Below are 56,348 nucleotides of genomic sequence, written 5' to 3' on the forward strand. Positions count from 1 at the left end.
CGCCGGTTTTCAGCGCGACATTGCCGGTGAAGCCATCGGTGACGATCACATCGACCCGGGCCGAGGGCAGGTCGGTGCCTTCCACGAAGCCGACATAATCGAAGGCGCCCGCCTCTTGCGCGGCGCCGATCAGGTCATGGGCGGCCTTCAGCTCGGCCCGGCCCTTGTGTTCCTCGGTGCCGACATTCAGCAGGCCGACGCGCGGGCGGTCGATGCCCAGCCCGTTGCGGGCATAGGACGTGCCCATCAGCGCATAGGTCAGCAGATCGGGCGCCTCGGCCTTCACATCGGCGCCCACGTCCAGCATCACGTTGAAGCCCGACGGATTGCGCGATGGCCACAGGCAGGCGATGGCGGGGCGGGTCACGCCCGGCAGGCGGCGCAGGCGGATCATGGAAATCGCCATCAGCGCCCCGGTATTGCCACAGGATACGGCCACCGTGGCCTCGCCCGCGCGCACCGAATCGATCGCCGACCACATCGAGGTGTCCTGGCCGTTGCGCATCACCTGGGCGGGCTTGTCGTCCATCGTCACGACGCCGGTGGCATCGCGGATTTCACAGCGCGGGGCAATGCCCTGCGCCGCGATCAGGCGGGACAGTTCATCCTTGGGGCCATGCACCACAAAGCGCACCGCCGGATGGGCGCGGGCGGCCGCGGCAATGCCGCCGACCACGGCGGCGGGGCCGCGGTCGCCCCCCATCGCATCAATGGAAATGACCACGGGACCAGCGGCGGGGCCGGCAGCACCCGGCGAAATGACATCGGCGCCGGTCTGTGCCGGCGCCTGAGCCTGCAATGGGGTCTGTTGGTGCTCGTGGTCCTGCGAGGATCGCATGACGTTGGCGCCGGGATGCGACGGGCTTACGCCGCGTCGTCGTCCAGATCGACCTCGGCGGCCTGTGCCACCACTTCGCGATCGTCATAATGACCGCAGGCGCCGCAAACGTGGTGCGGGCGCTTCAGCTCGCCGCAGTTGGGGCATTCCGCCGGGTTCGCGGCGACAAGGGCGTCATGCGCACGGCGCATGTTGCGGCGGGAACGCGTGACTCGGTTCTGAGGGACAGCCATGTCTCAACCTCGGGTGTTCGGGGGCATTACAGCCCTGATTTTCCTGGAGTATCGTCACTGGCGCCAGCTGGCGGACCGGGTGCGAACCCAAACTTCGAATGAGGCCGGGAACATACTGTGTTTCTGCCCGGGCGCAAGTCCTTTCTTCGGGCTTGCGTCCGCGCTCAGTCTGCGCCGTCCTCGGGGGCCTTCTGGCCTGTTTTCAACAGATCCGCAAGCCCCGCGAAGGGGCGGGTGGATTCGGGCGTCAGCGGGGCCGCGCCGGGGGCGGTGGCGCTGATCTCGCCCAGTTCGGCGCCCGGCGCGCGCGGATAAAGCGGCAATGCCAGTTCCAGCGCCTCAAGCGCCACCGCGGCCAGGTCGATCACCGCGGGCAGGGTCTCGGCGGTGTCATCCTCGGGCATCTCGATCTCATCGCCGGCGGGTTCGGGCATGTCGGCCAGATAGCGGCGCAGGACAGAATCGTGCAGATCGGTGGTCACGGGGGCCAGCGTCACCACGCAGGGCTGCACGACGCGGGCGGTCATCTCGGCTTCAAGATCCCAGTCGGTGCGCCCGCGCGGCACCAGCTGCCCCTTGAATCGCAGCGTTTCAAGCGCGGTGATCCCGGCCCAGCCGGCAATCGCGGCGCGCGTGGCCGCATCGGGGGTCAGGTCAAAGCGGGTGGGCTTGCGGCCGGCCAGGTCGGCCACGCGGCGGGGCTGCGACCAGGGCAGGGCGGGGGTGTCGGTCATGGGGCGGTTCCTTCGGTCTGGCGCGGTGGTCAAGGGTCGTATGGCGGGCTGGCGCGGCGCCTGCGCCCGCCCGATGATCCGGGGCCGGCCATCAGGTTCCATCAGTTCCCTTGAGGGCCGGGCGTGAGTGTTGTAAGCGGGATAAAAGGCTGCGGTCGGCAAGGCAAGAGGGGGGTGCAGGTGAGGATCGGTTCCGTGACACGGCGCGGTGCGATGGCGATCGCGCTGGGGGCAGGTCTGATGGTGGCCGGCTGTTCGCCCGTCTTCCGCAATCACGGCTATATCCCGACCGATGAGGATCTGGCGCAGATACGGATCGGCGCCAGCACGCGCGACGATGTCGCCGCCAGCGTTGGCCGCCCGTCGTCGGCTGGGCTGCTGGAGGGGTCGGGCTGGTATTACGTCGGCAGCCGCTGGAAGCTGGCAGGCGCGCGCGAGCCGCAGGAAATCGACCGTCAGGTCGTCGCGGTCAGCTTTGATGCGGGTGGCCGCGTCGCCAATGTGGAACGCTTCGGGCTGGAACAGGGGCAGGTCGTGGCGCTGTCGCGGCGCGTGACGGAAAGCAACATTCGCGGCATCGGCATCGTGCGCCAGTTGCTGGGCAACCTGGGCCGGGTGTCCGCCGATCAGCTGGTGGATTGACGGGCGGGGGCGTGATGCGGGGCGCGACGATGCGGGGCAGGGGATGATGCCGCCGCCGGTCGCGGCGCCGGACACGCCGCAGGGCACACCGCAAGATGTGGCGCTGATCCGCGGGCGTTATCGCGCCCGTCTGGCGCAAGGTGACGCCGATGTTCAGGCCGCACAGGCGCTGCGCTGGCGCGCTTTCCGGGGCGGTGCGGCGGCAGGGGGCGCGGGCAGCGCGGGCCGCGATGCCGATGGATTTGACGCGCGCTGCCGCCATCTTCTGGTCGAGGATCTGGCCACCGGCGCGCTGGCGGGGTGCCTGCGGCTGATGATCCTGCCCGATGGCGGCGCGATCGGGCAAAGCTATTCCGCACAGTTCTATGATCTGTCCGCGCTGTCGGCGGGGCGCGCGCCGATGGTCGAGATCGGGCGATTCTGCATGCGTCCCGGGCTGCAGGATGCCGATGTGCTGCGCCTGGCGCTGGCGGCGGTGACGCGCGCGGTTGACGCCTGCGGCGCGGCGCTGCTGTTTGGCTGTTCATCCTTCCCCGGCACCGACTGGCAGGCCCATGCCGCGGCCTTTGCGCTGTTGCGTGCGCGCCATCTGGCCCGGCCCGAACGCGCCCCCCGCATCAAGGCGCCCGAGGTGATCCGGTTCGCCGACCATCCGCTGCCCGCCGAACCGCCGCGCGCCGCCCTGGCCGGGCTGCCACCGCTGTTGCGCAGCTATCTGGCGATGGGGGGCTGGGTGTCCGACCACGCGGTGATCGACCGCGACCTGAACACCCTGCATGTCTTTACCGGGGTTGATCTTGCCGCGATCCCGCCCGCGCGGGCCCGCCTGCTGCGCAGCATGGCCGCGGATTGAACGCGCACCGTTGCGCCACCCGTTGACCTTTCGTCCGCGCCCCGCTAGCCCCTGCGCATGGCACGCGCACCGCTTTTGCAACTTTCCGACATCTCGCTGACCTTCGGCGGCAATCCCGTTTTCGAGGGGCTGGATCTGGTGGTCCAGCCCGGCGACCGGGTGGCGCTGGTGGGGCGCAACGGGTCGGGCAAATCCACGCTGATGAAGGTCATGGCTGGTCTGGTCGAACCCGACCAGGGCGCGCGCATCGTGCCGCCGGGCGTGCGCGTGGGCTATATGGAACAGGAACCCGACCTGTCGGGCTTTGCCACGCTGGGCGATTTTGCCGCCTCGGCGCTGGACCCCGCCGAATCCTACCGCGTCGAAATGGTGGCCGAGGGGTTGAAGTTCCGCCCCGATACGCCGGTGGCCACCGCCTCGGGCGGGGAACGGCGGCGCGCGGCGCTGGCCAAGCTGCTGGCCGAGGCGCCGGAACTGATGTTGCTGGACGAACCCACCAACCATCTGGACATCGAGGCGATCGGCTGGCTTGAGGAACAGCTGCGCGACACCCGCGCGGCCTTTGTGCTGATCAGCCACGACCGCGCCTTTCTGCGCGCGCTGACGCGGGCCACGCTGTGGATCGACCGGGGCCAGGTCAAGCGCAACGAAAAGGGCTTTGAGGGCTTTGAGGACTGGCGCGAACAGGTCTGGACCGAAGAGGATGAGGCCCGCCACAAGCTGGACCGCAAGATCAGGGCCGAGGCGAAATGGGCGGTCGAGGGGATTTCCGCCCGGCGCAAGCGCAATCAGGGCCGGCTGCGCGCGCTGCAGGCGATGCGCGCCGAACGCGCGGCCCAGATCCGCCGGCAGGGCACCGCGGCGATGGAACTGGATGCGGGCCCGCAATCGGGCAAGCGCGTGATCGAGGCGCGGGGGCTGGCCAAGGCTTTCGACGGCAAGGCCATCGTGAAGAATTTCGATCTGCGCGTGCTGCGCGGTGACCGGGTGGCCTTTGTCGGCCCCAACGGCGTCGGCAAGACCACGCTTCTGAAGATGCTGACCGGCGAGATCGCGCCCGATGCGGGCACGGTCACGCCGGGCACCAATCTGGAGATGGCGGTTTTCGATCAGGCCCGCGCGACGCTGGATCCGTCGATGACGCTGTGGGACGGAATGGTGAACGACCCCGACATGCGCGTCTCGGGCCGGTCCGATCAGGTCATGGTGCGCGGCACGCCAAAGCATGTCGTGGCCTATCTGAAGGATTTCCTGTTTGACGAGGCGCAGGCGCGCGCGCCGATCGCGTCGCTGTCGGGGGGCGAACGGGCGCGGCTGTTGCTGGCGCGGATCATGGCCAGGCCCTCGAATCTGCTGGTGCTGGACGAACCCACCAACGATCTGGATGTGGAAACGCTGGATCTGTTGCAGGATATTCTGGGCGAATATGACGGCACGGTGCTGCTGGTCAGTCACGACCGCGACTTTATCGACCGGGTGGCCACTACCACCATCGCGATGGAAGGCGACGGGCGCGCCACGGTCTATGCCGGCGGCTGGTCGGATTATCGGGCGCAAAGGGCGCTGGGCACGGGTGCGGTGAAAGCGGGGGCCGTTCCCGCGAAAAAACCCGAGGCACCCAGGCCCGAGGCACCCAGGCCCGAGACGGCCCGAAAACCGGGGCTCAGCTTTACCGAACGCCACCGGCTTGACGCGCTGCCCGGCGTGATCGACCGACTTGAGGCCGAGATCGCCAAGCTGTCCGTACTGTTGTCGGACCCCGACCTTTTCGCGCGTGAGCCGGTGAAATTCCGCAAGGCCACCGAGGCGCTGGACGAACGCCAGACCGCCCTGGCCGCCGCCGAAGAGGAATGGCTGACGCTGGCCGGGAAGGCCGAAGGCTAGCGCGGATCTTGTGGCGGGCAGCCTTGTGGCAGGCGGCGGACCGGGGGTTTTCCACCCCCGGACCCCCGGAGGATATTTGCGCAAAGCCGAAGGGCGCGCGCCCTGGCCCGGGGTGCATATTGCGCTTGACATGGCCCCCCCGATCCCGGATACACCGCGAACCCCGGGGGGAAGTCTGTCTTTCCCCCGGGTCATCATTTGAAATCTCGTCCCGCAAGGGGCGCGCTGTCCGAGGCGGGGCAACCCCACGAAACCGCAAGGTGCCACAGGGCGCGGCCAACACGAAGGAAAGACCCATGTTCGCGGTCCTCAAGACGGGCGGCAAGCAATACAAGGTTCAGGCGGGCGATGTGCTGCGCGTGGAACTGCTTGCTGCCAATGCTGGCGACAAAGTCCAGTTCAACGAGATTCTGATGCTCGGCGGTGACACGCTGACCGTCGGCGCGCCCTTTGTGGCCGGTGCGGCGGTTCAGGCCGAAGTCATCGACACGATCAAGGCCGACAAGGTCATCACCTATCACAAGCGCCGCCGGAAGCATTCCTCGCAGCGTACCCGTGGCCATCGCCAGCAGCTGACCCTGCTGCGCGTGACCGAGGTTCTGGCCTCGGGCGCCGACGCATCGGGCGTGAAGGAAGCCATCGGCACCGCCTCGGCCCGCCGCAGCGCCCATGGCGCCGCCGCCCCCGCCGAAGCCCCCGCGAAACCGAAGCGCGCTTCGAAAAAAGCCGCTGAAGCTCAGGAGTAATCCCCCATGGCACACAAGAAAGCAGGCGGTTCGTCCCGCAACGGTCGCGACTCGGCCGGTCGTCGCCTTGGCGTGAAGCTCTTCGGTGGCCAGGCCGCCGTCGCGGGCAACATCATCGTGCGTCAGCGCGGCACCACCTGGTGGCCGGGCGAAGGTGTGATGATGGGCCGCGATCACACCATCTTCGCGGTGACCGAAGGCCGCGTTGCGTTCAGGAAGGGCCTCAAGGGGCGTACCTTCATTTCGGTCCTCCCGGTTGCGGAGGCGGCCGAGTAAGCCGAACCTGGACCCGGACGACATTGGGGGATCGGCTGAAAGGCCGGTCCCCCTTTCTTTTTGGGCCAACAGGCCACGATCTCGGAATTTTTTCCTGCGCAGGTGCAAACCGTCATCTGCGCGACCTATTATCAGAGCAAGCCCCAGTGGCTTTCATGCGTTCAAGGAGGGAAGGCATGTTCCAGGAACCGATCACCACGCAGCCCGTCATCGAGGCCGGGCGTTTCATCCTGCGTCCGCTGCGCAAATCCGACGCGGGCCTGATTGCGATGTATACCTCTGACAAGCGCGTGGCCGAAGGCACCCGGGCGATCCCGCATCCGCTGCCCCCCGGCGCGACAGAAGGCTATATCGCGCGCGCCATGTCCGACACCCGCAGCGAGGATGTCTGGGCGCTGGACGGCTCGTCCCAGGGTCTGGCCGAGGTTCTGGGGGTGGTGTCACTGACGCGGATCGAGGCCGATCAGTCCGAGGTCGGATTCTGGGTCGGCCCGGGTTTCTGGAGCACGGGTTTCGCCTCTGAGGCGGTGGCGGCGCTGGTGGCTGCCAATCCGCACCGCGCGCGCACGCTGTTTGCCGAGGTGTTCCAGGACAATCCCGGATCGGCGCGGGTGCTGACCAATTGCGGTTTTGAATATCTTGGCGATGCGGAAAGCTGGTCGGTGGCCCGCGGCGCCCGCGTCCCGACCTGGACTTATCTGCGCAAGATGGGCTGAGCATGCCGGGAGGGCGCTGCCCTCCCGGACCCACCCGAGGTATTTGTGGCAAGATGAAAGTTGCCTCTTCTTCTTGGTCAAAATACTCCGGGGGTGTGGGGGCGGCGCCCCCACCGCGCCGATGGCGATGTTGCGGGCCGGATGCAGGGGGCGCTTGAACAAAAGGGCGGTCCGGCTTATGTCGGCGCCTTGCAACAAGGACCGCTGCCATGAAATTCCTCGATCTTGCCAAAGTCTATATCCGCTCGGGTTCGGGCGGGGGGGGCTGCGTGTCGTTCCGGCGCGAGAAATTCATCGAGTTCGGCGGTCCCGATGGCGGGGATGGCGGCAAGGGCGGGTCGGTCTGGGCCGAGGCGGTCGAGGGGCTGAACACGCTGATCGATTTCCGCTATCAGCAGCATTTTTTCGCCAGGAACGGTCAGCACGGCATGGGCAGCCAGTGCACGGGCAAGGATGGCGACGACATCGTGCTGAAGGTGCCTGTGGGCACCGAGATCCTGGATGAGGATGAGGAAACCGTCATCGCCGATCTGACCGCGGTGGGGCAGCGCGTGTTGTTGGCCCGCGGCGGCAATGGCGGCTGGGGCAACCTGCGGTTCAAATCCGCTACGAACCGCGCCCCCTCGCGTGCCAATCCGGGGCAGGAGGGGGTCGAGCGGACGATCTGGCTGCGGCTGAAGCTGATTGCGGATGCGGGTCTGGTGGGGCTGCCCAATGCCGGCAAGTCGACCTTTCTGGCCGCCGTGTCCAATGCGCGCCCGAAGATCGCGGATTATCCCTTCACCACCCTGGTGCCCAACCTGGGTGTCGTGGGGGTGGACGGCAAGGAATTCGTGATGGCCGATATTCCGGGGCTGATCGAGGGTGCGTCCGAGGGGCGGGGCCTGGGCGATCAGTTTCTGGGCCATGTCGAGCGGTGTTCGGTGCTGTTGCATCTGGTCGATGGCACGTCCCCGACCATCGCCAGGGATTACCGCACGATCATTCACGAGCTTGAGGCCTATTCCGGGGCGCTGGCCGCCAAGCCGCGTATCACCGCGCTGAACAAGATCGACGCGCTGGATGCCAGGACCCTTGCCAGCCGCCGCCGGTCGCTGGAAAAGGTCTGTGGGGGGCCGGTGTTTCTGATGTCGGGGGTGTCGCGCAAGGGCGTGCCCGAGGTCTTGCGCGCGATCTGGTCCGAGGTCGAGGCCGATCGCAAGAGCACGCAAGAGGTGGAACCGTGGCAACCCTGAGCGTTGTGACAAGGCCCGATGTCGCCCGGGCGCGTCGGCTGGTGGTCAAGATCGGTTCGGCGTTGCTGGTCGGGCCCGGGGGGCTGCGGCTGGACTGGCTGCATGCGCTGGCCGCCGATGTGGCCGCGGCGCGGGCGCGGGGGGCGGATGTGATCCTTGTGTCGTCGGGGTCGATCGCGCTGGGGCGGCGGGTTCTGGGGCTGCCGGCGGGCGCGCTGTCTCTGGAGCAGTCGCAGGCGGCGGCTGCCGTGGGGCAGATCCGGCTGGCGCGCGCCTATGAAGAGGCACTGGCGCCGCATGGGGTGACCACGGGGCAGGTTCTGGTGACGCTGGAGGATACGTCCGACCGGCGCCGCTATCTGAACAGCCGTGCCACGATGCAGACCTTGCTGGGGCTGGGTGTCGTGCCGATCGTGAATGAAAATGACACCGTGGCGACCGATGAGATCCGCTTTGGCGACAACGACCGGTTGGCGGCGCAGATCGCGGTGACGATCGGGGCCGATCAACTGGTGCTGTTGTCCGATGTCGACGGGTTCTATTCGGCCAATCCGAAAGAGGATCCCGCCGCGATCCGCTTTGAGCTGGTCGAGCGCATCACGCCCGAGATCGAGGCGATGGCGGGCGATCCGATCTCGGGGTTGTCGAAGGGCGGCATGAAGACCAAGCTGATGGCGGCCAAGACCGCTGTTGCGGGGGGCTGTGCGATGGCGATCATGGAAGGGTCTGTGCCGCAGCCGCTGCGCGCGCTGTCCGAAGGCGCGAATTGCACCTGGTTCCTGCCCGAGGGCGACCCGCAGGCCGCGCGCAAGCGCTGGATCGCGGCGATGAAGCTGCGCGGCGAGGTGATGGTGGATGCGGGCGCGCTGGCGGCGCTGGCGCAGGGCAAATCGCTGTTGCCGGCGGGGGTGACGAAGGTTTCGGGCCAGTTCGGGCGCGGCGATCCGGTGGCGATCCTGGGGCCTGACGGGGTGGCGCTTGGCAAGGGGCTGACGCGCTATACCGCGCCCGAGGCCCGCGCGATCGCGGGGCACCGGTCGGCCGAGATCGAGGGGATTCTGGGGTATCCGGGCCGCGCGGCGCTGATCCATCGTGACGATATGGTGGTCTGAATGGTGATCTGAGCGCGGGGTGTGATCCGCGCGAGGGGGCGCTGCCCCCTTGCCCCCGGAGTATTTCGGCCAAGCAGAAGGGGCGGCGGTTTTCGGGGGCGGGTGTCAGGCGCCCCCCTGGATCATCCGGCCCGCCTGATCATCCGGCCCCCTGGATCACCCGGCGATGCGGTCGAGGATGCGGACCCAGCTGCGGATGCCCTTGTGAAAGCAGTCGAGGTCGTATTTTTCATTGGGCGAGTGGATCTGATCGTCGTCCCGGGCAAAGCCGATCAGCATCGCATCCATGTTGAGGCAGGTCTTGAAATAGCCCGCGATCGGGATCGAGCCGCCGCAGCCCACGAAGGCGGCGGGGCGGCCCCATTCCTCGGTCAGGGCGGCGCGGGCAGAGTCGAACGCGGGGTTGGTGATTTCCATCACGCTGGCGGGGCTGCCTTCGGGGTCGTGCCAGATCAGCTGGCAATCGGCGGGCAGCTGGGCGGTGATCCAGTTGCGGAAGGCCTGCAGGATCTTGTCGGGGTCCTGGCGCGACACCAGGCGGAAGCTGACCTTGGCATGGGCTTCGGCGGGCAGCACGGTCTTGAACCCGGCGCCCGTATAGCCGCCCCAGAGCCCGTTGATTTCCGCCGTGGGGCGCGACCAGATCATTTCCAGCGGCGTGCGGCCGGCTTCGCCCGCGGGCACCGACAGGCCGACATCGCCCAGGAATGCCGCATGGTCGAAGCCAAGGTCCTGCCATTGCGCGCGCACCGCTTCGGGCAGGTCATCGACGTCATCGTAAAAGCCGGGCACCTGCACCCGGCCCTGTGCGTCATGCAGCCCGCCCAGGATGCGCGTCAGCACCCGCAGCGGGTTGATCGCGGCACCGCCGAACATGCCCGAATGCAGGTCCTTGTTCGCGGCGCGCAGGGTCAGTTCCACCTTGGCCAGGCCGCGCAGCATGGTGACGATGGCGGGGGTCCGGTCCTGGAACAGGCCGGTGTCGCAGATCAGCGCCAGATCGGCGGAAAGCTCGGCGGCGTTGTCGCGCAGGAAGGGGATCAGCGAGGGCGAGCCCGATTCCTCTTCGCCTTCCAGAAAGATCGTCAGGTTGCCGGGCAGGGTGCCATGGACGGCCTTCCAGGCGCGGCAGGCCTCAAGGAACGTCATCAGCTGGCCCTTGTCATCTGATGCGCCGCGGGCGCGGATCACGCGGCCCCTGGGCGTGTCCTGCAGCTGGGGATCGAAGGGGTCGCGGTCCCACAGGTCCAGCGGGTCGACGGGCTGCACGTCGTAATGGCCGTAGAACAGGATGTGGGGGCCCGGGCCGTGGTGGCGCGCGACCACCATCGGATGGCCGGGGGTGGGCCGGCTTGTCGCGTCGAAGCCAAGGGCCCTGAGGTCATCCACCAGCCAGTCGGCGGCGCGGGCGCAGTCGGCGCGATAGGCGGGATCGGTGGAAATCGAGGGGATGCGCAGCAGCGCCATCAGGCGGTCCACCGCCTCGGGCAGGGTGGCGTCCACGCGGGTCAGAACGGCATCAAGGGTCATCGCACTCTCCTATCCAGTGGCGCGACCCTAGCAGGCGCGCGCGCCCTGTCCAGCATTCCTGGCACCGGGAGGGGCGGGAAGGAGGCGGGCCGCAGGTGGCCACGGGACTTGCAATGAGGCGGCAAGAACAGATATGAAAACGAGAATGTTTGCCATTTTGCCGCCCCGCGACATTTTTGGCACTCCACATGCCGGACTTTGACCTTTATCAAGGCCGCGCGCGACATGGACCGCTATGGCTGACCCAGCGAACTCAGGCGAGGGAAACGGAAATGGACTATAACCACGCACTCGATACCGCGATCGCACGGCTGCATGACGAGGGCCGCTATCGCACGTTCATTGATATCGAGCGTGAAAAGGGCGCTTTTCCGAAAGCCGTCTGGAACAAGCCAGATGGCAGCCGCAAGGACATCACCGTGTGGTGCGGCAACGATTACCTGGGCATGGGGCAGAACCCGGTGGTGCTGGCCGCGATGCATGAGGCGCTGGATGCGGTGGGCGCCGGGTCGGGCGGGACGCGCAACATTTCGGGCACCACGGCCTATCACAAGCGGCTTGAGGCCGAGCTTTCCGATCTGCACGGCAAGGAAGCCGCGCTGGTCTTTTCCAGCGCCTATATCGCCAATGACGCCACGCTGAGCACGCTGCCCAAGCTGTTCCCCGGCCTGATCACCTATTCGGACGAGCTGAACCACGCCTCGATGATCGAGGGGATCAAGCGCAATGGCGGCGCCAAGCGCATCTTCCGCCACAACGATCTGGCGCATCTGCGCGCGCTGCTGGCGGCCGATGATCCGGCCGCGCCCAAGCTGATCGCCTTCGAATCGGTCTATTCGATGGATGGCGACTTTGGCCCGATCAAGGAGGTCTGCGACCTGGCCGAGGAATTCGGCGCGCTGACCTATCTGGATGAGGTGCATGCGGTCGGCATGTATGGTCCGCGCGGCGGCGGCATCGCCGAACAGATCGGTCAGGCGCATCGCATCGACATCATCAACGGCACGCTGGGCAAGGCCTTTGGCGTCTTTGGCGGCTATATCGCGGCCAGCGCGCGGATGGTGGATGCGATCCGGTCCTATGCGCCGGGCTTCATCTTCACCACATCCTTGCCGCCGGCGGTGGCGGCAGGGGCCGCGGCCTCGATCGCCTTCCTGAAGACCGCCGACGGGCAAAAGCTGCGCGATGCCCAGCAGTTGCACGCGCGCATCCTGAAGATGCGGCTGAAGGCGCTGGGGATGCCGATCATCGACCACGGCAGCCATATCGTGCCGGTGGTGATCGGCGATCCGGTCCACACCAAGATGCTGTCGGACTGGCTGCTGGAGGAATTCGGCGTCTACGTGCAGCCGATCAACTTCCCCACCGTGCCCCGCGGCACGGAACGGCTGCGCTTCACGCCCTCGCCGGTGCATGACCCGAAGGAAATCGACAAGCTTGTGCGGGCGATGGACAGCCTGTGGTCGCGCTGTGCGCTGAATCGTGCCGAAGCCAGCGCCTGAGCCGTTTCTGCAGATGCGAGCCTCTCTGCCTTGTGATAACTAAAGGGTAAGAATTCGCGGGGTAACCTTTCGAATCGTCATCCTAAAGCGTATCGGGGCAGGGGCAGGCACATGATCGGGCGGAGGGCGAAGCCTTCGACGGAACCGTTGGACAAGCCGAAGGGCTTTGACGACTTTGAATTGCGCCTTGGCGATGTGATGCGCGGCGAACGCGCGACATTGGCCAAGTCGCTGCTGGATGTGCAGCGTGAATTGCGCATCAAGGCCGCCCATATTGCCGCCATCGAAAGCTGTGACGTCGCCGCGTTCGAGGCGCCGTCCTTCATCGCGGGCTATGTCCGGTCCTATGCGCGCTATCTGGGCATGGATCCGGACTGGGCCTTTGAACGGTTCTGCAAGGAATCGGGGTTTCAGCCGATGCATGGCATGGCGCCCGGCGCCTCGGGGCCCAAACCGCAACGCCGCCCCGCCGATGTGGCCGAGCCGCTGGCCAATCCCAATGCCAGCTTCGTGCCCCGCACCGAAGCGTTCTGGACGCGGATCGAGCCGCGGGCGCTCGGCTCGGTGCTGGTGCTGGCGCTGCTGACCGGCGGGCTGGGCTATGGCGGCTACAGCGTGTTGCAAGAGGTGCAGCGCGTGCAGTTGGCCCCCGTCGATCAGGCCCCGGGCGTGGTCGCGGAACTGGACCCGCTGCAATCGGCACAGCCGCTGACGGTCGCGCAGGGCGATGCGCTGCCCGATCTGCCCACGCCCGAGGCGCTGGACCGGATCTATCGCCCCTCCGCGCTGGATGTGCCGGTGCTGGTCGCGCGCGATGGCCCGATTGCGGCGATCGATCCGAATGCCACGGGCCTTCTGGCCGCCACTGCGTCCCAGACGGGCGGGGCAATGGGCCCGGGCCCGCAAGCCGAACTGGCCCAGGCCGATGCAGCCCTGCCCGAGGATGGCGCTCCGCGCGTGCGCACGCTGGGCGATGCAGCCCCGGCCGTGGAAATCCTGGCGGTGCGCCCGTCCTGGGTGCGGGTTCAGGCGTCGGACGGGACTGTGATCCTGGAAAAGGTGCTGGACGCGGGCGAACGCGTGGCGCTTCCCGCGCTGGAAGAGCCGCCGGTGCTGCGTGCGGGCGAATCCGGGGCAATCTATTTCGCGGTGAACGGCGTGGCCCACGGGCCGGCGGGCGGGCGCGGCCAGGTGACCAAGAACATCACCCTCTCGCCCGAGGCGCTGACCGAAAAATATGCCGTGGCCGATCTGTCCAAGGATGGCGATCTGGCGCGCATGGTCGCCCTGGCCGATGCCGGTGCGGCGGTGGGCGCGGCGGCGGACCAGACACCGCGACAATAGCCCCGGTTGCCCTTGCCCGGCCAAGCGCCTATCTGTTCTGCGTTCCCCAAGCCGGAGGCAGTTTCCGATGTCGCTCAATCCCGTCCGCCCGTGGCGCAACATCTATCGCCGCAAGTCGCGCCAGATCATGGTGGGCCGCGTGCCGGTGGGGGGCGATGCGCCGATCTCGGTGCAGACGATGACCAATACCGACAGTTCGGACGTGCGCGCCACCCTTGATCAGGTGATCCGCGCCGCCGATGCGGGCGCCGATATCGTGCGCATTTCCACCCCCGATGAATCCAGCACCCGGGCCTTGCGCGAAATCGTTCGCGAAAGCCCGGTGCCGATCGTGGCCGACATCCATTTCCACTATCGCCGCGCGATCGAGGCGGCACAGGCAGGCGCGGCCTGCCTGCGCATCAACCCCGGCAATATCGGCGATGCGGCCCGCGTGCGCGAGGTGGTGCAGGCCGCCAAGGACCACGGCTGCTCGATCCGCATCGGCGTTAACGCGGGCTCGCTGGAAAAGCACCTGTTGGAAAAATATGGCGAACCCTGCCCGGATGCGATGGTGGAATCGGGGCTGGATCACATCAAGCTGCTGCAGGACAACGACTTTCACGAATTCAAGATCTCGGTGAAAGCCTCGGACGTGTTCCTGGCCGCCGCCGCCTATCAGCAACTGGCCGAGGCCACCGACGCCCCGATCCATCTGGGCATCACCGAGGCGGGCGGGCTGATGACCGGCACCGTCAAATCCGCGATCGGGCTTGGCAACCTGCTCTGGATGGGGATCGGCGACACCATCCGGGTCAGCCTGTCGGCCGATCCCGTCGAAGAGGTCAAGGTCGGCTTCGAGATCCTGAAATCGCTGGGCCTGCGCACGCGCGGGGTGCAGATCATCTCGTGCCCGTCCTGCGCGCGCCAGGGGTTCGATGTGATCAAGACCGTCGAACTTCTGGAAAAACGCCTGGAACATATCAAGACCCCGATGAGCCTGTCGATCATCGGCTGCGTGGTCAATGGCCCCGGCGAGGCGCTGATGACCGACATCGGCTTTACCGGCGGCGGCGCGGGCGCGGGCATGGTCTATCTGGCGGGCAGGCAAAGCCACAAGCTGTCGAATGCGCAGATGGTCGATGAGATCGTGGCCCTGGTCGAACGCCGTGCGACCGAACTGGACGCGCAGCAGGCCCCGGCGGACTGACCGCGCATCCGGCTTCTTCTTGGAAAAAATACTCCGGGGGACGCGCAAGGCCCCCATTGGGGGGGACTTGCGCGTGGGGGCAGCGCCCCCGCGCGGGTGCCCCGAAGCTGCGCGGCCTGGCATCTGCCAAGGGGGGCTCTGCCCCCCGCCCATCGGGCCCTGCCGGGCCCGCCGGGCGTCCCCCGGGATATTTCGGCAAAGCCGAAGGGATGATCAGCCGCGTTGTTCGGCGATCATGCGCTGCATGGCGGCGACAGGCGCGTAGCCGCGCAACAGATCGCCCCCGATCACGAAGGCCGGCGTACCCGAGATCCGCATCCGTTCGGCCAGCTGGTGGTTGGCGCGCAGCACGGCGGTGACCGTTTCCTCGTTCATCCGCTGCAGGATCGGGTCGGGATCCTGGCCCAGATCCCTGGCAAGCCGGGTCAGGCTTTCCAGTGTGATATCGCCGCGGAAGCCGATCAGCGCGTCATGGGCCTGTTTGTAGACGTCATCCCCGGCGAGTTGCCTGACCGCCACGGCAAAGCGGGACGAAAGTTCCGACTGCTGCCCGAGGATCGGGAATTCCTTGACCACGAAGCGGATGCCCGGGTCCTTGGCCAGCAGGGCTGCGACCTCATCATGGGCCTTGCGGCAATAGCTGCAGCGGTAATCGATGAATTCGACCACGGTCACGTCGCCTTCGGGGTTGCCGCCGACCCAGGAATGGCTGTCGTTGAAGATATCTTCGGCATTGGTCTGCACCAGGACCTTGTCGTTTTCCGCCTCGGCCGCGACCTGGCGTTGTTCAAGCACGCCGATGGCTTCGACCAGGACCTCGGGATTGGCCATCAGATAGTCCTTGACCGCGGCGCCGAAGGCTTCGGTCTCGGCCTCGGTCATGGCGGTCAGGTCGAAGGCGGCGGCGGGGCCGGTGGCAAGAAGCGTTGTGGAAAGGGCAAGCGCGGCAAGCGTGGTGCGGGTCATCTGGTCGTCCTGTTCTGGGCCCCTTCGGGGGGGGCGGATATCGGGGGCGGTCTGCGCGACGCGGCCCGCGGGGCAAACATCGGCGCTTGGGGGCCCGAGCGCAAGGCGGTCTTGCGGCGCAATTCCTTGACCTTGGCGCGGGGCGGGCCTATCCGCGGGCCAGTCTCAGCATAAGGAGCAAGGGATGCGGTTCTCAAGTCGTGGTCAGGTTGATCCCTTCATTGTGATGGATGTGATGGAGGCCGCGCGCGCGGCCGAGGCCGCGGGCCGCCACATCATTCACATGGAGGTGGGCCAGCCCTCGACGCCCGCGCCCGCCGCGGCCCGCGCGGCGCTGGCGCGCGCGCTGGAACGCGATGCGCTGGGCTATACGGTGGCGCTGGGCCTGCCTGACCTGCGCCGGGGCATCGCGGATCTGTACCGGCGCTGGTATGGCGTGGATCTGAACCCCGACCGGGTGGTGGTGACGCCGGGATCTTCGGGGGCGTTCCTGCTGGCCTTTTCGGCGTTGTTCGATGCGGGCGACCGTGTGGCCCTGGGCGAGCCGGGTTATCCGTCCTATCGCCAGATCCTGCGCGCCATGTCGATTACGCCGGTGGGCATCCAGACCCGGGCCGAGGATCGCTTTCAACCCCGTCCGCAGGATATTCCCGCCGATGTGCAGGGGCTGATCGTGGCCTCGCCCGGCAATCCTTCGGGCACGATGTTGGGCAAGCCGGAACTGGCGGCGCTGATGGCGGCGGCGCAGGCGCGCGGCCTGGCCTTCATATCCGACGAAATCTACCACGGGCTGCATTACGATGCCCGCGGCGTCAGCGCGCTTGAGATTTCGGACGAGGCCTGTGTGGTCAATTCCTTCTCGAAATATTTTTCGATGACGGGCTGGCGCGTGGGCTGGATGGTGGTGCCCGAGGATCACATCCGCACGGTGGAACGGATCGCGCAGAACATGTTCATCTGCCCGCCGCATGCCAGCCAGGTGGCCGCCCTGGCCGCGCTGGATTGCATCGATGAGCTGGAGGCCAACCGCGCCGTCTATGCCGAGAACCGCCGCCTGATGCTGGAGGGGTTGCCGAAGGCGGGCTTTACCCGGATCGCGCCGCCCGACGGGGCCTTTTTCATCTATGCCGATGTGTCGGATCTGACGACCGACAGCCGCGCGCTGGCCGCCGAGATCCTGGAAAAGGCTGGCGTCGCGGTGACGCCGGGGCTGGATTTCGATCCCCGCCGCGGGGCGCAGACGCTGCGCTTTTCCTATGCCCGCCAGACCGCCGACATTGCCGAGGGGCTGGCGCGGCTGCAGGCGTTCATGGACGCGCGGCGGGGGTAGGGGGCGGATGGCGTTGCAGGGCGGGCTTGCGGCGCTATGATGGGCAAAAACCGGGGCAGGCATGACGGGTCGGTTCATCTTCATCCTTTGCTGGGCGGTGCTGGTGGCGCTGGCGCCCGCCCTTGGCGGCGCGGGCGCGCGGGCGCAGGATCTGTCGGCGCTGGCGCGGCTGGATCCGGTCCGGTCGCTGGTGACCGCCGCACGCGGCGGCGAGATCGTGCTGGATCTGGGCCTTGGCCAGCCGGTGCCTTTCCGTGCCTATCTGCTGGATGACCCACCCCGCCTGGTGGTCGATTTCCGCGAGGTCGATTTCGACGGCCTGCGCCCCGAGGCGCTGGCCGGGGCTGACCTTCTGGCCGGTCTGCGCTGGGGCCGGTTCCGGCCGGGCTGGTCGCGGCTGGTGGCCGAATTGCCCGGTCCGATGCGGATCGCCGAGGCCGCGCAGGACACCGGCGCCGCGCCGCGGGTTCGGGTGCGGCTGGTGCCGGTCAGCGCCGCCGATTTCGCGGCCCGTGGCGGTAATGCGCCGCAAGGGGCGGGGGGGGCGGCGGCCTCGGCGCTGTGGGATCTGCCGCAGCCCGCCGTGGTCGATGCGCCGCGCCGCCGCCAGACCGGGGACCGGCCCCTGTTCGTGGTGCTTGACCCCGGCCATGGCGGCATTGATCCGGGCGCCGAACATGGCGCGCTGAGCGAGGCGGTTCTGGTTCTGACCTTCGCGCGTGAGCTGAAAGAGGCGCTGACGCGGGCCGGGATGCGCGTTCAGATGACGCGCGAAGAAGATGTCTTTGTGCCTCTTGAAACACGCATGACGGTGGCACGCGCGGCGGGGGCCGATCTGTTGCTGTCGATCCATGCCGATGCGCTGGCCGAGGGCGTGGCGACCGGGGCCACGGTCTATCTGCTGGATGAGGCCGCGTCTGACGGGGCGGCGCAGCAGCTGGCCGAACGCCATGACCGGGCCGATCTGCTGGCCGGGATCGATCTGGCGGGGCATGATGATGCGGTGGCGGGCGTGCTGATGGATCTGGCGCGTGCCGAAACCCATCCGCGCGCGGTGCGCCTGTCGCAGGTGCTGGCCGGGGCGATCAGGGCCGGGGGGCTGAAGATGCACAAGCATCCGGTGCAGGGGGCGAATTTCTCGGTGCTCAAGGCGCCGGACATCCCCTCGATCCTGCTGGAACTGGGCTTCATGTCATCCGAGGCCGACCGCGCCCGGCTGATCGATCCGGCCTGGCGCGCGCGCATGGCGCAGGCGATCGTGACGGCGGTGCAAAGCTGGGGCCAGGCCGATGCCGCCGAGGCGCGCCTGCTGCGCCAGTAGCGCGCGCATCGGCCGCATCCCGCCCGGTCCGGCGGCGCCTTGACGCCAAGTTGTTTTGACCCGGGCGCGGCACCCCTATATAGGCGTGACCAATCGGGGCCGCGGGGGCCCATGGGGGTGGCTGTTGATCCGTTTCGTTCTGTCGTCCGTGGGGGGGCTTTTCTCGTGGGTCGTGACCGCGCTGTTCTTTGGTGCGCTGACGCTGGGGGCCATCTTCTGGATGTATTCGCGCAACCTGCCCAGCCATGAACAGCTGGCGCAATACACCCCCAAGACGATCAGCCGCATCTACAACGGCGAAGGCCGCCTGATCGACGAATTCGCCGAGGAACGCCGCCTGTTCGTGCCGGTCGGGGATGTGCCCGATCTGGTCAAGCATGCCTTCATCTCGGCCGAGGACAAGAATTTCTACGTCCACAAGGGCTATGACGCGCGCGGCATCATGGCCGCGCTGGTCGATGCGGTGAAATCGGGCGGGCGCGACCTGCGCGGTGCCTCGACGATCACGCAGCAGGTGATGAAGAACTTCCTGCTGTCGTCCGACCGCTCGATCGAGCGCAAGATCAAGGAACTGATCCTGGCGACGCGGCTGGAAGAAACGCTGAGCAAGGATCAGATCCTGGAACTTTATCTGAACGAGATCTTCCTGGGCCAGAATTCCTATGGTGTGGCCGCCGCGGCGCAGACCTATTTCAACAAGACGCTGGCCCAGCTGGAACCGCATGAGGCCGCGACCCTGGCCGCGATGCCCGCCGCGCCGTCAAATTTCCATCCCGTGCGCAACCGTGACAAGCTGGAAGGCCGGCGCAACTATGTGCTGCGCGAGATGGCGCAGAACGGCTATATCACGCCGGACGTCTATGAGGCGGAACGGCAACAGCCGGTGCGATCCGTCCAGAACGGCGATTTCCCGCCCTTCCGCGATGCGCTGCCGCCGCGCGACTATTTCACCGATGAAATCCGCCGCCAGCTGTCGCGCAGCTTCGGGCAGGATGAATTCTTTGGCGGCGGCCTGACGATCCGGGCCACCGTCGATCCCGACATGCAGGATCATTCCGGCGCGGTGCTGCGCGCGGCGCTGGAAAAATATGACCGTGGCCGTGGCGTCTGGCGTGGCACCGGGGCCAGCATCCAGGCCGATCAGCTGGGCGACGAACGCGCCTGGCGCGCGGCCCTGGTCGAGGTGCCGGCCGACAAGGCCCCGCGCGACATTCCCGGCTGGCATCCGGCGGTTGTGCTGGCGCTGGGCGACGGCGCGGCGCGCATCGGCATCGAGGGCATCGAAGAGGATGCCGATGGTCACTGGATCCCGGCCGAGGATGTGACCTGGGCCCGCAAGCGCCTGGCCGACGGCAAGCTGGGCCCGCGCGCCAGGGTGGCCGCCGATCTGGTCGCGGTGGGCGATGTCGTGCTGGTGCGCGCCATGACCAGGGATGAGGACGGCAGCTTCATCCGCTGGACTTTGCGCCAGGTACCCGAGGTGCAGGGCTCGTTCATGGCGATGGACGTGAACACCGGCCGCGTGATCGCGATGCAGGGGGGCTTTTCCTACCAGTCCTCGGTCTTCAACCGTGCCACCCAGGCGATGCGCCAGCCGGGGTCCAGCTTCAAGCCCTTCGTCTATGCCGCGGCGCTGGATTCGGGCTTTTCGCCCGCCACCATCGTCGTTGACGCCCCGATCGAGGTGAACACCCCCCAGGGCCTGTGGCGGCCCAAGAATGCGTCCAACAAGTTCTATGGGCCCACCCCGGTGCGGACCGGGATCGAACAGTCGCGGAACCTGATGACGATCCGAATCGCGCAGGAAATCGGCATGGACACGGTCGCGCGCTATGCCGAACGCTTCGGCGTCTATGATCCGATGAACCCCTTCCTGGCCAATTCGCTGGGCGCGCAGGAAACCACGATGTTCCAGATGGTCGCGGCCTATGCGATGTTTGCCAATGGCGGGGAACGGGTGGAACCGACGCTGGTTGACCGGGTGCAGGACCGCTGGGGCCGCACCGTCTATCGCCATGACCAGCGCGTATGCGAAAACTGCGCCGCCGACCGGCTTGGCGCGGGCGAGGGGCCGCGGATCAGTTCCAACCGCGAACGCGTGATGGATGCGATCACCGCCTATCAGCTGACCTCGATGCTGGAAGGCGCGGTGCAGCGCGGATCGGCGCGCGGGCTGAACCTGCCGGTACCGGTGGCGGGCAAGACCGGCACGACGAACGACGCCAAGGACGTGTGGTTCGTGGGCTATACCTCGAACATCGTGGCGGGCTGCTACATGGGTTTTGACCAGCCGCGCAGCCTTGGTTCGGACGCCTATGGCGGTACGCTCTGCGTGCCGGTGTTCGAGGCTTTCATGCGCGAGGCGATCAAGGAATATGGCGGCACGCGGTTCAGGGTGCCGCCGGGTGGCTATTGGGTAAAGATCAACCGCTTCACCGGCGAACGCCTGGCCGAGGATGCCAGCGGCGACATGGTGATCGCGGAATACATGCGCGAAGGCCAGGAAGGCATGTTCGGTCTGGGCTTCATGGTTGATGGCGGCTTCGGGATGGGGCAGAATCTGCCGCTGTTTTCGCAGGGCGAGGATGACTTTGGCGGCACCGCCATCACCACCTCGACCGGGCAGCAGAAGGTCATCCCGAAGAAGGCCGATTTTGGCACGCTGAGTTCGGGCGGGCTGTACTGACACCGGGGCGGGCGGGGGCGCGCGCGTCGGCTTGCCCGGCGGGCCGCAAGCCTGTATCACCCCAACCGATATCTTTATGAGGACCAGACCATGCGCGCCGAGACGCTCAATACCGTCGATGCGATCCGCAAATCGTTGAAACTTCTGGGCCAGCGGATGGATTGGGAAACCGCCCCGCACCGGCTTGAGGAATTCAACGCCATGATCGAGGACGGCGACCTGTGGTCCGATCCGGCCCGCGCCCAAAAGCTGATGCGCGAACGGCAGATGCTGATGGACAAGGTGGAAACCTATCGCAAGATCGAACGCGATCTGACCGACAATGTCGAGCTGATCGAGCTGGGCGAGATGGAGGATGACGCCGAAATCATCGCCGAGGCCGAGACATCGCTGCGTGCGCTGAAGGATCTGGCTGCCGCCAAGGAACTTGAGGCGCTTCTGGATGGCGAGGCCGATGGCAATGACACCTTCCTGGAAATCAACGCAGGTGCCGGTGGCACCGAAAGCTGCGACTGGGCGTCAATGCTGGCGCGGATGTATGTCCGCTGGGCCGAGAAAAAGGGCTACAAGGTCGAACTGCAATCGGAAACCGGCGGCGATGAGGCCGGTATCCGGTCAGCGGCCTACAAGATCAGCGGGCCCAATGCCTATGGCTGGCTGAAATCGGAATCGGGCGTGCACCGGCTGGTGCGGATTTCGCCCTATGACTCGGCGGCGCGGCGGCATACGTCCTTCTGTTCGGTCTGGGTTTATCCGGTGGTCGATGACAATATCGAGATCACCATCCCCGACAACGACATCCGGATTGATACCTACCGGTCCTCGGGCGCGGGCGGGCAGCATGTGAACACGACCGATTCGGCGGTGCGGATCACCCACCTGCCCACCGGCATCGTGGTGACCAGTTCGATGAAGTCGCAGCACCAGAACCGCGAAATTGCGATGAACGCGCTGCGGTCGCGGCTTTATCAGCTGGAACTGGACAAGCGCAACGCCGCGATCAACGCCGCCCATGAAAACAAGGGTGATGCCGGATGGGGCAACCAGATCCGGTCCTATGTGCTGCATCCCTACCAGATGGTGAAGGATCTGCGCACCGGCCATGAGACGTCGGACACGCAGGGTGTGCTGGATGGCGACCTGGATGGCTTCATGGCCGCGACCCTGGCGATGGATGTGGCCGGCAAATCCCGTGCCGAGGCGAACGCCGAGGCCTGATCCGCGCCGGGCGGCCGTGCTGTCGCGCCGGATCGCGGCGCACGACCTGTCATTTGTCTGTTCCCCTTGCCAGGCAAGCTGAACCCAGGGCCCGGGCGCCCGGGGGCGACCGTTGCCGTCCTGGCCGGGCCGGGCGGCGAAAAACGGTTGCCGCGTCTGGCCTTGCGCGATTAGCCTGCGCCCATCAGGGAGGGACAAAATGACGCAACTTGACGACAGGGACCCCGCAGGCCAGCCATCGCCGCTGCCCGAAGTCCAAGGCGTGACCGGCGCCGATATCGGCCCGGTGCTGCGCGCGGGGCTGCGCGATTTTCTGCGCGCACCGGCCTTTGGCATCTTCTTTTCGGCCTTCTATGTGTTGGGGGGCGTGATCTTCTGGCAGGTGTTCATGGCTGCCGGGCAGGAATGGTGGCTGATCCCGGTGATCCTGGGCTTCCCGCTGCTGGCGCCTTTCGCCGCGATCGGCCTGTATGAGGTCAGCCGCCGGATCGAGGCGGCCGAGCCGCTGCTGTGGCGCGAGGTGCTGGGCGTGGTCTTTGCCCAGAAGGACCGCCAGCTGCCGTCAATGGCGATGGTGATCCTGTTGATGTTCATGTTCTGGGTTTTTGTCGCCCATACGATCTTTGCGCTGTTCATGGGACTGTCGGCGCTGACCAATATCACCACCTCGCCGGGGGTGCTGTTTGAAGGCAACGGGCCGTTGATGCTGCTGGTGGGCACGGCGATCGGGGCGGGCTTTGCGGTGGCGCTGTTTTCCTTTACCGTCGCGGGCCTGCCGCTGCTGCTGGAAAAAGAGGTCGATTTCATTTCCGCCATCATCCTGTCGGTGCAGGTGGTGCTGGCCAATCCGCTGGCGATGCTGGCCTGGGGGCTGGTGATCGCGCTGTGCCTGTTTGCGGGGATGGTGCCGATGTTTCTGGGCCTGTTTGTGGCGTTGCCGGTACTGGGCCATGCCAGCTGGCACATGTATCGCCGGATTCTGGGCTGATCGGTCCGGTGGCGCGTCCGCATCCTGCCCCCCATCCGGGCCGCCCGGCCGAGGTGCTGGCCGCCTTTGCCCGGCTGGGACTGACGTCCTTTGGCGGGCCGGTCGCGCATCTGGGCTATTTCCGCGCGGAATTCGTGACGCGCCGGCGCTGGCTGGATGATGCGGCCTATGCCGATCTGGTGGCGCTGTGCCAGTTCCTGCCGGGCCCGGCATCCAGCCAGGTGGGCTTTGCGCTGGGGCTGATGCGGGCGGGCTGGGCGGGGGCGCTGGCGGCCTTTGTGGGCTTCACCGCGCCCTCGGCGGTGGCGCTGGTGGTCTTTGCCCTGGCCGCCGGGCCGCTGGCGCAGGCGTCCTGGGTCGGGGCGGGTGCGCTTGCGGGGCTGAAGATCGTCGCGGTGGCGATTGTCGCGCAGGCGGTCTGGGGGATGGCGCGCAGCCTGTGCCCCGACCGCGCGCGCGCCACGATCGCGTTGGCGGCGGTGGCGGTGCTGGCCTTTGTGCCGGGGGCCTTGGGGATGCCGGCCGCGATCGCGATTGGCGCATTGGCGGGCCTGATGCTGGGCCGGGGCGGGACGGGTGGGGCACCGCCGCCCGCGGGTCCGGTGCCGGGGGACATGGCCGCGCCGCCGGTGTCGCGCCGGGTCGCGCTGCTGTGCCTTGGCCTGTTCGCCGGGCTGATGCTGGCGCTGCCGCTGCTGGCGCCGCTGGGGCAGGGGGTTGCGGTTGCCGACCGCTTTTTCCGCGCGGGCGCGCTGGTCTTTGGCGGGGGCCATGTGGTTCTGCCGCTGCTGGAGACCGGGGTCGTTCGTCCAGGCTGGGTCACGCCCGAGGTCTTTCTGGCCGGCTATGGCGCGGCGCAGGCGGTGCCGGGGCCGCTGTTCACCTTCGCCGCCTATCTGGGCGCGCTGCTGGACCCGGGACCCGGTGGCATCGCGGGCGCGGTGCTGGCGCTGGGGGCGGTCTTTGCACCGGGCTTTCTGGTGCTGGTGGGGGTGCTGCCGTTCTGGCACGGGCTGCGCGCGCGTGCGGGCGCCCGGGCGGCGCTGCGCGGGGCCAATGCGGCGGTGGTGGGCATCCTGGGGACCGCGCTTTACACGCCGGTCTTCACCGGCGCGGTCACCGATCTGCGCAGCTTCGCGCTGGCGCTGGCCTGTTTCGTGTTGCTGACGGTCTGGAAGGCGCCGCCCTGGGCGGTGGTGATCCTGGCCGCGCTGGGCGGGATCGGCCTGTCGATGCCCGGCTGATCCGGCTGATCCGGCGCCGTCAGTCCCGTCCTGCAGCGCCCGTCCTGCAGCGCCCGTCCTGCACCACCCGCCCTACACCGCCCGCCGTTGCGCGCGATAGCCCGAGGGTGTCTGTCCAAAGGCTGCGCGGAACAGGCGCGAAAACTGTGCCTGATCGGAAAAACCGAAGCGATAGGCGATCTCGGCGATCGGGGCAGTGCCAGGCAGATCCAGCATGTCGCGTGCCGCGATCAGGCGTTGCTCACGGATATATTGCGACACGGTGGCATTGGCGTCCGAAAACAGCTCATGCAGGTAACGTTTTGAAATTCCGCAGGCTTCTGCCACCAGGTCGGGCGACAGTTCGGGGTTTTTCAATTCGCGCCGGATGACTTCCTCGGCGCGGCGCAGATGGGCGGCGCGCACCGCGGTGCGCGCGCCGCCGGTGTCGGCCTGACCCTGCAACGCCAGGCTGAGCAACTCCACCAGATGCCGCCCCAGCACCTGCGCCCCCGCCGGATCGGCGCCGCCCGCATCCATCATGTGCTGGGCCATCGTGCTGAACAGCCCCCCCATGCCAGCGCGCCCGTCAAAGACCTGTGCACAGAAGCGGTCGGGATCGCGCAGCTTTTCGCCCAGCACGCGGCGGGTGACCTTCAGCACATACAGATCATTGGCATCGGCATAGGCAAAGCGATAGGGTTCATGCCCGCGTTCAATGATGAACCCGCCCGGGTCGCAGCGCATCTCGCGCCCCAGCTGGCGGAATTCCACCGGGTTGCTGCGGGGGATGGTGATCAGATATTCCTCTTCGCCGCCGCCCGCGATGTGGCGGGGGCTGCGTTCATACAGCATGCCTTCCGTGCGCAGCCGCGACAGCGACACCTGACCCAGATCCTGCCGCTCCAGCCGGCCGGTGAAGCGTGCGGCATCGCGGAACGCCAGCTGAAGCGGAAAATAGGTTTCGGCGATCACTCGGGTCCAGTGTCGGCGCGCTCGGCCGGCGCGACATGCGCGGTCGTCTGCGTCGTAAAGGGCATGCAAAAAGCTCCTCCCAGGCTTTGCTCCATGATTCGCGCCCCGCCGCGCGATTCGCGCAAGACATTTCGGTGACAGCCGCGCGATCCTGCGCGCAGCGACAAAAGATCATGCGCCCGGTGTCAAATCCGTCTGTCCCCTGCGCGGATCGTCAAATTTCCGCGCACCCGCATGCAAGCGAAACGCCGCCCCGGCGTGCAGCCTGACAGGGTCAACAGAAGGCCGGATCACCGGCACGTCGACGGGAGGAAACGATCCAGGCACCCCGCGCCCCGACCGGGCCCGGGCCTGCCGGTTGCCCATTCCCCCCGCGACCTGCCACGGCCAGCCCAGGGAGTGTGCAATGACGAAACGCAAGGTCGACCCGATCACCCTATCCGTGGTGCGCGGCGTGCTGGAAACCACCCAGCGCGAAATGACGCTGACACTGGAACAGACGGCGCGCAGTTCCGTCTTCAACCTCGCGCATGATTATTCGACGGCGCTGTTCAACCATACGCCGGAAATGATCCTGCAGGGCCAGGACATCCCGATCCACCTGGGCTCGCTGATCCCGGCGATGAAGTCGGTGGCCCGCTTCTTTGAAGGCGACATCCACGAAGGCGACCTGATCCTGCACAACGATCCGGCCTATGGCGGGTCGCATATCATCGACACCTGCATGTATTACCCGGTGTTCTACCAGGGCGAGCTGGTGTTCTGGACGGTCTGCAAGGGCCACCTGACCGATATCGGCGGTCCGGTGCCCGCCGGCTACAACCCCAACGCCACCGAAATCTTCGCCGAGGGGCTGCGTATCCCGCCGGTCAAGCTGTGGGACCGGGGCAAGCCGCGCCATGACGTGATGAACCTGCTGCTGACCAACATGCGCGCCCGGCGTGACCAGGAAGGCGATTTCAACGCGCTGATCGGTGCCTGCCAGGTGGGCGCGCGCGCGCTGATCCGGCTGATGGACAAATACGGCAAGGACGTCGTGCAGGATTGCATCGCCGAACTGCTGGACATGGCCGAGGCGCATATGCGCAAGCTGATCGCCGAAGTACCCGACGGCACCTACAGCGGCACCGCCATCCTTGAGGATGCAGGCCACGGCTTTGGCGATTTTGAAATCACCGCCACCGTCACCATCCAGGGCGACAGCTGCCACATCGCCGTCAATTCTCCCCCCCAGGTGCCCTATTTCATCAACAGCTACGAAGGCAACAGCCACTCGGGCGTCTATCTGGGCCTGATGATGTTCGCCCAGCTGCCCCCGCCCTACAACGAAGGGCTCTACCGCTGCGTCAGCACCGACATGGGCCCCAAGGGTACATTGTGCAACGCGAAATCCCCCGCCCCGCACATGAACTGTACCACCACGCCGATGGAAACGCTGACCGATGCGGTGCGGCTTGCCTTTGAACAGGCCGCGCCGGCCAAGGTCTCGGCCAGCTGGGGCCATGCCAATGGCTGCAACATCGCGGGCTGGGACAAGCGCCATGACGAGGAATATGTGACCATGGTGCTGGCCTCGATCATCTCGGGCGCGGGCGCCACCGCCAGCCAGGATGGCTGGCACGCGGTCGGCCCCGAATGCTGCTTCGGCGCGCTGACCTCGGGCGATATCGAGATGCTGGAACACAGCTACCCGATCATCATCCATCGCTACGCGCTGATGGAGGATTCGGGCGGCGCGGGCAAGTTCCGCGGCGGCTCGGGCACCTGCTGGGAGGTCGAACCGCTGGACAGCCCGATGACGCTGATCACCTTCGGCGAAGGCCGCCGCATCCCGGCGATGGGGGCTGCGGGCGCGAAATCGACCATGATCGCGCCCAAGGTCGGACGGCTGGAACTGACCCGCAACGGCCAGACGCAGATCATCACCGACAACGTGATCGAAACCATCCAGCCCGGCGAACGCGCGGCCAATCGCAACCCCGGCGGCGGCGGCTTTGGCAACCCGTTCGAACGGCCCGTGGAAAAGGTCGTCGAGGATGTGCGCAACGGCCTAGTCTCGCTGGAAGGCGCGCGGCTCGACTATGGCGTGGTGATCACCGACCGCGACAGCCTGACCGTAGACGCTGCCGAAACCGCCCGCCTGCGCGCCGCCTGATCCGCTTTCACGTCCCGCTTTCCTGTCCTGGCCCCCTTCATCTTGCCGAAAATACCTTCGGGGGGCCCGGGGGGCGGACAGCCCCCCGCTCCACGCCCGCCCGGGGCCGTGGCCGGGACACCTGAACCCAAAGGAACCCATCATGCAGAACCAATATCGTCTTGGCATCGACGCCGGCGGCACCTTCACCGACTTCATCCTGGCCGATCGCAAGGGCGGCGTGCGCATCTTCAAGGCGCTCTCGACCCCGCAGGACCCGACCCGGGCCATCCGCAACGGTCTGAAGGTGATCGAGGAAGAAACCGGCCTTTCGCCCGAACACATCGTCTCGAATGCCGATCTGTGCATCAACGGCACCACCGTCGGCCTGAACGCGCTGATCACCCATAATGGCGCGAAAACCGGCCTGATCGCCACCCGCGGCCATGAGGACAGCATCGAGATCCGCCTGGGCCACAAGGAAGACGGCTACCGCTATGATCCCGAATATCCGCCCGCGACGATGCTGGTGCCGCGCCACCTGCGCCGGGGCGTACGCGAACGGGTGATCTCGACCGGGGCGGTCCACACCCCCCTGAACGACGAGGACGTGCGCGAGGCCTGCCGCCACTTCATCCGTGAAGGCGTTGAATCGGTTGCGATTTCCTTTGTCTGGTCGGTGCTGCACCCGGACCATGAATCCCGCGCTGCCCAGATCGTGCAAGAAATGATGCCCGGCGTCCACCTGACCGTGGGCAGCCAGCTTTACCCGCAGGTGCGCGAATATACCCGCACCTCCACCGCGATCGTGAACGCCTATCTGGCGCCGATCCTGGAACGCTATGTCGCCGCTGTGGACCGTTACTTCCAGTCGCTGGGCGCGCGCCATCCGGTGCGCTACTTCCAGTCGAACGGCGGGCTGGCGCTGGGCCGCGTGGTGTCCAGCCAGTCGGTCTATGCGATCAATTCGGGGCCCGCCTCGGCGCCGCAGGCCGCGCTGTACCTGGGCGAGCCCTGGGGGCTCAAGGACATCATCACCGTCGACATGGGCGGCACCAGCTTTGACATCACCCTGACCCGCGAGGGCCGGGCGAATGTGTCCAAGAACATCGACTTCCTGCGCTATCGCATCGGCATCCCGATGATCCAGGTGGAAACGCTTGGCGCGGGCGGCGGCTCGATCGGCTGGATCGACAGCATGGGGCTGATGCAGATGGGCCCGCAATCGGCGGGGTCCGAACCCGGGCCTGCCTGCTACGACCAGGGCGGCGACAAGCCCACCACCACCGATGCCAATCTGGTGCTGGGCTATCTGAATCCCGATGGGCTTGTGGGCGGGCGGCTGCCGCTGAACGTGGACAAGGCCCGTGCCGCGATCCGCACCCATCTGGCCGAACCGCTGGGCATCAGCGTGGAAAAGGCTGCCTTTGGCATGTTCACCATCGTCAACAACAACATGGTCAACGCGATCCGGCGGGTCTCGGTCGAACGGGGTTATGACCCGCGCGATTTCGTGTTGAACTGCGCGGGCGGGGCGACGGGGGCGCATATCACGGCGCTGGCGCGCGAAATGGGCATCCGCAAGGTGCTGGTGTCCAAGCTGGCTTCGGGGCTGTGCGCCTTCGGACAGATCCTGTCGGATGTGAAATACAACTACATGGCCCCCGCGCCCGTCCGCCTGGAAGGCGCCGAGGCCGCGGCCCGGCTGGATGCGCTGTTCGGTCAGCTGGAATCGCGTGGGCTTGATGATCTGAAGGGCGACGGCTTCGGCCCTGACCGGGTGAACATCCGCCGCAGCCTTGACATGCGCTATGTCGGCCAGGTGCATGAATGCACCGTCGACATCGAACCCTTCGAGATCACCGAGACCGCGCTGGACCGGCTGAAAGCCGCGTTCCATGCCCGCCATGAAGAACTCTACACCTATTGCGAGCCGGGCAGCGCGGTCGAGGTGGTCAATGTCGAAAGCGCGATTTCCGGCGCGGTGGACAAACCCGCGCGGATGCATCTGGCGCCGGGCAAGGGGGCGCATGGCGCGCTGAAGGGCACGCGCGAGATGATCTTTGACGCCGCGGGCATTCCTCATGAAACGCCCGTCTATGACGGCGCGGCGCTGGGCGCGGGCGACCGGATCACCGGCCCGGCCGTCATCCAGGAGGTCACGACCACCATCGTGATTGAGCCGGGCTGGCTGGCGGAACTGGATGCGACCGGCGTCTATGTGCTGACGCTGGGCGTGGCCGAGTCCGGGGCCATGGGCGCGCCGGCCCGCAGCCTGACCGAGGACGCCTGAGATGGCGTTGGCGCTGGAACGGGCGGGGGTCGCCTTTGGCGGCTTCCAGGCCCTGTCCGACGTGACCCTGTCGGTCGCGCCGGGGCAGGTGGTGGGGCTGATCGGGCCCAACGGGGCGGGCAAGACCACCTGCGTGAACGTGCTGACCGGGTTCCAGCGCCCGACCCTTGGGCGGGTGACGCTGGGGGGGCGTGATGTGTCGGGGCTGGCGGCGCACCGGCTGCGCCGGGCAGGCGTGGCGCGCACCTTTCAGGCGGGGCGGCTGTTCGGCGGGCTGGATGTGCTGGACAATCTGGCGGTTACCGGCGTGGGCCTTGGCCTGCGCCGCGCCGCCGCCGAACGCGAGGCGGGCGAGATGTTGGCCTGGATGGGCCTTGGCGCGCTGCGCGACCGTTCCGCCGCGGGCCTGCCCTATACCGACGAGCGGCGCGTGGCGATCGCCCGCGCGCTGATCGGGGGGCCGGACTTTCTGCTGCTGGATGAACCCGCCGCGGGCATGTCGGAAATCGAGGCCGAGGATCTGGCCGCCCTGATCGCCCGCATCGCCGCCGAACGCGGGGTGGGGGTGCTGCTGATCGAACACAATGTCGGGCTTGTGCTGTCGGTCTGCGCCCATGTCGTGGTGCTGGACGGGGGCCGCGTGATCGAGGCGGGCGACCGGGCCGCGATCCTGGCCAGCCGCGCCGTGCGCGAGGCCTATCTGGGCGCCGATCACAACGCCCCCGAACCGGAGGAGGCCGCGTGATGTCCAAGCTGGGAATTTTCGACCTGTCGGTGCGCTACGGCAAGCTGACGGCGCTGCGCGATGTGTCCTTTACCGTGGCCGAGGGTGAACGGCTGTTCATCTCGGGGCCCAATGGCGCGGGGAAATCCTCGCTTCTGGGGGCGATCTCGGGGGCGGTGCGCGCCGCCCATGGCCGGATCGAGATGGATGGCGACATCCTGTCGGGCCGCAGCCCCGAGGCGATCGCGCGGCGCGGCCTGTCGATGGTGCCAGAGGGGCGGCGCATCTTTGCCGGGCTCAGCGTGCAGGAAAACCTGATGGTGGGGGCCGGGATGCGGCGCGACCGCAGCGCCGTGCCCGACGATCTGGCGGTGATCTTTGACGCCTTCCCGATCCTGCGCGACCGCCGCCATGCCAATGCGGGCGCGCTGTCGGGCGGGCAGCAGCAGATGCTGGCGATCGGGCGCGCGCTGATGACCAACCCCAAGCTGATGCTGGTGGATGAGCCAAGCCTGGGCCTGGCGCCCAAGGTGGTGGATGAGGTCTATGACCGGCTCTGCGCGTTGCAGGCGCTGCGCGGGCTGACGCTGGTGATCGTCGAACAAAGCTCGGCCCGGGCGGCGCGCGTGGGCGGGCGGATGATCCTGTTGCGCGGGGGGCGGATCGTGGCCGATGGCGATGCCGCGGGCTTTGCCGAACACGACCTGCTGAAGGAAGCCTATTTCGGAAAGGGGGCCGCGGCATGAGCCTGCAACTGGTCTTTGACGCCGCAGCACTGGGCGGCATCTATGCGGTGGCGGCGCTGGGCATCGCGCTGATCTTCGGGGTGATGAAGCTGGTGAATTTCGCCCACGGGCAGTTCATCGCCTTCGCCGTCTTCGCGCTGATCGTGCCGTCCAGCGACGCGGTGGCGGTGATGGGGCTGGGGGCGGCGCCGGCGGTGGTGCTGGTGCCGGCGATCCTGCTGATCGGGGCGGGGCTGGCCGTGGCGGCCGAGATGGTGGTCTTTCGCCCGCTGCGCGCGGCCAGCCCCGTGGCGCTGATGGTGGCCAGCTTTGCGCTGGGCGTGGTGATCCAGAACCTTCTGCTGGCGGTCTATGGCGGGCGCCCCAAGGCGATCAGCCTGTGGCCCGAACTGGGCCAGCCGGTGGCGGTGCTGGGCGCATCGGTGCCCTTGCTGCAGATCATCGTGATCGGCGCGGTGCTGCTGATCCTGGCGGTGCTGGCGGTGATGCTGCGGCACAGCCGGATCGGGCTGGAGATGCGCGCCGCATCCGAGGATTTCGGCATGGCGCGCCTGCTGGGGGTGCGGTCGAACGCGGTGATCTCGGGGGCGTTCGCGCTGTCGGGGGCGCTGGCGGCGGCGGTGGCGCTGGTGCTGGTGGCGCAGACCGGCGTGGCCGATGTGCGCATGGGCGGGCAGATCATGCTGGTGGCTTTCATCGCCACCGTTGTGGGGGGCATGGGCAGCCTGGCGGGTGCGGTGGCGGCGGGCTTTGCCATCGGCGCGGTGTCCGTCGCGCTGCAGGCGGCGCTGCCGATCGAGGCGCGGCCGTTCCGCGATGCCTTCCTTTATGGCCTTGTCATCATGGTTCTTTTGTTCCGGCCGCAGGGGCTTTTTGCCACGGCCGCCAAGCCGAGGGTGTAAGCGATGGACGATCTTGTCATGGAAGCCGGTGTCGATCACCGCGCGCGGGCGCGCGCCGCACTGACCACACCGCTGATCCTGATTGCGGGGCTTGCGCTGCTGGTGGCGCTGGTGCTGGCCTTTGGCGACCGTTCGCTGGCGCGGATGGCGGCGGAAACGCTGATCCGGGTGACGCTGGTCGTGGGGTTCTGGGTCTTTGCGGGCAATTCCGGGGTGATCAGCTTTGGCCATGCGGCCTTTGCCTGTGTGGGGGCCTATGTTTCGGCCTGGCTGACGCTGAAGCCGGCGATGAAGGGGCTGTTGCTGACGGGCCTGCCGGACTGGGTGGCGCGGGCGGAATGGCCGGTGCTGCCGGCGGCGCTGGCGGCAGGCGTGGTGGCGGCGGGGGTCGCGGCGCTGACGGGGGCGGCGATCCTGCGGCTGTCGGGGATCGCCGCCTCGATCGCGACCTTTGCCTTTCTGGCGATGGTCAACCAGATCTGGGCGAACTGGACGCCGGTGACGGGGGGGACATCCTCGGTCGTGGGGCTGGCGCGCTATGTCGATCCTTGGGTGGCGCTGGGCTGGGCGGCGGCGGCGATCGGGATGGCGGCGGTCTATGGCGCCTCGGCCTCGGGGCTGGCGCTGCGGGCCACGCGGGAAGATGAGGTCGCCGCGACAGCCAGTGGCATCGACCGCTATCGCCACAGGCTGCTGGCCTATACGGTTTCGGCCTTTTTCTGCGGGGTGGGCGGCGCGCTGATGGGCCATTTCATCGGCGTCATCAACCCCGATGCCTTTTATCTGTCGCTGACCTTCATGATGCTGGCGATGCTGGTGGTGGGCGGCATCGGCAGCCTGTCGGGCGCGGTGGTGGGGGTGCTGGCGGTATCCGCCGCGATGGAACTGCTGGTGCGCGCCGAAAAGGGCGTGACGATCGGCGCGGCGCAGATCGCCCTGCCGCCCGGATCGCAGGAAACCCTGATCGGCGCGGCGATGATTGCAATCCTGATCCTGCGTCCGCAGGGCCTTTTGGCCGGACGCGAGATCATGCTGCCCCCCGGCTGGGTCGCCGGGCGGGGCAAGACCGACTGACCCGATAATCCAGGAACACCCAACAGGAGAGACTGACCGATGAAACGACTGCTACTTGCCGGCACCGCGCTGGCGGGCCTTGCGCTGCCCGCCCTGGCCGAGGATATCACCGTGGGCTTCGCCATCGCCAAATCCGGCTGGATGGAGGCCTATGACACCCCCGCCGCCACCGCCGCGCGCATCCGCATCGAGGAAATCAACGCCGCCGGTGGCCTTCTGGGCAGCCAGATCCGCGTGGTCGAGGCCGATACCCGCACCGACCGCGCCGAGGCCGCCAAGGCCGGGCTGGCGCTGCTGGATGAGGGCGCGCAGATGATGGTGGTGTCGTGCGATTACGACTTTGGCGCGCCCTCCGCACTGGTGGCCGAGGGCGAAGGGATGAACAGCTTTTTCCTTTGTGCCGAGGATGTGAAGGCGGGCATTCAGGGCGTGGGGCCGAACAGCTTTTCCTCATCCGTTCTGGCGCCGGTGCAGGGGGCGACCATGGCCGAATGGGCCCATGCCCGGCGCGCGGCGCGCACCGCCTATGTGCTGGAAGATACCTTCATCGAATACAACAAGGGTATCTGCACCGGCTTCAACTGGATGTTCCCGCGGCTGGAGGGGGCCGAGATCCTGGGCAGCGACACGTTCAAGAACGACGATGCCTCGATCGCCAGCCAGATCACCCGGATCAAGGCGCTGGACCGCGCCCCCGATGTGATCATGCTGTGTTCGGTGATGCCCGGCGCGGCGGCGGCGGTGCGCCAGATCCGCGCCGCCGGGATCGATGCGCTGATCCTGAACGGCTCGGCGGTGGACGGGTCTTACTGGCTGGATGCGACGCCGGGGCTGTCGGGCTTTGTGCTGCCGGTGCAGGGCTCGATCCACGGCGACGATCCGCGCCCCGAAGTCGAGGCCTTCAACGCCGCCTATCAGGCCCGGACCGGCGCGCGCCCGGCCAGCCAATATGCCTATCCGGGCTATGTGCTGATCGATCTGTGGGCCAAGGCGGTCGAACGGGCGGGCACGGTCGACGGGGCGGCGGTCACGGCCGAACTGGAACAGATGCGCGATGAGCCGACCGCCTTTGGCCCGCGCAGCTTTTCCGATCAGCTGCACCACCAGAACACCGCGCTGATGCAGATCGTCGAGATCACCGGCGGCACGCCCGCGCGCGTGGACGAATGGCGCATTTCCGAACCTGTCCCGCTGGACGTGCTTCTGAAGTGATGCCGGCCGCGCGCCCTGCCAACTCCTCAACTCTCTCGTGCGGGGCGCGCGGTTTCTTTCGCCGGATTTACGGGTGCTGGCCCGGATCCGGCCGCGGCGGTTCGGGCCAGATCACGGCATGGGGCCAGCCGGGCTGGTTGACGGTTTCCTTCAGGCGGCGGCGGAACTCGATCCAGGGCCGGCAATCACGGCCCGGCATGGTGCAGGCCTCGATCCACTCGGTGCAGGCCAGCATGCGCCTGCGCAGCAAGGGGGCCAGGTCTTCGGTCGGAACGCAAAAGGCTGGGGTCGGCATCGCAATCACCCTGACTGTGGTCATGACCCATGATGGCGCAAAGGCGCGGTGCGCAAATTGAGATAAATCAAGTGGCGCCTGATTTCCGGGCGTGGCGGCCGGTTTGCCGGGGCATCCGCGCTGCGTTGCAGCATCCCATGCGCCGGATGCATGGCGGCCTTTCCCTTTGCGGGGCTGGTCGTGCCGGGGTTTTGGGGCCATATCGGCCGTGACAAGCGCAGATGCTGCGTTGCGGAAAAAAGGAAGTCCACCATGGCAATGATCCAAACCGAAACCCGCCCCTTCAACCCGGTCGCGCGTCTGGTGTCCGGCCTGCGGATTGTGGTCGATGTCCTGATGCGCGCCCGCGCCGCCGAGGTCACGCTGAAGGAACTGAACCGCCTGAGCGATCGTGAACTGCGTGACATCGGCCTGACGCGCGGCGACATCCCGCGCATCGTCGCCCAGACGATGGACGGCAGGTAACCGATCCACAAGGATGACAGATCCAAAAGCCCCGCGCGCCCGCGCGGGGTTTTGCTTTTGCCGGTCTCAGCCCGGTGATGTGGCCTGGACGGGGGCCTGGACGGGGGCGCGATCCGGGGCACGGCGGCGCGCACGAAACGCCACATGGGCGCCGCTTTCGATGGACAGCTGCAGATAGTCCACCTCGCCCGTCAGATCCGCCGTGGCATGACAGGTCAGCGTGTCACAGATCACCCGGCCCGCGACCTGGCCCCTGATCGTCACATTGGCGGCCACCAGACTGCCTTCGATCAACGCGCCCTCGGCGACAATGACCGATCCTGCCGCCAGATTGCCGTGAACCGTGCCCAGGATTTCCACAAGGCCCGGAAATTCCAGATCGCCGACGATCTTTGATCCGGCGGCGATGAAGGACCGGCCACCGACGCTGGTCTGGGGTTTTTCCATCTGCTGCTCCTTCGGTCATGGGGCCTTGGGTCATGGCATGGTTGATCAGGCGCGGGCCGGGGCAGGCGCGCGCGCACAAGACTTGCCGCGAAATCGGGCATAGTCCAGTGCCATGCGGCGCGGGCGGGCGGAAAACCACCCGTCCGGACCACCGATGCCCCTGTCAGGGAACCGAATGCCCGCCACGGGGTGGGGCATGGCCCGCCGCACCGACCGGCGCGGACGGGATTTGCGGCGGGGGATGGCGGAATGGGTCCACAGGCGGACATCGGGGCGCGGGGCAATGCGGGGGCGCGGGGCGACGGGACGGATCCGGGCACCGGGCTGACGGGGCACCCGGGCCGAGTCCCGCCCCGTTGCGCCCGCGCTGCGCCGTCGCCGCCTGTCGCAGGGCAAGGCCGATGGTGCCGGACCCGCCCGCGCGGCGGGCTGATGGCTGACGGGGGCGGGGCGGAATGAAACGCGCGCGCCCGAAGGCGCGCGCAGGGTGGTTTCAGGCAGGACTGGTTCGGACGGAACGCCCCGCCCACCGCGCGCGTTCGGTGCGCGGTCAGTGCGCGGTGGCCCCCTGGCCGGCGGTGCCTGCGGTCATCGCGGCGGCGGCGGCGGCCTCTTCGGCGGCTTCGTCCCATTCCACCGGCTCGGGCATCCGCACCAGCGCGCGGGGCAGAACCTCGCGCACATGGCTGACGGGGATGATCTCCAGCCCCTGCTTCACGTTGTCCGGGATCTCGGGCAGGTCCTTGGCGTTTTCCTGCGGGATCAGCACGGTCTTGATGCCGCCGCGCAGCGCGGCCAGCAGCTTTTCCTTCAGCCCCCCGATCGCCAGCACATTGCCGCGCAAGGTGACCTCGCCGGTCATGGCGACATCCTTGCGCACCGGAATGCCCGTCAGCACCGACACGATCGAGGTGACCATCGCGATCCCCGCGCTGGGGCCATCCTTGGGCGTGGCGCCTTCGGGGACGTGGACGTGGATATCGACCTTTTCGAACTTGGGTGGCTTGACCCCGATTTCGGGGCTGATCGAACGGACATAGCTGGAGGCCGCGTCGATCGATTCCTTCATCACCTCGCCCAGTTTCCCGGTGGTCTTCATCCGCCCCTTGCCGGGCAGCTTCAGCGCCTCGATCTGCAACAGGTCGCCGCCGACACTGGTCCAGGCCAGGCCTGTGACCACGCCCACCTGGTCCTCTTTCTCGGCCAGGCCATAGCGATAGCGCGGCACGCCCAGATAGTCCTCGACCCTGGCGCCATCCACGGTGACGGCCTTCGCCTTGCCCTTCAGGATTTCGGTCACCGCCTTGCGGGCAAGTTTCGCCAGCTCGCGTTCCAGGTTCCGCACGCCCGCCTCGCGGGTGTACAGCCGCACGACCTTGTCCAGCGCCTCATCGGTCAGGGTGAATTCGCCCTTGCGCAGGCCATGCGCCTTGATCTGCTTGGGGATCAGGTGCTGGCGGGCAATTTCACGCTTTTCATCCTCGGTATAGCCGGCCAGAGGAATGATCTCCATCCGGTCCAGCAGCGGCCCCGGCATGTTGTAGCTGTTGGCCGTGGTCAGGAACATCACGTTCGACAGGTCGTATTCCACCTCAAGATAGTGGTCCACGAAGGTCGCGTTCTGTTCGGGGTCCAGAACCTCCAGCATCGCGCTGGCCGGGTCGCCGCGGAAATCCTGGCCCATCTTGTCGATTTCATCCAGCAGGATCAGCGGGTTGGTGGTTTTCGCCTTTTTCAGCGCCTGGACGATCTTGCCGGGCATGGACCCGATATAGGTGCGCCGGTGGCCGCGGATTTCGGATTCGTCGCGCACGCCGCCAAGGCTTATGCGGATGAATTCACGCCCCGTGGCCTTGGCCACGCTGCGGCCAAGCGAGGTTTTCCCCACGCCGGGCGGGCCCACAAGGCACAGGATCGGCCCCTTCAGCTTGGCCGAACGCGCCTGCACCGCCAGATATTCGACGATGCGTTCCTTAACCTTTTCCAGGCCATAGTGATCGGCGTCCAGCACCTTTTCGGCCAGCCCCAGATCCTTTTTCACGCGGCTTTTCACGCCCCAGGGCAGGTTCAGCAGCCAGTCCAGATAGTTGCGCACCACGGTCGCCTCGGCCGACATCGGCGACATGGATTTAAGCTTCTTCAGCTCGCCTTCCGCCTTGTCGCGCGCCTCTTTCGAGAATTTGGTGGCCTTGATCCGCGCTTCCAGCTCGGCGATCTCGTTCTGGCCGTCCTCGCCGTCGCCCAGTTCCTTCTGAATGGCCTTCATTTGCTCATTCAGATAATATTCGCGCTGTGTCCGCTCCATCTGCGACTTGACGCGGGACTTGATCTTTTTCTCGACCTGCAGAACCGACACCTCGCCCTGCATCAGGCCAAAGACCTTTTCCAGCCGCGCGGCCACATCCAGCGTTTCCAGCAGGTCCTGCTTTTGCGCGACATCCAGTCCCAGATGGCCCGAGACCAGATCGGTCAGCTTGTCGGCCTCGCGCGTTTCGGCGATGGCGGCCAGCGCCTCTTCGGGGACGTTCTTCTTGAACTTGGCGTAGCGTTCGAATTCCTCGGCGACGGAACGCAGCAGCGCCTTGACGGTGTCCGCATCGCCGGGGGTTTCGTTCAGCGCCTCGGCGCGGGCCTCGAAGAAGGCGGGGTTTTCCAGGAATTCGGCGATGCGCACCCGCCGCTTGCCCTCGACCAGAACCTTCACGGTGCCATCAGGCAGTTTCAGCAGTTGCAGCACATTGGCCAGAACGCCGGTGCGGAAGATGCCATCGGCATCGGGGTCATCGACGCCGGGGTCGATCTGGCTGGCCAGCAGGATCTGGCGATCCTCGGCCATTACCTCTTCCAGCGCGCGGACGGATTTTTCCCGGCCCACGAACAGCGGCACGATCATGTGGGGAAAGACCACGATATCGCGCAGCGGCAGCACGGGGTAGCTGTGGGGAAGCGTGTCGGTCATCATGTATCCTCTGTGGCAGAAGGGCGCCGGCCCCGCCCTTGCGGCAACCCCGGCCCTTCCCTCTTGCGACCTATCTAGGGGGCGCGTGCGGCAGGTTCAACCTGGGTGTCCGTCATCATCGGGTTACATTGCGCCCGCGCGCGGGCGGGGGCAAGCGCAGATTGCGCCGGGTTTGAACGGTCGGCCCCGGTCACAGCGGCAGGACCAGTTCCACCCGCAAGCCGCCCAGCCGCGCGCTGTCGCCCAGCCGCAGCGACCCGCCATGCCCGCGCAGGATGTCGACCGCGATCGACAGCCCCAGCCCCACGCCCTGTCCGCGGTTCTGGTTGCGCGCGGGATCAAGCCGGGTAAAGGGGCGCAATGCCTCTTCGCGCCGGTCGGCCGGGATGCCGGGGCCGTCATCCTCGACAATGATCCGACAGCTGCGCGGGCCAAGCGTCACCGAAACCTCGGCCCTTGTGCCGTAGCGCACGGCATTGCCGAACAGGTTTTCCAGCGCCCGGCGCAGCGCATCGGGGCGCACCGTGACCAGCGCCAGCCCCGGGCCGGGGCATTCGGTCAGGCTGACCGGCTGGCCCGCGCGGCGGGCATCCTCGACCACATGGGCGACAAAGGCGCAGGGGTCGATCCGTTCGGGTTCGCCCGCGGTGGCCTCATCGCGGGCGAAATCCAGAAAGGCATCGATCAGCCGGCCCATTTCCGCCACGTCGCGTTCCATCGCGGAAACCTCATCGCGCGTCCCGGGGTCGTCGGGCAGCATCGACAGCCCCAGCCGCAGCCGCGTCAGCGGGGTGCGCAGATCGTGGCTGATCCCCGACAGCATCAGGGTGCGCTGTTCGATCTGGCGTTCGATCCGGGCGCGCATTTCCAGAAAGGCGGCACCGGCGGCGCGCACCTCCTGGGCGCCGGCGGGGCGATAGGGCAGGGCGCGGCCCTTGCCAAAGGCCTCGGCCGCGATCGCCATCCGGCGGATCGGGCGCAGCTGGTTGCGCAGGAACAGATAGGCCACCAGGGTCATCAGCAGGCCGGTGCCCAGCATCAGAACGATAAGTTGATGCGGGTTGGTGGCCGACACCCGGCGCCGGTCAAAGTGCAGCTCCATCAGGCCGTGGCGGGTGTTCAGCGTCAACCGCACCTCGCGCAGGTTCGACAGATCGACCGCGCCCAGACCCGGCAGCCCCGCGCGCAGCGTGGCGATCACCACCCGGCCCGACAGATCGTAAAAGACCCGCCGGTCCGGGCCTGGGGCCGTGTCGGATGCCGCGTCGGATGTCGCGCCTGGGGCCGGATCGGGGGCGGGCAGGGCGACGCCCAGGTCCAGTGGTCCGGCCACCGCCGCCACCGCCGCCACCGCCGCGGCCAGGTCGGGCGCCGCCTCGGCGCGGGCCGCGACATAGGCCAGTTCGCGCAGCATGGCCGCGGTCATCTGTTCGGTCACGCCTTCGAAATGGCGCTGCAGAAACACCACCGACACGACCAGCTGGATCGTGACCACGGGCAGAATCAGGATCAGCGCGGCCCGCCCGTAAAGCCCGCGTGGCATCAGTCGTTTCAGCCAGTCGAAATTCATGGCAAAAGCCTAGCCGCCAGATGCAGCAGAGGAAAGCGTCATGACGACAGAGCGACCGGAACCGGGGCTGCGGGTGCTGACCGCGCCGAACCCCTCGGCAATGACCCTGACCGGAACCCGGACCTATATCCTGGGCGAGGGGCAGGTGGCACTGATCGATCCCGGCCCCGCGCTGCGCCCGCATTATGAGGCGATTCTGGCGGCGCTGTCCCCGGGCGAGCGAATCACGCAGATCCTGGTCAGCCATGCCCATCTGGATCATTCCCCCCTGGCCCGCCCCCTGGCCGAGGCGACCGGCGCGCCGGTTCTGGCCTTCGGTCCGGCCACGGCGGGGCGGTCGGCGGTGATGGCCGATCTGGCCGCGCGCGGGCTGGCCTGCGGTGGCGAGGGCGTGGACCCCGCCTTTGCCCCCGATCGCGTGCTGGCCGATGGCGAGCCGGTCGAGGGCGCCTTTGGCACGATCCGCGCGCTGCACACGCCGGGGCATTTCTGCAACCATCTCAGCTTTGCCTGGCAGGGCGCGTTGTTCACGGGCGACCATGTGATGGGCTGGGCCAGCACGCTGATTTCGCCGCCCGATGGCGATCTGGGGGATTACTTCCGTTCGCTTGACAAGGTCGCGGCGGAAGGCGCGCGGGTGTTCTATCCCGGCCACGGCGCGCCGGTGCGCGATACCGCCGCCCGGATCGCCGAACTGCGCGCGCACCGCGAACAGCGCAGCGCCCAGATTCTGGCGGCCCTTGCCGCCGCGCCGGCAACCGCCGCGCGGATCACGCAGGCCATCTACACCGACACCCCCGCCGCCCTGCTGCCCGCGGCCGAGCGTAACGTGTTTGCGCATCTCATTGAACTGACGTCGCAAAACCATATCCGCCCGCTGCAACCCCTGGCAATCACCGCGCCGTTCGAGCGGTTGTGAGCGCGCCGTGACAAAGTTCAAAAAAAGTCGCCCGCCCCTCTGGACGAGCCGATTTCCCACCGCTATACACCGCCTCGTGTTCCGGCGTAGCTCAGCGGTAGAGCAGTTGACTGTTAATCAATTGGTCGTAGGTTCGATCCCTACCGCCGGAGCCAAAAATCCCTTATGGGGTCTTATTTTCAGGCAAAACAGGCTTCTGACCCCTTCCACGACCGGCAATGTCCTGATCGTGGAACAGCTGGGGGCGGCGGGCGCCTCATATGGCGGTCAGGCCGGACGGTTCCGATCTGTCTCGCTGGGGGCGACGCTTGGGCGGAAGGCTGTTCAATCCTCCGACGGAAGCAGGTCCGGGTTCCAGACGATTTCCCACAGGTGCCCGTCGGGGTCGCGGAAATAGCCTGCGTATCCGCCGTAGAACGTATCCTGCGCGGGTTTGATCAGCTCGGCGCCTGCCCGCGCCGCGGCCTCCATGCACTGATCGACCTCTTCCCGCCGTGCCACGTTGTGCCCAATGGTGAGGGCGGTCGGGCTGACCGGCTGTACCGGCAATCCGGTATCATGGGCAATGTCCGCCTGCGCCCAGAGGGCAAGTTTCAGATCGCCGGACAGGTCGAAGAACGCGACCGAGCCATGCTCGAATTCCTGGCCGACTATGCCTTTCGTTGGCAGCCCGAGCCCGTCGCGGTAGAAGGAAAGCGATCGTGCGAGATCGGCGACACCGAGTGTAAGAACGGAAATCCTGGGTTTCATGTCATGCCCTTTCTATCGGCACCTGCACCGCGCAGATACCTTGATAGTCCTGGGCCGCTGGCTTGCAACGGAAGGACCCGCAGGGGCGGGGGGCCGGGCCAACCTTCCCGGGCCTGACCTGTTTCAGACCGGCGAAGGATAGGCCGAGTGTCTCAGGCGGTCAATGGCAGCAATGTCCCGCGGAGCGGTCCTGGTCCTTGACCCGGGCGACATCTCTGTCAGGTGGAAATAAAGGTGCAGCAACCCGGGCCTGTATCCCAAAGCGCCCGGGGTGTGCGTTTGATGGCCTTGTTGCGGTCCCGTCAACAGTCAGATCTGGCGTTGATTGCGCTGAGGTGGTAATTGTCGCCCGGGTTTGTGTGAGTATCGATGTAATCTGCGGGTATCGGAAACCTACCTGCATCACGTTAGCGAGGGGCGTAATTGTCAGAAGAAAACAACACTAAAGGCACGCCCGTTGCGGTTTTCTTGATTAATTTGGACCGACGGCCTGATCGCTTGAACGCAATCACCGGGGTACTGGATCGCGCTTCGATCGGCTTTGAACGTGTCAGTGCGGTTGATGGCGCCGTGGCAACGGACACGGACCTCTGGGTTTCGCGCCCTTGTGGACCGATTGGTCACTTGTCTGCCGGAACACGCTCTTGTACCGCGAGTCACCTGAAGGCATTGAAACGTTTTCTCGAAACAGAAGCACGACATGCGCTGATCCTGGAAGATGATGTTGTGGTTCGCCCGGAACTGTCAAAACTGTTGCGTGACGATCATTGGCTTTGCGGGCATGCGGAAATTCTGAAGATCGAAAAATTCAATCCGCATCGTCCGTCAAAGATCCTTGTTGGTCCTAAACTGGGCGAGCTTCCGAATGGTCTCGGCAGCTTCCATCCGATGTTGTCACGTCATACGGGCTCGGCTGCTTATATCGTGTCTCGGCGTGGTGCCGCACTGATCTTGCGTCTTGCGGGGAAGATCAGCGTTCCCATCGACCATTTTCTGTTCAACGAAACGGTGTCGCCATTATTCCGCAGTACGGTTCCCGCTATCGCCACCACGCCATTAGCGTGGCAGAGCGTCGACGTGGGTATGGGATCAAGCATAGCGGTTGACCCGCACAGAGTTGAGACCAGCGGTGTCTCTGTTTCGCTGCGCCGGTTTGGGCTGTCTTTCCGAAGGGCCTGGAATGAAGTCCGGCTCATGCCGAAACAGCTGCTTTTCGTTCTGACGGGCAGGGCTGCCATCCTGAAATTGGAAACCCCTGTTTCACGAGGTAAAGCAATTCCCGGCATCGTGCGAAAGATAGCCAGGAAAAAGAAATAGTGCTGAACAACTGTGAAGCCATTGATCCTGCGTGTGGAACGCGCAGTTTTCCTGGCATGGGCATGCAGGCTTTCGTATGGTTCTGCCCGAAACCCTGCCATTTCGGTTCCGCCCATCAGGTACCGCCCGCCGACCGATCCGTTTTCGCTGGCGCGGACGGATCGGCGCGGAAGGCGTCGAATGGCTGCTGACCCGGACAATCCGGGCCGGGCAGACATCTGGCGCCATCATTTCCGCTACCATCGGCCCCGATCCGCCGTGTAAGACTATTCATTGATTGGTCGAGGCAACGAAGAATGGCAATAGAGACGCTCTCCATCATGCTGAGTTGGCCCGGCAAGAGTGCTTCTGAAGACGGCGGCCCGATGCACCCTGCGGTCTTGCACATGCTGGATGTCGCCGCCGTTGCGGAACGGCTTATTACGCCATTCGATTTTCCTCCTGCGTTGCGCGATGCGTTGGTGCTTCTGGTTGCGCTGCATGATCTGGGCAAGATCAGTGACAGTTTTCGGGCGATGATCGAAACAGGCGCTTCACAGCGTTTCCGGCACTGGCAACTGACCGAGGCGCTGCTTTACGCCCATGACGCACGGTTGGCCGGTCGGATCGGCGGTGGCTGGCGGCAGCGGCAGGCGCTTTACGCCTCGACCGCGGGCCATCATGGGCAGCCATCCGATCTTGATCTGGGCGGGCAACCGGGCTTGCCCAGACGGGCAGGCGACATGCGCAATGCGCTGGCCGCCGTGGGGGCCGGAATGGACCCGGCCGGTTGTGTGATTGACGCCTTTTCAAGGCTCTGGCCCGCCGCATCGTTGGAGGGATTGGATCCCGAAGGCCCGACCACGGCATTGGGCTGGTGGCTGCCCGGACTTTGCGCTGCGGCCGATTGGGTGGGGTCGAACTCGCTCTGGTTCCCGCCCGAGGCGGGGCAGCCGTCGCTTTCCGATCACCTGGCCCGATCCCGGGAACGCGCGACATCCGCGTTGGCCGCGGCCGGACTTGCGGGGTCTGCCGTCAGGCCCGGTGCGCTTTTCGATTTCAGCATGCGCCCGATGCAATCGGCGTGCACGGCCATTCCACTGGCCGATGGCCCGATGCTGGCTGTCATCGAGGATGAGACAGGTGCGGGCAAGACTGAAGCCGCGCTGATCCTTGCGCATCGCATGGCACTTGCCGGCAAGGGGCGCGGCATCTATTTCGCGCTGCCCACAATGGCGACGGCCGATGCCATGTTCACCCGCGCCCGCGATGTGGTCGGGCGGATGTTCGCGGCGCCGACCTTGACCCTTGCGCATGGTCGGGCCGGACTTTCTGATGACTTCAGGGATCTCGCCACGGGTGGGCCACCGGGTGAGGATGATCCAGGCTGTACAGGCTGGCTTGCGGAAAGCCGCCGTCGCGCGTTGCTGGCGGATGTCGGGGTTGGAACGGTAGATCAGGCGCTTTTGTCGGTCTTGCCGGTCAAACATCAGGCGCTGCGCCATTTCGGTCTGTCTTCCAAGATTCTGATCGTGGATGAGGTTCACGAGATGGGCGAGCCCTATGTCGCCCGTGAACTGGAACGGCTTTTGCAGATGCACCGGGCTGCCGGCGGTTCCGCCATCCTGTTGACGGCGACTTTGCCGCTGGCGCTACGGGCGCGGTTGCTGGCCACCTATGGTGCTGCAAATCCCGGTGCGGCCTATCCTGCGCTGACTGTGGCGCGGGGGGCGGTGATTGCGGAATTTCCGCCTGATGCGCGGCCGGTGAAGGGCCCGGTTACGGTGCAGCGGGTCGGTGACGCCGATCAGGCTGCTGATATTCTGGCGCATTCCGCAAATGGCGGTGCCGCCTGTGTCTGGGTGCGCAATTCGGTTGATGATGCGATAGCGGCCGTGGCCGCCCTGGCGGCGCGCGGCGTGACAGCGCGCCTGTTGCACGCGCGGTTTGCGTTGGCCGATCGCAAGCGGATCGAGGCGCAGGTTCTGGCACGCGCTGGCAAGGACGGGACAGAGCGGGCCGGATTCGTGCTTGTCGGAACGCAGGTTCTGGAGGCCTCGCTTGATCTGGACTTTGATGTGATGGTGACCGATGCCGCCCCCATCGCGTCGATCATTCAGCGTGCGGGGCGGCTTTGGCGGCACATGGATCGCCGGCCCGCCGCCAACCGGCCCGTGCCAGCGCCGGTGCTGCATGTGCTCTCTTCCGATCCTGATGTGGTTGTCGATGAACGCTGGCTTCAGGGCGCGCTTGGCAGTGGCGCCTTTGTCTATTCTGTGGCGGATGTCTGGCGCAGCATGCGAACGCTGTTCAAGGCCGGCCGGATCGAGGCGCCCCACGGTCTGCGCGGCCTGATCGAGGCGGTGCATGGCGAGACCGCTGAAGACCTTCCGGCGGCCCTGATCGCTGCTGAGGTGCAGGTGATTGGCAAACAGGCTGCCGCCAGCACTCTGGCGCTTCACAATCTTGTCGATCTGACAATGGGCTATCGCGGGGCAGGGCGCGGCGACAGCGATGCGAAATACCCGACCCGTCTGGGCGAGGAATCGCGGACGCTGATCCTTGCCCGCCTTGTCGGACCGGGGCTGCGCCCTTGGGCCGGGGAAGGGGCCGAGGGGTGGGCGCTGTCCGAAGTTTCCGCCCGCCGCAGCCGCCTGGACCGACTGCCGCTACCGGACCAGGCCAGCCCGATCATCGCCGCCATTACCCGGGACTGGCCCGACTGGAAGCGCGCCGAAACCCGGGTCTGCCCGGTGGCCGAGGATGGCACGATTTGCGAGGGGCTGCGATATGAGGCGGAACTGGGTCTGATCTGGGGGGGCGATGCCTGATACCCCTGAAAATCAAATGACTTTACTTGTTCCCGGAACGAGGTTCTATTTTTTGAAATTGTTGCACGAGGTTTTTTTTAATGTCGCTCAATCTGATTTCCGATCCGTGGATTCCCGTGCGCTGTTCCGATGGATCGCGACGCATCATCGCGCCCTGGCAGATCGCCGAGCCGGGGGTAGAGGCACCCGACTGGCCGCGTCCCGACCTTAACATCGCCTGCTGTGAGTTGCTGATCGGCCTTGTGTTCATGGCCGACCCGCCGGCCAATATCACGGACTGGGATCGCCGCGCTGCGCCCGATCCCGCGCGGCTGCGCGCGCGGCTGGCGCCCTTCGCACCCGCCTTCAATCTGCTGGGCGACGGGCCGTTGTTCCTGCAGGATCAAGAGTCGTTGCAGGGTGAACCCAACTCGCCCGATATGTTGTTCCTCGACAGTTCGGGCGCGAATACAGCCCGCAACAATGCCGACTTGATGGTCCACCGCCACCGCTATCGGGAATTGAGCCTGCCCCTTGCAGCGATGGCGCTTTATACCTTTCAGGCTTTTGCCCCCTCTGGCGGGGCGGGTAACCGCACCTCGATGCGCGGTGGCGGTCCATTGGTTGCTTTGGCCGATCCCGGGCAGGGGCTCTGGGCGCTGGTCTGGGCCAATGTGCCCTATGGCCAAATGGCAGCTTCCGAAGATTTGCCCTGGATGCGCGCGACGCGGGTGTCTGCCCAAGGTCAGCAGGTTCTGCCGCCCGAAGGCGCGCTGTTCGGGGTCGAGGCGTTCTTCGGCATGCCGCGCCGCCTGCGGCTGACTGCTGATGGCGCGGCCGTGACGGGCGTCATCCAGAAGCCGTACGGCACCAACTATGCGCTGTGGAAACACCCGTTGTCGCCCTATTACCGGATGAAACCGGGTGCGGAATGGCTACCCAAACATCCCCGCGCCGGACGCTTCGGCTATCGCAACTGGCTTGGGGTTGTTGCACGCGAGGCTAAAAGCGAGGTGGCGGAACTGTCCTTGTCACTTCGAACCTGGGGGCAGCGGCGTGGTGATGGTTCTGTGATTGTGGCCGGCTGGGCGATGGACAACATGAAGCCGCGTGATTTCATCCTGTCGGTCGAGCCATTCCTCGATCTGGAACCCGAGGCCGAGGAGCGGCTGATCGGTTTGATCCAAGCCGCCGAGGCTGCGGGCGTTGCGTTGCGCGGCGCGCTGGAGCCGGTGCTTGCGGCAGGGGAGGCCCGCGAGGCCGAGCGCGAGGCGTTCTTTCTGGCTACTGAGGCGCGCTTTGCCGCGCGTCTGATGTCCTTGCGCGCGGGGTCGGATCCGCGCGCGGACTGGCTGGCCGATCTGCGCGATCAGGCCTTGCGGCAGTTCGATGCGTTGGCCGTGCCGGGGCTTGACCAGCGCGAAACCGATCAGATCCGCCGGATCGTCGATGCGCGCAAGTTCCTAAGCCTGGCATTGGCGGGGTACGGCAAGCCGGGTCGCGCGATCTTTGAACCGCTTGGACTGGAACCGCCGCAAAAGAAAGGGAAAGCTGCATGAGTGCCACGACGAAAGGGCCGGGCGCCATTGCGCTTGGCTGGTGGGCGCGCGAGATCGCGCCGCGTGACATCCCGTCGGCAAAGGGGCTTTCCGCGCGCTTGCGCCGGGCTGCGCCCTTGGCTGCCTTGTGCGAACCTGCGGTGCAGGATCTGGCGCGGGGCCTTGGCCTGCGGGACCGTCAGGCCGATCAGCTGGTGCAATTGGCCATCCTGCTTGCGGAAGTGCGCGAGAATGGCGCGGCAACTTTGGCGCAGCGGCTGGGTGGTGCGGAACCGGCGATGTCTTCGCTTCGGTTTCAGCGGCTGATGCGCGCAGAGGGTGCGGAACTGACCGACCACCTGCGCCGCGCCATCACGATGGCCGACCGTTGTTGCAACGTAGCCGCACTGGCCGCAGACCTGCTGCACTGGGAGCCCGCCCGGCCGCGTTGGTGCTTCCATTATTTCGGGGCGGAAGCGCCCGCCAGGATTTTCGAGGAGAAGACAGAATGACGACTTTCGTGCAATTCCATCTGCTGACCAGCTATGGTCCGTCGAACCCCAACCGCGACGATCAGGGCCGCCCGAAACAAGCTGTTGTGGGCGGTGTTCCGCGGCTTCGGATGTCGTCACAATCGGTAAAGCGGGCGCTGCGCGAAAGCAGCTTCTTTGCGCTGGAACTGGCGGGCCATCTTGGCACCCGAACCAAGCAGCTTCATGACGGGCTGGTGCGGCATCTGCTGAGCAAGGGGGTTTCCGACAAGGCCGCCGCCGATGCGGCCAGGACCGTGGCTGAAATTTTCGGGAAGCTGGAGACTGGCAAGAAAAAGGACGGCACCGAGGATGTGAAGGCCACCACGCTGGCCTTCATCTCGCCGCAGGAATGGCAGTTGGCGGAACAGCTGGCCGAAAAGGCAGCAGCGGGCGAAGCCCTGCCGAAAGAGAAGGATCTGAAGAAGCAGGTGCTGCGCCGGGCTGATGGCGCGGTGGATATCGCGATGTTCGGGCGGATGCTGGCTGAGGACGCGGACTTCAACCGCGAGGCCGCGGTGCAGGTCGCGCATGCGATTACGACCCATACCGCGCAGGCGGAAGAGGACTGGTATTCGGCCGTGGATGATCTGAACAAGGCCGAGGATACCGGGGCGGGGCATCTGGGCGAAACGGCATTCGGGTCGGGTATCTATTACCAATATGTCTGTGTGAATGCCGACCTGCTGATCGAAAACCTGGGCGGCGACCGCGAGCTGGCCGCGCGCGGGATCGAGGCGCTGGCCAAGGCGCTGGCGCAAACCACGCCGCGCGGAAAGCAGAACAGCTTTGCCCATCACCCCGTGGCCTTTTACATGCGGGCCGAGGCAGGCCCGCGCGCGCCGCGCGACCTGTCGGGTGCCTTCTTCACCCCGGTGGACCGCAAGCTGCGCGAACTGGGGGCGAACGACCTGCAACGCGGCTCGATCAGGGCGCTGGAACTGACGGCTCAACAGATCGACGCCTGCTATTTCGACGGTCTGGCAGAGGAATTCCGTGATCTGAACACGCTGGACGGGCGCGGCACTCTGGCCGAAATCGTGCGTTTCGCGGGCGCAGCCGTGCGGGGGGCGTGATGCGGCCCTTCCTGATCTTTGGCCTGACCGCCAACCTTGGTGCGATGGGTGAATTGGCAGGGCACGAACGGCGCGGCGCGCTGCTTTGGCCCGGGCGCTCAGCGGTGATCGGCCTGATGGGGGCGGCACTCGGCATCCGGCGTGACGGCGATTTCACCGGCCTTGACGCGCTGACGATCACCGTGGGCGTCTATGACACCGGCACGCCGTTGCGCGACTATCACACGATCGAAACGGTGCCTTCTGCCGCGGCAAAGGCCCCCAATTCCCGCCCCGAGGCGCTTTGGTCCGCGCGGGGGCGGACCAATACTTCCATCACGCTGCGCGACTATCGCGCGGGACCGATGTTTGGCGTGGCTGTGGCCGGACAGGGGCTTGAGACCGTGTCGGCGGCGTTGAACGCACCCCGGTTCACCCTTTATCTGGGCCGCAAATCCTGCCCGCTGGCGGCGCCTCCCGGTGCGCGGGTCGTCGCCGCCGCAGACCCCGAGGCAGCGTTGGCGCATCTGGTCCTGCCCCCCTGGCGGGGTGGTGCGCGGCTGCACAGCCTGATCGTCGAGGATGACGCTGGTGAGGTCGTGCATGATCTGGCCATCGACCGGGCGCGCTGGCATTTCGCGCCACGCCGGGTTGTCGCCCGCCCGGTGGGGGGAGTTGCGCAATGACGCTTTACCTCAGCCAGATCCGCCTTTCGCGCGCCCCTGCGGCAGAGGCGCTTGCGCCCCTCTTGCGGCCGTCGGACGCGGGCCAGCGGCGTGCGGCGCAGCATAATCTGCTGTGGTCCGCCTTCTCGGATGGGCCCGACCGGCAGCGCGACTTCCTGTGGCGCGAGGATCGGGACGGCAGCTTCCTGACCCTCTCGGCGCGCGCTCCGGTGCAGACCGATCTGTTCCAGCCGCATCGGGTCAAGGTCTATGAACCCGCGTTGGCCCGCGGCGACAGGCTGGAATTCCAGTTGCGTTGTAATGCGACCCGGCAAAAGCGCGGAGGCGCGCGGGTCGATGTAGTGATGGATGCGCTGCATTCCGTTCCACCGGGCAGCCGCGCCGAAGATCGCATGCGCCTTGCGGCAGAGGAGGGCAGGGCCTGGCTGTCGCGGCAGGGTGAAAAGGCCGGTTTCACACTGATCTCGGCCGAGGCCGAGGACTACCGGGCCGAGGTTTTGCCCGGTCATCGCGGGCCTCGCAAGGGGCAGCCGCAATTCGGCATTCTGGACCTGTCCGGCCGTATTGCGGTAAGTGACCCCGACATCTTCCTTGCGCATCTTGCTGCGGGTTTCGGCCGCGCCAAGGCCTTCGGCTGCGGCTTGATGTTGATCCGGCGGGCACCATGAGCGGGGCGGGGAACGGCCTGCCCGGTCTTGCCCCGCCCGCACCGATCCCGCTGAAGGATCGGGCCACGCTGGTATTTGTCGAACATGCGCGGCTGGATGTTCTCGACGGGGCTTTTGTCGCAGTCAATGCTGACGGCACCCGCACCCAGATCCCGGTCGGCGGCATTGCTTGCATCATGCTGGAGCCCGGCGCCCGCATCAGCCATGCTGCCGTGTCGCTGGCGGCGCGCGTCGGTACGTTGATCACCTGGGTCGGCGAGGGGGGCGTGCGGCTTTATTCCGCCGGCCAGCCGGGCGGTGCGCGTGCCGATCGGTTGCTGTGGCAGGCCCGTATCGCGCTGGACGATGCTGCGCGTCTGCGCGTGGTCCGCCGGATGTATGCGATGCGCTTCGGCGAAGAGGCCCCCTCGCGCCGATCCATCGACCAGTTGCGCGGTATCGAAGGCGTGCGCGTCCGCGAGACCTATGCCCTGCTGGCGGACCGCCACGGGGTGGATTGGAAACGCCGGCGCTATGACCACACCGATTGGGAAGCAGGCGACGTTCCCAACCGGTGCCTGTCTGCCGCGACCGCATGCCTGCACGGGCTGTCCGAGGCGGCCGTTCTGGCGGCGGGCTATGCGCCGGCCATCGGTTTCCTGCACTCGGGCAAGCCGCTGTCGTTCGTCTACGACATCGCCGACCTGTTCAAGCTGGAAACCGTGGTGCCCGAAGCCTTCCGCATTGCGGGGCTCGCGGCGAAGGGCAAGCTTGATATGGGGCCTGATCGCGCGGTTCGACTGGCGTGCCGTGACATCTTTCGCAAGACGGGCCTGCTGACCCGCATCATCCCCGCGATTGAAGATGTGCTTTCCGCCGGTGAGGTCCCCCGCCCGGATCCCCCGCCCGAAGCAATGCCAGTTGCCTTTGAGGAAGGCCAAAGCGGCGATGCGGGGCACCGCGGATGATGGTCGTGGTGGTTTCAAATGCGCCCCCCCGCCTGCGGGGCCGCCTGTCGGCATGGCTGGTAGAGGTTCGGGCAGGCGTATATGTTGGCGACTATTCCACCCGCACCCGAGAGATGATCTGGGATCAGGTGGTGGCCGGGCTTGATCAGGGCGACGCGGTGATGGTCTGGAAGGCGCCCAACGATCAGGGCTATGACTTCCGCACACATGGAAGAAATCGCCGCATGCCGGTAGATTTCGACGGACTGAAACTGGTGAGCTTTCTTCCCGAAAAGCCCGTCTGATCGCGCGGGAAATTTCGGTACGCTCTTTGACATTGGAAAAAATCTGGCAGATCAAGCGTCTGCAGGAAGACTGTTCCCCGCCCGCGCGGGGATGAACCGACCAGCTTGATCTTTGCATCCAGTTCGGCCCGCTGTTCCCCGCCCGCGCGGGGATGAACCGCGGTCGCTCTTGACGAATGCCTCGATCATGGCCTGTTCCCCGCCCGCGCGGGGATGAACCGGGCGACACAGGCAAAAGCACCGCCTGCCTTCGCTGTTCCCCGCCCGCGCGGGGATGAACCGGATACGACACGGCAGGGCTTGCCCTAAATGCCCTGTTCCCCGCCCGCGCGGGGATGAACCGGGTGGGTACCAGATCGCGGGCGGCGGCGATGACTGTTCCCCGCCCGCGCGGGGATGAACCGGAAGGAAAGACATGCGGCTGAGTGACTTTTACCTGTTCCCCGCCCGCGCGGGGATGAACCGCGGCGTGTTCTGACGTGCTGAGCGTCCAGAACCTGTTCCCCGCCCGCGCGGGGATGAACCGGCCACCGGAACCAACGGCGTTCCCCGCCCGGTCTGTTCCCCGCCCGCGCGGGGATGAACCGCCCCGGCGTTTCGACGAACCCGGTTTCCTCGTCTGTTCCCCGCCCGCGCGGGGATGAACCGCTGATGATCAATGTCGGTAAGCTTGACATAGACTGTTCCCCGCCCGCGCGGGGATGAACCGGCAGCACCGCTTTCGGAGGCTGCTGGACTTAGCTGTTCCCCGCCCGCGCGGGGATGAACCGTGTCACTTTTGCATATCCTATCTAGTCCCCGCCTGTTCCCCACCCGCGCGGGGATGAACCGCGGAGTCATAGCGTGGTATCCCGAACGTGGCCCTGTTCCCCGCCCGCGCGGGGATGAACTGATGGTGCGCCTCCATGTGTCGCGGTGATCGAGAGAAATGGAACGGCGATCAAAAGAACTGGGTGGTCACCAGTTTTAACGACACTGTCGGGAATTTTGATGACCGGCCCCAGTGGGAAGCGTTCCGGGTCACTGGGCTTGGCGAGGAACGGGCTCCATCCCCGACCGGTCAAGTTGAAAATAGCGCCGCACCAGTCGGTTTTCAAGGCGATGCGTTCAGCCAAGCCCGGGCCCCGACATCTGTTCCCCGCCTGCCGAGGCCGAAGCCAGCTTCTGTGCCGCTCTGGCAGCTGATCCCATGGTTGCGTAACGGACCGAAATCAGCCTCTGGCGCATCCGGCGCGGTTCACCGGCCCGGGCTTGCGCTGGCCGTTTCGCCCCGCTTGCGCTAAAAGACCCTTCAGCAAAATGGAGATCGCACATGCGCCTTCATCTGGTCGCGGCATTGATCGGGCTGGCCCTGCCCGTGGGCGCGGATCCGGTCGCCGAGGGCGCGGCCCTTGTTCAGCGCAACTGCGCCGCCTGCCATGGGGTCACCCAGGACGATGCCAGCCCGAACCCCCGGGCGATACCGTTCCGCTTTCTGGGCCGGCTTTATCCCATTGAACATCTGGAGGAGGCTTTGGCCGAGGGCATCATGGTCGGCCACGACATGCCCGAATTCGTGCTGGAGCCCGATCAGGTGACTGCGCTGATCCACTATCTGGAAACGATACAGGTCAGGTAACCGCACCGCCGACAGCGCCGGCCACGAACGGCGGCCCGGAAGAAGGGCGCATTTTCAGGGGATAACGCGATAAGTCGGTCGCCCCCTCGGAATAAGCTCGCAATCGGGGGGCATGTCGCCTATATCGGCGGGGCATATATTGTTTTCGGTCCTGTTCCTCACGGCTCAGCTTTCGATCTTCAGCTTTGCCGGGCCGCTGCGCTGTGTGAGCGGCATCACAGAAGGAATGGCACGATGACCAATGGCTCCGGGAAATGGCTCACCCCCACAAAAGGTTTCGGCTTCATCGCCCCGGAAGGCGGCTCGAAGGATGTGTTCATCCAGATCCCGGCGCCGGAACGCGCTGGCGTTCATCGGCTGCATGACGGTCTGGCCGTGACGTTCAATATCGAACATGATCGTAGCGGCCGTGAATAGGCTGCGAAGCTCACGCGCGCTTGACCGGCTTGCAGCCGCCATGGATTGCATGGCATCGGTCGGCACCGCGCGCCGGGCGTTCATCCGTGCCGCAAGGACCGCCGGTTTCGTTCCCGAAACCCGGGTCTTGCGGGCGCCCGCCCCGTCACCGACTGAAACATGACCCACCCGCCCGGGCTATATCGGGCCCCAATGCAGTAAAGCCCGCCCATGCAGATCGCCAGATCAAGACTTTTCGACGTTCTTCTGGGCCTGTGGACCCTGTTCATCAGCCCGGCGATCCCGGTTCTGATGCGGCTGCGCCGCCCCGATCTGACGCGGGCGGTGATCCGGTTCTGGACCGATGGGATATTTGGCCTGTCGCGCTGGTTCCTGGGCCTGCGGTTGCGCGAAGAGGGTGTGGAAAACAAGCATCTTCATGCCCCCTGCCTTTACGTCAGCAATCACCAGTCCGCCTGGGAAACGCTGGCCTTCAACCGCTTGCTGCCCGATATCACCATCGTCGCCAAGCAGGAACTGGGGCGGATTCCGGTCTTTGGCTGGTTCCTGCGCAACGCCCCGATGATTTTGATCGATCGCGATGCGGGCGCGCGCGCGCTCAAGGGGATGGTTGCGGAATCGCAGCGCGAACTGGCGCAGGGCCGATCGATCCTGATCTTCCCCGAAGGCACCCGCGTCAATGTGGGCGAACAGCGCAAGTATCAGCCGGGGCTGGTCGCGCTTTACCGCAAGCTGGATCTGCCGGTGGTGCCGGTAGCGCATAATTCGGGCAGCTTCTGGGGCCGGGGCGCCAAGCGGGGCGGCACGATCACCGTGTCCTATCTGCCGGCGATCCCGCCGGGCCTGCCGGCGGCCGAATTCATGGCCCGGGTCGAAGACCTTGTGAATGCCGAGAAAGAGCGTCTGTCCGCCAGCTGTGCCGCCCGGACCGGCGCCTAGGCGCCGCCGCCTTCGCGCGGGTCAGTTGCTGCCCGCATCGGCCACGCGCACCCCGCCCAGACGCTGCGCCACCTGCAGGAAGGCAGTGCCGATCGGGGTGGGGCGCAGGCTGTCATCGACCAGGTTCAGCCTGGGCGTGACACCCCCCCAGGGGTAGGGGTTGGCCGCGAACCAGGCATGGCGTTCGACAAAGGGCAGGCGGTCCATCATGCGGATCGCCTCTTGCACGAAGGCGGCGTTCTGGGCGTAGCTGACGGCGCCGGGGCGGTTCCAGTCGATCATGCCGAATTCCGTCACCCAGACGGGGCGGCGATATTCGCGGTGAACGGCCTCCAGCCAGCGCCTGAAGGCGGCCACATCGCCATCTTCGGAATAATAGTGGACGGCCATGAAATCGACGCGCAGGCCGCGGCGCTGCACCTCATCCATGAAGCGGCGCTGCCAGGATCCAGGGCCCAGCGTGCCGTCGCGGGTGGTGGCGGGGCTGCCCAGCCGCAGCCCATAGGCCTGCAGTCGGGGCCAGAGGTCCGCGGCCTTGTTCACGCTGATCGCGGTCTGGCCCTTGGCGTTCCCGTCGGGTTCGTTGAAGCCCAGCAGCGTGCGCACCGGCAGATCGGACCGGATCTTCTTGCCCACATCGCGCGCGCCATGCACCATCGGCACGAATTCCACCCCGCGCGGCTGGCCGCCAGGGTGATACATCTGATCCATGCGCCAGTTGTAATACCAGCTGACCCCGGGGCTTTGTTCGATGAATTCCAGCATCGTGTGGCGCGGGTTTTCCCAGGCGCCAAGGCCGATCTTCTGGGCATGGGCCGTGGGCGCGCCGATCATCATGGCAAGGGCCATCGCCATCAATCCCGCAAGTATCTTCCGCACCATCCGCACCTCCGCATGCTGCTGTCTGGCTAGCCTGCGGCGATGGGGAAATTATGGCGTGAATCGGGTATGAATTTGCATCTTTGGGTTGAATTGGGGCGGGAATGTGATCAGCGCGGGCCGGTCCAGGCGTCTGCCGGGTCGGCCAGGGCATAGCTGCGCAGCGCGGGCACGCTGCGGATGGACACGTTTTGATGGCGCACCCGCACCCCCAGCCGGTTCAGCCGGCCAAAGGCGCGCGACAGGCTTTCGGGCTTCATCCCCAGCCGTCCCGCCACCAGCGTCTTTTCAAAGGGCAACAGCACCTCATGCGTCAGGCTTTCGGGCGGGCAAAGGTCGGCCAGGAATTCCGCCAGCCGCTGCGCACCGTTCTGCACCTTCAACTGTTCGACCTGGCCGAACATGTCATCGACATGGGCCGAGGTCGCGCGCAGCACCGCCATGGCCACATCGGGGCACAGGCAACCCGCCTGTTGCAGCACCTCGGCATCGATCAGCAGGATCTGGCAGGGGCTGACCGCCTGGGCCGAGGCCTTGTGCGGCGCGCCCATCAGCACGGGCAGTTCTTCGAAACTGCAGCCGGCGGGCAGAAGCTGCAAGATCGCCTCGGACCCGTTGGGCGCGATGCGATACAGCTTGATCCAGCCTGC

The 56,348-nt window shown here is 66.6% G+C and carries 52 protein-coding genes, 1 tRNA gene and 1 CRISPR repeat array (2 of these 54 only partly in view); of the genes, 40 read left to right on the forward strand and 13 right to left on the reverse strand.

From position 1 onward, the window contains the following. The 3 genes from plsX to ACK8OU_RS03020 all read right to left on the reverse strand — a co-directional run. Window positions 1-724 carry the 5' portion of a phosphate acyltransferase PlsX gene (gene plsX / locus ACK8OU_RS03010; RefSeq protein ID WP_410301873.1) on the reverse strand. Its footprint begins 335 nt before the window's first position, so only the first 724 of its 1,059 coding nucleotides appear in the window; its start codon is at window positions 722-724; its stop codon lies beyond the left edge, outside the window. Window positions 725-864: 140 nt separating this feature from the next. Next, entirely contained in the window at window positions 865-1,071 is a 207-nt protein-coding gene (gene rpmF / locus ACK8OU_RS03015; protein ID WP_121531426.1) for a 50S ribosomal protein L32, read from the reverse strand. A gap of 164 nt (window positions 1,072-1,235) precedes the next feature. Continuing rightward, window positions 1,236-1,805, reverse strand: a complete 570-nt coding sequence (locus ACK8OU_RS03020) for a YceD family protein (protein ID WP_410301874.1) — start codon at window positions 1,803-1,805, stop codon at window positions 1,236-1,238. Between the two features lie 213 nt (window positions 1,806-2,018). On the opposite strand from ACK8OU_RS03020, the gene ACK8OU_RS03025 reads away from it, so the two are divergent. From ACK8OU_RS03025 to proB, 8 genes are all read left to right on the forward strand, one after another. Continuing rightward, entirely contained in the window at window positions 2,019-2,447 is a 429-nt protein-coding gene (locus tag ACK8OU_RS03025) for an outer membrane protein assembly factor BamE (RefSeq protein ID WP_410302008.1), read from the forward strand. A 43-nt stretch (window positions 2,448-2,490) separates the two neighbouring features. Further along, window positions 2,491-3,300: a GNAT family N-acetyltransferase gene (locus ACK8OU_RS03030; protein ID WP_410301876.1), complete on the forward strand. Its 810-nt coding sequence runs from the start codon at window positions 2,491-2,493 to the stop codon at window positions 3,298-3,300. Between the two features lie 57 nt (window positions 3,301-3,357). Beyond that, complete coding sequence (locus ACK8OU_RS03035; RefSeq protein WP_410301877.1) at window positions 3,358-5,184, forward strand: ABC-F family ATP-binding cassette domain-containing protein; 1,827 nt, start codon at window positions 3,358-3,360, stop codon at window positions 5,182-5,184. A 296-nt stretch (window positions 5,185-5,480) separates the two neighbouring features. Beyond that, a complete protein-coding gene (gene rplU / locus ACK8OU_RS03040) occupies window positions 5,481-5,930 on the forward strand; it encodes a 50S ribosomal protein L21 (protein ID WP_410301878.1) in 450 nt (149 codons plus the stop codon). 6 nt (window positions 5,931-5,936) lie between these two features. Continuing rightward, window positions 5,937-6,206: a 50S ribosomal protein L27 gene (gene rpmA / locus ACK8OU_RS03045; protein ID WP_410301879.1), complete on the forward strand. Its 270-nt coding sequence runs from the start codon at window positions 5,937-5,939 to the stop codon at window positions 6,204-6,206. Between the two features lie 176 nt (window positions 6,207-6,382). Beyond that, window positions 6,383-6,922 (forward strand): GNAT family N-acetyltransferase, encoded by a 540-nt coding sequence (locus ACK8OU_RS03050; RefSeq protein WP_410301881.1) that lies wholly within the window; start codon window positions 6,383-6,385, stop codon window positions 6,920-6,922. A 209-nt stretch (window positions 6,923-7,131) separates the two neighbouring features. Further along, on the forward strand, window positions 7,132-8,157 hold the full coding sequence (obgE, locus tag ACK8OU_RS03055) for a GTPase ObgE (protein ID WP_410301882.1): 1,026 nt from the start codon (window positions 7,132-7,134) through the stop codon (window positions 8,155-8,157). Beyond that, entirely contained in the window at window positions 8,154-9,269 is a 1,116-nt protein-coding gene (gene proB / locus ACK8OU_RS03060) for a glutamate 5-kinase (RefSeq protein ID WP_410302009.1), read from the forward strand. Before obgE ends, proB begins: the two co-directional genes overlap by 4 nt. A gap of 156 nt (window positions 9,270-9,425) precedes the next feature. Here the strand turns inward: proB and ACK8OU_RS03065 are convergent, their stop codons facing one another. After that, window positions 9,426-10,799 carry a M20/M25/M40 family metallo-hydrolase gene (locus tag ACK8OU_RS03065; protein ID WP_410301884.1) on the reverse strand — a complete coding sequence of 458 codons (1,374 nt, stop codon included), beginning with the start codon at window positions 10,797-10,799 and terminating at the stop codon, window positions 9,426-9,428. Between the two features lie 272 nt (window positions 10,800-11,071). Here ACK8OU_RS03065 and hemA point away from each other — a divergent pair, with 272 nt between their 5' ends. The 3 genes from hemA to ispG all read left to right on the forward strand — a co-directional run bounded on the left by hemA (window position 11,072) and on the right by ispG (window position 14,834). After that, window positions 11,072-12,301: a 5-aminolevulinate synthase gene (hemA, locus tag ACK8OU_RS03070; RefSeq protein ID WP_410301885.1), complete on the forward strand. Its 1,230-nt coding sequence runs from the start codon at window positions 11,072-11,074 to the stop codon at window positions 12,299-12,301. 111 nt (window positions 12,302-12,412) lie between these two features. Further along, window positions 12,413-13,645 (forward strand): helix-turn-helix domain-containing protein, encoded by a 1,233-nt coding sequence (locus tag ACK8OU_RS03075; RefSeq protein WP_410301886.1) that lies wholly within the window; start codon window positions 12,413-12,415, stop codon window positions 13,643-13,645. Window positions 13,646-13,712: 67 nt separating this feature from the next. Then, window positions 13,713-14,834, forward strand: a complete 1,122-nt coding sequence (gene ispG / locus ACK8OU_RS03080) for a flavodoxin-dependent (E)-4-hydroxy-3-methylbut-2-enyl-diphosphate synthase (RefSeq protein ID WP_410301888.1) — start codon at window positions 13,713-13,715, stop codon at window positions 14,832-14,834. Between the two features lie 213 nt (window positions 14,835-15,047). On the opposite strand, the gene ACK8OU_RS03085 is transcribed toward ispG, so the two are convergent. Beyond that, the gene (locus ACK8OU_RS03085) at window positions 15,048-15,800 is read right to left on the reverse strand and encodes a DsbA family protein (protein WP_410301890.1); all 753 of its coding nucleotides are present in this window, start codon (window positions 15,798-15,800) and stop codon (window positions 15,048-15,050) included. A 184-nt stretch (window positions 15,801-15,984) separates the two neighbouring features. On the opposite strand from ACK8OU_RS03085, the gene ACK8OU_RS03090 reads away from it, so the two are divergent. From ACK8OU_RS03090 to chrA, 6 genes are all read left to right on the forward strand, one after another. Continuing rightward, the gene (locus ACK8OU_RS03090) at window positions 15,985-17,130 is read left to right on the forward strand and encodes a pyridoxal phosphate-dependent aminotransferase (RefSeq protein ID WP_410301891.1); all 1,146 of its coding nucleotides are present in this window, start codon (window positions 15,985-15,987) and stop codon (window positions 17,128-17,130) included. A 61-nt stretch (window positions 17,131-17,191) separates the two neighbouring features. Further along, on the forward strand, window positions 17,192-18,451 hold the full coding sequence (locus tag ACK8OU_RS03095) for an N-acetylmuramoyl-L-alanine amidase (RefSeq protein WP_410301893.1): 1,260 nt from the start codon (window positions 17,192-17,194) through the stop codon (window positions 18,449-18,451). A gap of 124 nt (window positions 18,452-18,575) precedes the next feature. Beyond that, window positions 18,576-21,137 (forward strand): penicillin-binding protein 1A, encoded by a 2,562-nt coding sequence (locus tag ACK8OU_RS03100; protein ID WP_410301895.1) that lies wholly within the window; start codon window positions 18,576-18,578, stop codon window positions 21,135-21,137. Between the two features lie 90 nt (window positions 21,138-21,227). Then, window positions 21,228-22,355 carry a peptide chain release factor 2 gene (gene prfB / locus ACK8OU_RS03105; RefSeq protein ID WP_410301896.1) on the forward strand — a complete coding sequence of 376 codons (1,128 nt, stop codon included), beginning with the start codon at window positions 21,228-21,230 and terminating at the stop codon, window positions 22,353-22,355. Window positions 22,356-22,554: 199 nt separating this feature from the next. Further along, entirely contained in the window at window positions 22,555-23,343 is a 789-nt protein-coding gene (locus tag ACK8OU_RS03110) for a DUF2189 domain-containing protein (RefSeq protein ID WP_410301897.1), read from the forward strand. Window positions 23,344-23,351: 8 nt separating this feature from the next. Further along, window positions 23,352-24,587: a chromate efflux transporter gene (gene chrA, locus ACK8OU_RS03115; protein WP_410301899.1), complete on the forward strand. Its 1,236-nt coding sequence runs from the start codon at window positions 23,352-23,354 to the stop codon at window positions 24,585-24,587. Window positions 24,588-24,659: 72 nt separating this feature from the next. Here chrA and ACK8OU_RS03120 read toward each other — a convergent pair whose 3' ends face one another. Beyond that, window positions 24,660-25,541, reverse strand: a complete 882-nt coding sequence (locus tag ACK8OU_RS03120; protein ID WP_410301900.1) for an AraC-like ligand-binding domain-containing protein — start codon at window positions 25,539-25,541, stop codon at window positions 24,660-24,662. 406 nt (window positions 25,542-25,947) lie between these two features. Here ACK8OU_RS03120 and capB point away from each other — a divergent pair, with 406 nt between their 5' ends. From capB to ACK8OU_RS03155, 7 genes are all read left to right on the forward strand, one after another. Next, window positions 25,948-27,696: a caprolactamase subunit beta gene (capB, locus tag ACK8OU_RS03125; protein ID WP_410301901.1), complete on the forward strand. Its 1,749-nt coding sequence runs from the start codon at window positions 25,948-25,950 to the stop codon at window positions 27,694-27,696. Between the two features lie 142 nt (window positions 27,697-27,838). Continuing rightward, complete coding sequence (gene capA, locus ACK8OU_RS03130) at window positions 27,839-29,968, forward strand: caprolactamase subunit alpha (protein ID WP_410301902.1); 2,130 nt, start codon at window positions 27,839-27,841, stop codon at window positions 29,966-29,968. A 1-nt stretch (window position 29,969) separates the two neighbouring features. After that, window positions 29,970-30,713, forward strand: a complete 744-nt coding sequence (locus tag ACK8OU_RS03135) for an ABC transporter ATP-binding protein (RefSeq protein ID WP_410301903.1) — start codon at window positions 29,970-29,972, stop codon at window positions 30,711-30,713. After that, entirely contained in the window at window positions 30,713-31,438 is a 726-nt protein-coding gene (locus tag ACK8OU_RS03140) for an ABC transporter ATP-binding protein (RefSeq protein ID WP_410301904.1), read from the forward strand. Before ACK8OU_RS03135 ends, ACK8OU_RS03140 begins: the two co-directional genes overlap by 1 nt. Further along, entirely contained in the window at window positions 31,435-32,340 is a 906-nt protein-coding gene (locus tag ACK8OU_RS03145; RefSeq protein ID WP_410301905.1) for a branched-chain amino acid ABC transporter permease, read from the forward strand. The genes ACK8OU_RS03140 and ACK8OU_RS03145 overlap by 4 nt, the downstream gene beginning before the upstream one ends. A gap of 3 nt (window positions 32,341-32,343) precedes the next feature. Then, window positions 32,344-33,414, forward strand: coding sequence for a branched-chain amino acid ABC transporter permease (locus ACK8OU_RS03150; RefSeq protein ID WP_410301906.1), 1,071 nt, complete (start codon window positions 32,344-32,346; stop codon window positions 33,412-33,414). A gap of 39 nt (window positions 33,415-33,453) precedes the next feature. Continuing rightward, complete coding sequence (locus ACK8OU_RS03155) at window positions 33,454-34,626, forward strand: ABC transporter substrate-binding protein (protein ID WP_410301907.1); 1,173 nt, start codon at window positions 33,454-33,456, stop codon at window positions 34,624-34,626. 67 nt (window positions 34,627-34,693) lie between these two features. Here ACK8OU_RS03155 and ACK8OU_RS03160 read toward each other — a convergent pair whose 3' ends face one another. Then, window positions 34,694-34,945 (reverse strand): hypothetical protein, encoded by a 252-nt coding sequence (locus ACK8OU_RS03160; protein WP_410301908.1) that lies wholly within the window; start codon window positions 34,943-34,945, stop codon window positions 34,694-34,696. Between the two features lie 228 nt (window positions 34,946-35,173). Between ACK8OU_RS03160 and ACK8OU_RS03165 the strand changes: the two genes are divergently transcribed. After that, complete coding sequence (locus ACK8OU_RS03165; RefSeq protein WP_410301909.1) at window positions 35,174-35,386, forward strand: DUF1127 domain-containing protein; 213 nt, start codon at window positions 35,174-35,176, stop codon at window positions 35,384-35,386. A gap of 66 nt (window positions 35,387-35,452) precedes the next feature. Here the strand turns inward: ACK8OU_RS03165 and ACK8OU_RS03170 are convergent, their stop codons facing one another. The 3 genes from ACK8OU_RS03170 to ACK8OU_RS03180 all read right to left on the reverse strand — a co-directional run bounded on the left by ACK8OU_RS03170 (window position 35,453) and on the right by ACK8OU_RS03180 (window position 40,362). Next, window positions 35,453-35,833 carry a bactofilin family protein gene (locus tag ACK8OU_RS03170; protein WP_410301910.1) on the reverse strand — a complete coding sequence of 127 codons (381 nt, stop codon included), beginning with the start codon at window positions 35,831-35,833 and terminating at the stop codon, window positions 35,453-35,455. Between the two features lie 550 nt (window positions 35,834-36,383). After that, window positions 36,384-38,792 (reverse strand): endopeptidase La, encoded by a 2,409-nt coding sequence (gene lon / locus ACK8OU_RS03175; protein ID WP_410301911.1) that lies wholly within the window; start codon window positions 38,790-38,792, stop codon window positions 36,384-36,386. Between the two features lie 190 nt (window positions 38,793-38,982). Next, window positions 38,983-40,362: an ATP-binding protein gene (locus ACK8OU_RS03180; RefSeq protein ID WP_410301912.1), complete on the reverse strand. Its 1,380-nt coding sequence runs from the start codon at window positions 40,360-40,362 to the stop codon at window positions 38,983-38,985. A 40-nt stretch (window positions 40,363-40,402) separates the two neighbouring features. Here ACK8OU_RS03180 and ACK8OU_RS03185 point away from each other — a divergent pair, with 40 nt between their 5' ends. Continuing rightward, complete coding sequence (locus ACK8OU_RS03185; RefSeq protein ID WP_410301913.1) at window positions 40,403-41,281, forward strand: MBL fold metallo-hydrolase; 879 nt, start codon at window positions 40,403-40,405, stop codon at window positions 41,279-41,281. An 80-nt stretch (window positions 41,282-41,361) separates the two neighbouring features. Continuing rightward, window positions 41,362-41,436: transfer RNA gene (locus ACK8OU_RS03190), tRNA-Asn, on the forward strand. A 169-nt stretch (window positions 41,437-41,605) separates the two neighbouring features. Here the strand turns inward: ACK8OU_RS03190 and ACK8OU_RS03195 are convergent. After that, a complete protein-coding gene (locus tag ACK8OU_RS03195; protein WP_410301914.1) occupies window positions 41,606-42,031 on the reverse strand; it encodes a VOC family protein in 426 nt (141 codons plus the stop codon). A gap of 423 nt (window positions 42,032-42,454) precedes the next feature. Between ACK8OU_RS03195 and ACK8OU_RS03200 the strand changes: the two genes are divergently transcribed. From ACK8OU_RS03200 to ACK8OU_RS03260, 13 genes are all read left to right on the forward strand, one after another. Then, complete coding sequence (locus tag ACK8OU_RS03200; protein WP_410301915.1) at window positions 42,455-43,348, forward strand: glycosyltransferase family 25 protein; 894 nt, start codon at window positions 42,455-42,457, stop codon at window positions 43,346-43,348. A gap of 320 nt (window positions 43,349-43,668) precedes the next feature. Further along, complete coding sequence (cas3, locus tag ACK8OU_RS03205; protein ID WP_410301916.1) at window positions 43,669-46,158, forward strand: CRISPR-associated helicase Cas3'; 2,490 nt, start codon at window positions 43,669-43,671, stop codon at window positions 46,156-46,158. Between the two features lie 80 nt (window positions 46,159-46,238). Then, window positions 46,239-47,696, forward strand: a complete 1,458-nt coding sequence (gene casA, locus ACK8OU_RS03210) for a type I-E CRISPR-associated protein Cse1/CasA (protein ID WP_410301917.1) — start codon at window positions 46,239-46,241, stop codon at window positions 47,694-47,696. Then, window positions 47,693-48,187, forward strand: coding sequence for a type I-E CRISPR-associated protein Cse2/CasB (casB, locus tag ACK8OU_RS03215; protein WP_410301918.1), 495 nt, complete (start codon window positions 47,693-47,695; stop codon window positions 48,185-48,187). Before casA ends, casB begins: the two co-directional genes overlap by 4 nt. Further along, window positions 48,184-49,281 (forward strand): type I-E CRISPR-associated protein Cas7/Cse4/CasC, encoded by a 1,098-nt coding sequence (gene cas7e, locus ACK8OU_RS03220; protein ID WP_410301919.1) that lies wholly within the window; start codon window positions 48,184-48,186, stop codon window positions 49,279-49,281. The genes casB and cas7e overlap by 4 nt, the downstream gene beginning before the upstream one ends. Beyond that, window positions 49,281-49,946, forward strand: a complete 666-nt coding sequence (gene cas5e, locus ACK8OU_RS03225) for a type I-E CRISPR-associated protein Cas5/CasD (protein WP_410301920.1) — start codon at window positions 49,281-49,283, stop codon at window positions 49,944-49,946. Before cas7e ends, cas5e begins: the two co-directional genes overlap by 1 nt. Beyond that, window positions 49,943-50,614, forward strand: coding sequence for a type I-E CRISPR-associated protein Cas6/Cse3/CasE (gene cas6e / locus ACK8OU_RS03230; RefSeq protein WP_410301921.1), 672 nt, complete (start codon window positions 49,943-49,945; stop codon window positions 50,612-50,614). The genes cas5e and cas6e overlap by 4 nt, the downstream gene beginning before the upstream one ends. Further along, window positions 50,611-51,561, forward strand: coding sequence for a type I-E CRISPR-associated endonuclease Cas1e (cas1e, locus tag ACK8OU_RS03235; RefSeq protein WP_410301922.1), 951 nt, complete (start codon window positions 50,611-50,613; stop codon window positions 51,559-51,561). Before cas6e ends, cas1e begins: the two co-directional genes overlap by 4 nt. Further along, window positions 51,558-51,845, forward strand: coding sequence for a type I-E CRISPR-associated endoribonuclease Cas2e (gene cas2e / locus ACK8OU_RS03240; protein ID WP_410301923.1), 288 nt, complete (start codon window positions 51,558-51,560; stop codon window positions 51,843-51,845). Before cas1e ends, cas2e begins: the two co-directional genes overlap by 4 nt. Window positions 51,846-51,915: 70 nt before the next feature. Next, window positions 51,916-52,737: a CRISPR direct-repeat array (repeat unit 29 nt; unit sequence CTGTTCCCCGCCCGCGCGGGGATGAACCG). 420 nt (window positions 52,738-53,157) lie between these two features. Continuing rightward, window positions 53,158-53,463, forward strand: a complete 306-nt coding sequence (locus tag ACK8OU_RS03245) for a c-type cytochrome (RefSeq protein WP_410301924.1) — start codon at window positions 53,158-53,160, stop codon at window positions 53,461-53,463. 234 nt (window positions 53,464-53,697) lie between these two features. After that, entirely contained in the window at window positions 53,698-53,880 is a 183-nt protein-coding gene (locus ACK8OU_RS03250) for a cold-shock protein (protein ID WP_410301925.1), read from the forward strand. Between the two features lie 49 nt (window positions 53,881-53,929). Then, window positions 53,930-54,043: a hypothetical protein gene (locus ACK8OU_RS03255; protein ID WP_410302010.1), complete on the forward strand. Its 114-nt coding sequence runs from the start codon at window positions 53,930-53,932 to the stop codon at window positions 54,041-54,043. Between the two features lie 47 nt (window positions 54,044-54,090). Continuing rightward, window positions 54,091-54,819: a lysophospholipid acyltransferase family protein gene (locus tag ACK8OU_RS03260; RefSeq protein WP_410301926.1), complete on the forward strand. Its 729-nt coding sequence runs from the start codon at window positions 54,091-54,093 to the stop codon at window positions 54,817-54,819. A gap of 21 nt (window positions 54,820-54,840) precedes the next feature. Here the strand turns inward: ACK8OU_RS03260 and ACK8OU_RS03265 are convergent, their stop codons facing one another. Together ACK8OU_RS03265 and ACK8OU_RS03270 are read right to left on the reverse strand one after the other, a co-directional pair. Beyond that, the gene (locus ACK8OU_RS03265; RefSeq protein WP_410301927.1) at window positions 54,841-55,701 is read right to left on the reverse strand and encodes a glycosyl hydrolase; all 861 of its coding nucleotides are present in this window, start codon (window positions 55,699-55,701) and stop codon (window positions 54,841-54,843) included. Between the two features lie 107 nt (window positions 55,702-55,808). Beyond that, window positions 55,809-56,348, reverse strand: the 3' portion of a protein-coding gene (locus ACK8OU_RS03270) for a Crp/Fnr family transcriptional regulator (RefSeq protein ID WP_410301928.1). Its footprint extends 165 nt past the window's final position; 540 of the gene's 705 nt are visible here — the last part of the coding sequence; its start codon lies beyond the right edge, outside the window; it ends in the stop codon at window positions 55,809-55,811.

The organism is Pontitalea aquivivens, assembly GCF_046507575.1.
Classification (GTDB): Bacteria; Pseudomonadota; Alphaproteobacteria; order Rhodobacterales; family Rhodobacteraceae; genus Pontitalea; species Pontitalea aquivivens.

Coding starts and splice junctions, on each gene's coding strand:
- ACK8OU_RS03085 (WP_410301890.1), bottom strand. CDS start 15,800: ATGACCCGCACCACGCTTGCCGCGCTTGCCCTTTCCACAACGCTTCTT.
- rplU (WP_410301878.1), top strand. CDS start 5,481: ATGTTCGCGGTCCTCAAGACGGGCGGCAAGCAATACAAGGTTCAGGCG.
- cas5e (WP_410301920.1), top strand. CDS start 49,281: ATGCGGCCCTTCCTGATCTTTGGCCTGACCGCCAACCTTGGTGCGATG.
- ACK8OU_RS03165 (WP_410301909.1), top strand. CDS start 35,174: ATGGCAATGATCCAAACCGAAACCCGCCCCTTCAACCCGGTCGCGCGT.
- ACK8OU_RS03265 (WP_410301927.1), bottom strand. CDS start 55,701: ATGGTGCGGAAGATACTTGCGGGATTGATGGCGATGGCCCTTGCCATG.
- ACK8OU_RS03185 (WP_410301913.1), top strand. CDS start 40,403: ATGACGACAGAGCGACCGGAACCGGGGCTGCGGGTGCTGACCGCGCCG.
- capB (WP_410301901.1), top strand. CDS start 25,948: ATGACGAAACGCAAGGTCGACCCGATCACCCTATCCGTGGTGCGCGGC.
- rpmA (WP_410301879.1), top strand. CDS start 5,937: ATGGCACACAAGAAAGCAGGCGGTTCGTCCCGCAACGGTCGCGACTCG.
- ACK8OU_RS03180 (WP_410301912.1), bottom strand. CDS start 40,362: ATGAATTTCGACTGGCTGAAACGACTGATGCCACGCGGGCTTTACGGG.
- ACK8OU_RS03245 (WP_410301924.1), top strand. CDS start 53,158: ATGCGCCTTCATCTGGTCGCGGCATTGATCGGGCTGGCCCTGCCCGTG.
- casB (WP_410301918.1), top strand. CDS start 47,693: ATGAGTGCCACGACGAAAGGGCCGGGCGCCATTGCGCTTGGCTGGTGG.
- ACK8OU_RS03260 (WP_410301926.1), top strand. CDS start 54,091: ATGCAGATCGCCAGATCAAGACTTTTCGACGTTCTTCTGGGCCTGTGG.
- ACK8OU_RS03110 (WP_410301897.1), top strand. CDS start 22,555: ATGACGCAACTTGACGACAGGGACCCCGCAGGCCAGCCATCGCCGCTG.
- prfB (WP_410301896.1), top strand. CDS start 21,228: ATGCGCGCCGAGACGCTCAATACCGTCGATGCGATCCGCAAATCGTTG.
- casA (WP_410301917.1), top strand. CDS start 46,239: ATGTCGCTCAATCTGATTTCCGATCCGTGGATTCCCGTGCGCTGTTCC.
- ACK8OU_RS03150 (WP_410301906.1), top strand. CDS start 32,344: ATGGACGATCTTGTCATGGAAGCCGGTGTCGATCACCGCGCGCGGGCG.
- hemA (WP_410301885.1), top strand. CDS start 11,072: ATGGACTATAACCACGCACTCGATACCGCGATCGCACGGCTGCATGAC.
- obgE (WP_410301882.1), top strand. CDS start 7,132: ATGAAATTCCTCGATCTTGCCAAAGTCTATATCCGCTCGGGTTCGGGC.
- ACK8OU_RS03065 (WP_410301884.1), bottom strand. CDS start 10,799: ATGACCCTTGATGCCGTTCTGACCCGCGTGGACGCCACCCTGCCCGAG.
- cas1e (WP_410301922.1), top strand. CDS start 50,611: ATGAGCGGGGCGGGGAACGGCCTGCCCGGTCTTGCCCCGCCCGCACCG.
- ACK8OU_RS03195 (WP_410301914.1), bottom strand. CDS start 42,031: ATGAAACCCAGGATTTCCGTTCTTACACTCGGTGTCGCCGATCTCGCA.
- ACK8OU_RS03075 (WP_410301886.1), top strand. CDS start 12,413: ATGATCGGGCGGAGGGCGAAGCCTTCGACGGAACCGTTGGACAAGCCG.
- cas2e (WP_410301923.1), top strand. CDS start 51,558: ATGATGGTCGTGGTGGTTTCAAATGCGCCCCCCCGCCTGCGGGGCCGC.
- ACK8OU_RS03050 (WP_410301881.1), top strand. CDS start 6,383: ATGTTCCAGGAACCGATCACCACGCAGCCCGTCATCGAGGCCGGGCGT.
- ACK8OU_RS03025 (WP_410302008.1), top strand. CDS start 2,019: ATGGCGATCGCGCTGGGGGCAGGTCTGATGGTGGCCGGCTGTTCGCCC.
- ACK8OU_RS03095 (WP_410301893.1), top strand. CDS start 17,192: ATGACGGGTCGGTTCATCTTCATCCTTTGCTGGGCGGTGCTGGTGGCG.
- lon (WP_410301911.1), bottom strand. CDS start 38,792: ATGACCGACACGCTTCCCCACAGCTACCCCGTGCTGCCGCTGCGCGAT.
- ACK8OU_RS03140 (WP_410301904.1), top strand. CDS start 30,713: ATGTCCAAGCTGGGAATTTTCGACCTGTCGGTGCGCTACGGCAAGCTG.
- ACK8OU_RS03090 (WP_410301891.1), top strand. CDS start 15,985: ATGCGGTTCTCAAGTCGTGGTCAGGTTGATCCCTTCATTGTGATGGAT.
- ACK8OU_RS03170 (WP_410301910.1), bottom strand. CDS start 35,833: ATGGAAAAACCCCAGACCAGCGTCGGTGGCCGGTCCTTCATCGCCGCC.
- cas7e (WP_410301919.1), top strand. CDS start 48,184: ATGACGACTTTCGTGCAATTCCATCTGCTGACCAGCTATGGTCCGTCG.
- ACK8OU_RS03030 (WP_410301876.1), top strand. CDS start 2,491: ATGATGCCGCCGCCGGTCGCGGCGCCGGACACGCCGCAGGGCACACCG.
- ispG (WP_410301888.1), top strand. CDS start 13,713: ATGTCGCTCAATCCCGTCCGCCCGTGGCGCAACATCTATCGCCGCAAG.
- ACK8OU_RS03035 (WP_410301877.1), top strand. CDS start 3,358: ATGGCACGCGCACCGCTTTTGCAACTTTCCGACATCTCGCTGACCTTC.
- ACK8OU_RS03145 (WP_410301905.1), top strand. CDS start 31,435: ATGAGCCTGCAACTGGTCTTTGACGCCGCAGCACTGGGCGGCATCTAT.
- ACK8OU_RS03020 (WP_410301874.1), bottom strand. CDS start 1,805: ATGACCGACACCCCCGCCCTGCCCTGGTCGCAGCCCCGCCGCGTGGCC.
- cas3 (WP_410301916.1), top strand. CDS start 43,669: ATGCTGAGTTGGCCCGGCAAGAGTGCTTCTGAAGACGGCGGCCCGATG.
- ACK8OU_RS03250 (WP_410301925.1), top strand. CDS start 53,698: ATGACCAATGGCTCCGGGAAATGGCTCACCCCCACAAAAGGTTTCGGC.
- cas6e (WP_410301921.1), top strand. CDS start 49,943: ATGACGCTTTACCTCAGCCAGATCCGCCTTTCGCGCGCCCCTGCGGCA.
- ACK8OU_RS03135 (WP_410301903.1), top strand. CDS start 29,970: ATGGCGTTGGCGCTGGAACGGGCGGGGGTCGCCTTTGGCGGCTTCCAG.
- ACK8OU_RS03255 (WP_410302010.1), top strand. CDS start 53,930: ATGGCATCGGTCGGCACCGCGCGCCGGGCGTTCATCCGTGCCGCAAGG.
- rpmF (WP_121531426.1), bottom strand. CDS start 1,071: ATGGCTGTCCCTCAGAACCGAGTCACGCGTTCCCGCCGCAACATGCGC.
- ACK8OU_RS03160 (WP_410301908.1), bottom strand. CDS start 34,945: ATGACCACAGTCAGGGTGATTGCGATGCCGACCCCAGCCTTTTGCGTT.
- ACK8OU_RS03155 (WP_410301907.1), top strand. CDS start 33,454: ATGAAACGACTGCTACTTGCCGGCACCGCGCTGGCGGGCCTTGCGCTG.
- capA (WP_410301902.1), top strand. CDS start 27,839: ATGCAGAACCAATATCGTCTTGGCATCGACGCCGGCGGCACCTTCACC.